The sequence below is a fragment of the Mesorhizobium sp. M0590 genome (assembly GCF_040320905.1).
In the GTDB taxonomy this organism is placed as follows: Bacteria; Pseudomonadota; Alphaproteobacteria; order Rhizobiales; family Rhizobiaceae; genus Mesorhizobium.
On the sequence record NZ_JAMYQN010000002.1, the window covers coordinates 284,424 to 340,175 of the forward strand.

Sequence of the window (55,752 nt, forward strand, 5' to 3'; positions counted from 1 at the left end):
TGAAGCAGGCGACCTGATAGACCACGTCGTTCATCCACTGCGTCCTGAAAGCGGTGCCGTGGCCGCATTCGTGCCAGCGTGAATCGGTGGAGGAACCGTAGAGGACGCCGTAGACGAAGAAGAACGGCACGCACCACCAGCTGCCCCAGAACCAGGCGGCGCCGGCGCCGCTGAGGATCATGGCGCCGAGCCAGACGATGGTATCGCGGATCGCCGGGCCGTCGGAGCGCTGCATCAGCTCCTTCATCTGCTTGCGCGGCACGTCGGTGTGATACCACTCGGCCGCCGCCAGCCCGCTCTCGACGGCAAGCTTCGCGTCGCGGCCGATCAGGCTATAGTCGCGTCGGGACGCCGCTGCGGAGCTCGTATTCCCGGTTCGGAGTCCAATATCCACCATAGCGGAGGCCTCGATCATATTCGGTCAGCGTTCAAAATAACGCCGAGCCCTGATAGGCTCAATATCACAAAGATAGTTTCTATCATTTTCCATCAGAATGGTGTAAAAGGGCCAAACAGTGGAATGAGGCAGCGATGGCGAAACGGCCGACGATCACCGACCTGGCGCGCATTTCGGGGGTCAGCGTTGCCACCGTCGACCGGGTGCTGAACAACCGCTTGCCGGTGCGCGAGGAAACCGCGCGCCGCGTCTATGAGGCCGCGACCAGCATCGGCTATCACGCAGCCGGATTGATCAAGCAGCGGATGCGCCATGAATTGCCCGAATACCGGCTCGGGTTCCTGCTGTTGAGACGGGAGGACGTCTTCTACAGTGAATTTGCCCGCGAGCTTGAACTGGCGGTATCGCAGTCGCCGCGCTTTCGCGGCGTGGCCACCATCGACTTCGCCGCTTCGCTGGCGCCGGACGAGATCGTCGAGCGGATGCGCAAGCTGGCCGCCAAATCCAGGGCCGTCGCCCTGGTCGGGCCTGATCACCCGACGCTGACGGTCGCCGTCGAGGCTCTCAAAGCCAATGGCGTACCGGTGTTCTCCCTGCTTTCCGACTTTGCGTCCGGTATTCGCGAGGGCTATGTTGGCCTGGACAATCGCAAGGTCGGCCGCACCGCTGCCTGGATGATCTCGAAGGCCGCGAAGAGACCTGGCAAGGTTGCCCTCTTCGTCGGCAGCCATCGCTTCCATGGCCATGAGCTTCGCGAGATCGGTTTTCGCTCCTTCTTTCGCGAGCAGGCGCCGGAATTCACTCTCCTCGAGACGTTGGTCAATCTGGAAGCGAACCAGATCACGCATGATGCAATGATCGAGCTTCTGGCCCGCCACCCTGATCTCGCCGGTTGCTATGTCGCCGGTGGCGGCATGGAAGGCGCGATCTCGGCGCTGAGGGAGGCAAAGCCGGCTGAGATGCCGGCGGTCGTCTGCAACGAGATCACGCCCGACTCCCGCGCGGCGCTGGCAGATAATTTCCTGACCATGGTGATCTCGACGCCACTGGCGGCGCTTTGCCGCGAGCTTGTCGGGCTGATGGCGCATGCCATCGAGACCGGCGCTGCGAATGCGCCGGGCCAGACCTTTCTGCCCTTCGACATTTATCTGCCGGAAAACATCTGACGTCGCGGTCATCGGCGGCAGACATGATGTAATCTATCAGAACGCTTTCAGGCCTGGCTTGCGTTAGCGTCCGTCTAAAAGCGCTCGAAATGCCGAAAATCCATTCCTCATGGCGAAATCTCGCTTGACGCCCAAGCGAAATGGAATAAATATTTCACCAACTGAGAATTTTGGTTCTTTCGTTCCGGAAGATCTGTTTCAGGCAAATGCCTCCGGAACTAAAAATGGCAATCGGGAGAGAATTCCCTGCGAGATCGGGGATTCCGGGTAGATCGGTGCAGCCGGACACCAATGTGGAGGAGAAATAAAATGAAAAAACTGCTTTTGGGCGTCGCGTTCGCGGCGCTGATGAGTTCGTCCGCCTTTGCTGCCAAGATCGGCGTGTCGATGGCGTTGTTCGACGACAATTTTCTCACAGTGCTGCGCAACGGCATGATTGAACAGGCCAAGGGCATGGACGGCGTCGAGCTGCAGGTGGAGGATGCGCAGAACGACGTCGCCAAGCAACTCGACCAGATCAAGAACTTCGCCGCCTCAGGCGTCGACGCCATCATCGTCAACCCGGTCGACACCTCGGCGACTCAGGCGATGTCGGACGCAGCCGCCGCTGCCAAGATTCCACTGGTCTATGTCAATCGCGAGCCGGTCAACGTCGACACGCTGCCCGAAAACCAGGCCTTCGTCGCCTCGAACGAAGCCGATTCCGGCACGCTCGAGACCAAGGAGGTCTGCCGCCTGTTCAAGGAGGCCGGCAAGACTGAAGCCAACGTCTATGTGATCATGGGCGAGCTGTCGAACCAGGCAGCGGTGCAGCGCACCAAGGACATTGACGACGTGATCGCCACGCCGGAGTGCAGCTTCATCAAGATCATCGACAAGCAGACGTCGAACTGGAAGCGCGAAGAAGCGCAGAACCTGATGACCAACTGGCTGTCGACCGGCAAGCCGTTCGACGGCGTCATCGCCAATAATGACGAAAGCGCCATCGGCGCCATCCAGGCGATGAAGGCCGCCAACATCGACATGAAGTCGGTTGTCGTCGGCGGGGTCGACGCTACCCAGGATGCGCTTGCCGCGATGCAGGCGGGCGACCTCGATGCGACGGTGTTCCAGGACGCGGCCGGCCAGGGTGCCGGCGCGCTTGACGCAGCGCTCAAGCTGGCGAAGGGCGAGAAGGTCGAGCACAAGGTCTACATCCCGTTCCAGCTGGTCACGCCGGCAAATATCGACAAGTTCCTGAAGAAGAACTGAGGCGGACCTGTCCGATACGGAGCGGCGCGCCAAGGTAAGACAGCGCCGCTCCGCTTTTTCCCTCTCGGCCTGAACAGCGCCGAGTGGAGACCGTGGCTGACGGAGGAAGCACGATTGGCACAGACATCTCACGGCGTCGGCGGGCTCAGCTATGATGCGAAGCGGCGCGCATGGCCGGCCGAATTCAACGTCTTCCTGGCGCTCGTCATCCTGGTCGGCGCTTTCGAGCTGATCGGCCGGGTTTTCCTGGGCGACAGCTTCCTGTTCAACACCCGCGACAATATCGATGCGATCTTCAACGAAGCGCGCCTGCAGATCATCATCCTGCAGGTGTCGATAGTCGGCATCATTGCCATCGGCGTGACGCAGGTGATCATTACCGGCGGCATCGACCTGTCCTCAGGTTCGATCGTCGGCGCCACGGCGATGATAGCCATGAGCTTCGCCCAGGTGGCGACCGTCAATGGCAACCCGAACCCGAAGGCGATGTTCATCGCGCAGGGCTGGACCGACCTGCCGGTGATCGTGCCCGTGCTGGTCGCGATCGGCTGCGGCCTGCTGGCCGGCCTGGTCAACGGCGCTTTGATCGCCTACACGCGCATCCCGCCGTTCATCGCCACGCTCGGCATGATGGTCACCGCGCGCGGCATCGCCAAATGGTGGTCAAAGGGGCAGCCGATCTCGTTTCCGACCGAGAGTTTCGCCGCCATTGGCAAGGGGCTGATGCCGGTCATCATTTTCATATCGCTCGCAGTGCTGTTCCAGCTGATCCTGAGTTACACCAAATATGGCAAGCACTGCTATGCAATCGGCTCCAATGAGGACGCCGCGCGCATGTCCGGCATCAACATCGCCAACCACAAGATCCTCGTCTACGTCATTGCCGGCGTCCTCGCCGCGCTCGCCGCCGTGGTGCTGAGCTCCAAGAATCTCACCGCCCAGGCCGGCATGGGTGTAATGTACGAGCTCGACGCGATCGCCATGGCGGTTATCGGCGGCGTCTCGCTGTCGGGCGGCCGCGGTTCGATTATCGGGACAGTGATCGGCTCGCTGATCTTCGGCGTCATCATCTCCGGCTTCACCTTTCTGCGCCTCGACGCCTATTATCAGGAGATGGTCAAAGGCGTGATCATCGTCGGCGCAGTCGTACTCGACCAGTGGCGCCAACGCCTGCGGGCGATGAGGGCTTAATCATGTCAGACATCGTCCTGAAGACCGAAAACCTGACCAAGTATTATGGCGGCGTCCATGCGCTGGAGGGTGCCAACTTCGAGCTGCGCAAGGGCGAGCATGTCGCCATCATGGGCGACAACGGCGCTGGCAAATCGACCTTCGTACGCCAGATCACCGGCGTCGAGCAGCGCACCAGCGGCAGGATGTGGTTCGACGGCAAGGAAGTGAATTTTGCCGGCCCCATCGAAGCCCGCGAGGCGGGCATCGAGACGGTGTTCCAGAACCTGGCGCTCGCCGACGACCTCGACGTACCGTCGAACCTGTTCCTCGGCCGCGAGCGGGTGCTTTTCAATCTCGGGCCCTTCTCGATCCTCGATCGCAAGTTCATGCGCAAGGCGACCGAGGCAGCCTTGGTCCGGACAGCGGTCAAGATCCCCAATCTTTCCAATACTATCCGCCACATGTCGGGCGGCCAGCGCCAGTGCGTAGCAATTGCCAGAACCGCGACCTTTGCTTCCAAGCTCATCATCATGGATGAGCCGACGGCGGCACTCGGCGTGCAGGAGACGATGCAGGTCGAAAACATCATCCGCACGCTGAAGGAGAATGGCGAACCGCTGATCCTGATCTCTCACAACATGCGCCAGGTGTTCGACCTGGTCGACCGCATCGTCGTTTTCCGGCGCGGCCGCATCGTCGCCAATTTGCGCAAGCAGGACACCGACGGCAACGATATCGTCTCCTACATCACCGGCGCCAAGACCGGGCAGGCGGAACTTGCGGCGTAACGGCCAACGCCGAGCACAGGCGCTGACACGCCCTCCCTTCCGAACCATCCTCAAAGGAAAACTCTTCATGCCTCTTCGCTTTGCTCTTCTCGGTGCCGGCCGTATCGGCAAGGTCCATGCTCGCGCCGTCGGTTCCAATCCTGAGGCCAGGCTGGTCGCAGTTGCCGACGCCTTCGAGAAGGCGGCGACCGATCTGGCCTCTGCCTATGGCGCCGAAGTGCGCAGCATCGATGCCATCGAGAAGGCCGGCGATATCGATGCGGTCGTCATCTGCACGCCGACCGATACCCATGCCGATCTGATCGAACGCTTCGCCAAAGCGGGTAAAGCGATTTTCTGCGAAAAGCCGATCGACCTCGACGCCGCCAGGGTGGAACGTTGCCTGGCCGTCGTCGACAAGGCCGGCGCCACCCTGATGGTCGGCTTCAACCGCCGCTTCGATCCGCATTTTGCCGCCGTGCGCAAGGCGATCGACGACGGCGCCATCGGCACTGTCGAAATGGTGACAATCACCTCGCGCGATCCCGGCCCGCCGCCGCTCGACTATATCGGCCGCTCGGGCGGCATCTTCCGCGACATGACCATTCATGATTTCGACATGGCGCGCTTCCTGCTCGGCGAGGAGCCGGTGGCGGTCAGCGCGCATGCTTCGGTGCTGGTCGACAAGAAGATCGGCGAGGCCGGCGACTTCGACAGCGTCAGCGTCATCCTCGAAACTGCCTCCGGCAAGCAATGCGTTATCTCCAACTCACGCCGCGCCACCTACGGCTACGACCAGCGCATCGAGGTGCATGGCTCGAAAGGCATGATTGCGGCCGAGAACCAGCGGCCGGTGTCGATCGAACTGGCCAATGAGAAAGGCTATACGCGGCCGCCGCTGCACGATTTCTTCATGACCCGTTATCTCGACGCCTATGCCAACGAGATCGCTGCCTTCATCGCGGCAGCGACGTCAGGCAAGAAGGCGGCGCCGAGCGGCAAGGACGGGCTGGTGGCGCTCAGGCTGGCGGATGCGGCGCTGAAATCGGCCAAGAAAGGCAAGACCGTCCGCCTCGACAAAACAATCTGACTATCAAGCACAGGAGCAAGGCGATGAACGGTTCAGCCGGTCGCAATTCCGAAACACGCGCCATCGTCACCGGCGGCGCACAAGGCATCGGCTTTGCCGTCGCCGAAGCGCTGGCCGATGAGGGCTGCCGGGCGCTGGCGCTGATCGGCCGCTCGCAGGAGAAGGGCGACAAGGCTGTCGCCATCCTCAAGGGGGCAGGCGTCGATGCCATCTTCATCAGCGCCGACGTCTCAAAAGTGGCCGACTGCAAGCGTGCGGTCGAAACGGCGATTGGCCATTTTGGTACCGTCAACGCGCTGGTCAACGCCGCTGCCACCTCGGCTCGCGGCTCGCTGGTCGAGACCTCCGAGGATCTGTTCGACCAGATATTCCAGACCAATGTGCGCGGCCCGTTTTTCCTGATGCAGGGCGTGGTGGCGCATTTGCTGGCGCGCCAGGTACCGGGCTCGATCGTCAACGTGCTGTCGATGTCGGCGCATTGCGGCCAGTCGTTCCTGGCGCCCTATTCGTCGAGCAAGGGAGCGCTGGCGACACTCACCAAGAATGTCGCCAATGCCTATCGCGGCAATCGCATCCGCTGCAATGCGGTGCTGCCCGGCTGGATGGACACCGAGGGCGAGGCGATCGTGCAGAAGAAATGGCACGACGCGCCGGAGGACTGGTTGGAGAAGGCCGAAGCCGCGCAGCCGATGGGCCAATTGGTGAAACCGGCGCAGCTTGCCCGGTTGATCAGCTATATGATCAGCCCGCAGTCCGGCGTCATGACCGGGTCGCTGGTCGACTACGATCAGAGCATCGCCGGGGCGTCACCGGAATAACGCCGGCAAGTCTAGCGGAACGCCGCCCATCACTTCGTCATCCACGGGCAGAGCAAGGAGCGCAGCGACGCGGCGCAGACCCGAGGATCCATGCCGTGACATCTAGGCGTCGCTACAATGCAGAATTTAGTTCCGCAGCACTCCTTGGCCAAGGCAACGGCATGGATCCCAGGGTCTCCGCGACGGAGCTCCGCTCCTGCTTCGCCCTGGGATGACGAAGTTCGGGGGGCTTCAGCCAATCGCGAATGGGCTGGAGTAAACCTCCTCCTCACCAGGCACGTGACAAGCGCATCCGCATCGACTATATCAGCCCTCATGATCAACCTGACCGCCACATATTGGTACTTTATGAGCTCGCTGGCGGCGGGAGGATTGCGCTCGATCTGAAGATTGCAGCAATAACATCCGAACAGCCGCCAGACCTGGCGGCTTTTTTGTTTCAGCCGGCAGGTCTCCCAATCAGGAGCAGAAGCCGTGTTGACGACCACAGACGATCTTCGGGTCAAGGAAATCAGAGAACTGAGCACACCCGACGAGGTGATGCGGGAAATACCGCGCACGCTGACGGCGACGCGCACCGTTGCCGCATCACGCAATGCCATCCACGCCGTGCTGACCGGCGCCGACGATCGGCTGGTGGTCGTCGTCGGCCCCTGTTCGATCCACGACCCGGCCGCCGCCGTAGACTATGCCAGCCGTTTGGCATCGCTGCGTGAAAGCCTGTCGGACCGGCTGGAGATCGTGATGCGGGTTTATTTCGAGAAACCGCGCACGACGGTCGGCTGGAAGGGCCTGATCAACGATCCCGACCTCGACGGCAGCTTCAACATCGACAAGGGGTTGCGGATGGCCCGCAACGTGCTCTCCGCCGTCAACAATCTCGGCCTTCCGGCGGCCACCGAATTCCTCGACATGGCCACCCCGCAATATATTGCCGACCTCGTCGCCTGGGGCGCGATCGGCGCACGCACGACAGAGAGCCAGATCCATCGCGAGCTGGCGTCAGGCCTGTCCTGCCCGGTCGGCTTCAAGAACGGCACCGACGGCAATCTGCGGATTGCCGCCGAAGCGGTGAAGTCCGCCGCCCAGCCGCATCATTTCATGGCGGTGACAAAGGGCGGGCGCAGCGCCATCGCGACGACCACCGGCAACGAGGACTGCCACGTCATCCTGCGCGGCGGTATTGTGCCGAATTATGACGCGGCAAGCATTGCTGCTGCCTGCGCTGAGCTCGGCCGGATCGGCGTGGCGCCGCGGCTGATGATCGATGTCAGCCACGCCAACAGCAGCAAGAAGCCGGAAAACCAGCCGCTGGTGGCGGCTGACATGGCGGGCCAGATCGCGGCGGGCGACGAGCGCATCGTCGGCATCATGATCGAGAGCAACCTCGTCGCCGGCCGGCAGGACGTCGTGCCCGGCAAGCCGCTCGTCTATGGCCAGAGCATCACCGACGGCTGTATCGACTGGGAAACCACCGAAACGGTGCTGCACGGCCTTGCCGACGCCGTCGAGCAGCGCCGGTCGGCGAGACGTGCCATGATCGCCGATCGCCCGGGAGCCGCGTGAGCACTTCTCCTTCTCCCCTTGTGGGAGAAGGTGGATCGGCGCGCAGCGCCGAGCCGGATGAGGGGTGCTGGAAGAAACTCGGCGCAAAAATATTGAGGGATTTTAAGCGGTTATTTCTTCGCTGTAGCGATCCGTCCAACACCCCTCATCCGACCGAGCTTCGCTCGGCCACCTTCTCCCACAAGGGGAGAAGGGGAGACCAGCGCGGGCTTACTACCGCACCGCAATCCAGCGCTGTTCCGCGAACGAGCGCGCCATCGCGTGCACCGTGCGCTCGATCTCCAGGCCTTCGTCGAAATCGATGATCCGCGCCGGCTTGCCGGCAAGTCGCGTCAACAGTTCCCGGCATTCGATAATCTTGAGGTCATTAAAGCCAAGGCCGTGGCCGGGCGCCGGCAGGAAGGCGTCATAAGGCTTATGATGCGGCGCCACCAGGATGGTGCGGTAGCCTTGCTCGGTCGGCCGGTCGGCCGTCAGATAGAGTTGGAACTCATTCATCCGCTCCTGGTCGTACAGGATCGAGCCCTTCGAGCCAAAAATCTGGATGGCGATCCGGCCTTTGCGGCCCCACGCCGAACGGTTGACCAGCAGCGTGCCGGCGATGCCGTTTTCGAGATGCATCAGGATGCTGGCGATGTCGTAGGTCTCGACCGCGCGGCGCCCGCCCGAGGCGACGTGGCGGTCGGCATAGGGCCTGGCCATGTCGCACATGACGCGGGCGACACGACCGAACAGGACCGCAATGATCGACAGCGGGTGCACGGCGAAATCGTCGAGCGCGCCGTAGCCGGACGCCGCCTCGTGCTTCCAGAAGAACAGCGCCTCCGGATCGGCCATGAAGTCCTCGTCCATCTCGATGCGCAGATGGTTGACCTCGCCGATGATCTTCTCGTCGAGCAGTGCGCCGATATGGCGGATTGCGGGGTTCTGGATGTAATTATAGCCGAGCGCGGCCACCTTGCCGGACTTTTGGGCCGCCGCAGCCATTGCTTGCGCCTCGGCGAAGCTCGGCGCCATCGGTTTTTCACACCACAGATGCTTGCCGGCTTCGAGGATGGCGATGGCCATTTCCGGGTGGAACTGGTTCGGCGTGGTCAGCGAAACGACATCGACTTCCGGGTCGTCGACGACGGCGCGCCAATCGCCGGAGGCCTTGGCGAAGCCGAATTCGCTGGCACGGCGTTTGGCAAGGTCCTCGTTGACCTCGCCGAGATGGACCAGCCTTGGCTTGTCCACATCGGGAAAGACGGTGCCGACCGCGTTCCAGGCGATGGCGTGGCACTTGCCCATGAAACCCGTGCCGATAAGACCTACCCCGACCATCTGCCTTGCCTCCGTGTGCGCAAATTGTGTGGATGAATTAGTCCATTTTGTCTGGAGATGGAACGCTTGTCTCATTTTTTATGGTGTTCTTGCACAGGCCCGCTATGATGGGGCACAGAGGGAACCAGACGATGAGCCTGGGCGGAGCGACGATGGACGAACGGGTGCCGCGCGATTTCGAGACGCTGCGGGCGACGATCCTGGAGCGGCGCCACAGCCTGCCGAAACGTATCGCCCAGATCGCCGCCTATGCGCTCGACAACCCAGACGATATCGCCTTCGGCACCGCTGCCAGCATCGCCGCTTCCGCCGGTGTCCAGCCTTCGACCCTGATCCGCTTTGCCCAGCAGCTTGGTTTTGATGGTTTCACCAGCCTGCAGTTGGTGTTTCGCGAGCGCCTGCGCGAGCGCAACTCATCCTATGATGAAAGGCTGGCGGCATTGCGCGCCAAGGCCGAGGAAGGCGCCGGCCACCGCGCGATTTTCGACGGTTTTGTTGCCGCAGCCAGTACCTCGCTCAACGACATTTCGCGCACGCTGAATGAAGACCATTTCGAAGATGCGATCACCGTGTTGGCCAAGGCCGAAACCATTTACGTGCTGGCCAAGCGGCGCTCCTACCCGGTCGCCTCCTATATCGCCTATGCATTGGGCAAGCTCAAGATCCGCAACCAGCTGATCGAATCGGCCGCCGGCCTCAATGCAGAGATGATCGGCTTTGCCTCTCCAAGGGACGCCGTGATCGCCATCAGCTTTTCGCCCTATGCCCCGGCCACCATCGAGGAGGCGCGCGTCATTTCGGAGCAAGGCGTGCCGATCGTGGCGATTACCGACAGCTCCTTTTCGCCACTCGCCCAATTCGCCAGGGTCTGGTTCGAGGTCGCCGAGGCCGATTTCGCCGGCTTCCGCTCGCTGTCGGCGACGATGGCTTTGGCTATGGCGCTGACCGTCGCGGTCGGCGAGAAGCGGCGCGATACTGGCAAGAAGCGCAAGCCTTAGATCACCTCTATTGCGGTTTCGCCTTCTGCCGAAAGCCGCGCTGCGTCGCGGGCAGGCGGCGACCCGAACTGGCGGGCATACTCCCGGCTGAACTGGGAAGCACTCTCATAGCCGACGGCGAAGGCGACACGTGCGACGTTGCCCGGCTGGGCAATCAGCAGATGGCGGGCTTCCAGCAAGCGGATTTGCTTTTGATACTGGATTGGGCTCATGGCCGTCGCCGCCTTGAAGTGACGATAAAACGCAGCACTGCTCATACGGGCAATCTCGGCCAGATCGCCGACCCGGACCGGCTGATGGGGATGCGAACGGATCCAGGCGATCGCCCGGCCAATCCGGGACAGATGGCCATCGGCGCGCGCAAGTTCACGAAGCTTTCCGCCTTGGGGGCCTTGCAGGAGCCGAAACAGCATCTCTCGCTCGATCATGGTCGCGAGCACGGAAATCTCCGCTGGCCGGTCAAGCAGCCGCATCATTCGACGCAACGCGTCGAGCAGATCGTCATCAGCGGGAGAGGTGGAGAAACTGTCGCCACTGAGGGCCGGCGCGTGCTCGACGAGGAGCGCGGCGACGGCCTGCAGGTCAAGGGTCAAGCCAATGGCCAGGTAAGGACGCGCCGCGCTCGCTTCGATTATCTGGCTGATGGTGGGCGTCTCGACAGTATAGATGAAATAGCTGGCCGGATTGTAACGAAGAGCTCGGTCGCCGATCAGAACCGTCTTCGCGCCCTGCAGTACGAATAAGATCCCCGACCCCCACACCCCTGACAATGGCGGCGTGGCGACTTCGCTGCGGCCGATCGAAACGCGGGGAACCGCCGTTCTTGTTCGTCGCCCGCGCGCATGGCGGCCGGCGATCTCGATCAACTCCTGCAGCGCCTTGCTCATTGCGCCAGCATCGCGCATTCGCACCGGCGGCGCAACAGCGTGAGAGGATTAGGCAAGAGCCGGAGAATTTCCGGCGCGCAACGCCCGCTGCCTCGCACCATTTGTGGGTCTTCCACAAGAAAAATGGAGACACCGATTATGAGAACATCGAAAAGCGCGCTGGTGACCGGCGCCAACAAGGGTATAGGCCATGAAATCGCCCGGCGACTGGCGACCATGGGCTTCAAGGTCTGGCTCGGCGCCAGGAGCGCCGAACGCGGCATGGCGGCGGCGCAGGCATTGCGCGCCGAAGGCCTCGACGTGGAGTGGCTTGAGCTGGACGTCACGCGGGATGACAGGGTGAAGGCGGCAGCCGAGGCATTCAGGCAGGCCAGCCCCTGCCTCGACGTGCTGGTGAACAACGCCGGCGTCGCCATCAATTACGACCTGCCGCCGAGCCAGCAGCGGATCGCCGACATCCAGGCCACCTACGACGTCAATGTCTTCGGCCCGATCCGCGTGACCCAGGCATTCCTGCAGCTGCTGCTAGCAGCACCTGCTGCCCGGATCGTGATGGTGAGCAGCTCCACCGGGTCCATCGGCCGGGCGCTCGATCCCGCCACTGCGAACCACGCCGTTAACATGATGGGCTACGGCAGCTCCAAGACAGCCTTGAATGCCATCACGGTGGCGTTCGCCAGGGAGCTCGCGCCCCAGGGCATCAAGGTCAACGCCGCGGCGCCCGGCTACACTGCCACCGATCTCAACGGGTATAAAGGTCACCGCACGGTGCAGCAGGCGGCCGAGATCGTCATTCACCTGGCGACCTTGGACGCCGATGGCCCGACCGCCGGGTACTTCAACGATGATGGCCCGCTTCCTTGGTAAATCAGCTGGTTTCAGTGGTAGACACTTGACGTTCGTCTGACTTCAAAGTTTCTGAACGCGCGAGCCTTGCACAGCACTTTTCAGTCTTGGGAATGCTCGTTCCATATTGACTATGGATTGGAATTATTATTTCATATTGCCGGCGCCACGCTGCCGCTCGCGCGTGTTACCCAAGACAACAAAGCCGATGGGAGGTTCGAATGGGCGAAGCCGTGGAAGCGAAATATTCGCCGCTCGACATCATCACCATCGGCCGCGCTTCCGTCGATCTCTATGGTCAGCAGATCGGCTCGCGCCTCGAGGACATTACTTCCTTTGCCAAGTCGGTCGGCGGCTGTCCGGCCAATATCGCGGTCGGTACTGCCAGGCTCGGCCTGCGCTCGGCGCTGCTCACCCGCGTCGGCAATGAGCAGATGGGCCGCTTCATCCGCGAGCAGCTGACCCGCGAGGGCGTTTCGGTCCAAGGCCTCAAGACCGATCCGGAGCGGCTGACCGCCCTGGTGCTGCTGTCGGTCGAGGATGAAGGCGTCTCGCCGATGATCTTCTATCGCAGCGATTGCGCCGACATGGCGCTTTCGAAAGACGATATCGATGAGGCGTTTATCGCTTCGGCACGCGCGGTCGTCGTCACCGGCACGCATTTTTCACGGCCCAACAGCGACGCCGCCCAGCGTAAGGCGATCCGTGTCATGAAAGCCAAGGGCGGCAAGGTGGTGTTCGACATCGACTACCGCCCCAACCTCTGGGGTCTCGCCGGCCACGCCGAAGGCTTCGAGCGCTATGTGAAATCCGACCGCGTCTCGGCGCAGTTGAAGACGGTGCTGCCCGATTGCGATCTCATCGTCGGCACCGAAGAGGAAATCATGATCGCCTCGGGTGCAGACGATTGCCTGAGCGCGCTGAAAACCATCCGCTCGCTGTCGGCGGCAACCATCGTGCTGAAACGCGGCGCCATGGGCTGCATCGTCTATGACGGGCCGATCAGCGACGACCTCGAGGACGGTATCCTCGGCAAGGGATTTCCAATCGAGGTCTACAATGTGCTCGGCGCCGGCGACGCCTTCATGTCGGGCTTCCTGCGCGGCTGGCTCGGCGAGGAAGGCCTGGCGACGGCGGCGACCTGGGCCAATGCCTGCGGCGCCTTTGCCGTGTCGCGGCTGCTCTGCGCACCGGAATACCCGACTTTCGAGGAATTGCAGTTCTTCCTGAAAAACGGCAGCAAGCATCTGGCGCTGCGCAAGGACGAGGCGATCAATCACATCCATTGGGCGACCACGCGCCGGCGCGACATCCCCTCGCTGATGGCGTTCGCCTGCGACCACCGCGTCCAGCTGGAGGATGTCGCGGCAAAAGCCGGCGCCGATCCGTCGCGAATCCCAGCTTTCAAGGTGCTGACGGTCAAGGCTGCGGCCAAGGTCGCGGCTGGCCGCGCCGGCTACGGCATGCTGCTCGACGAAAAATACGGACGCGAGGCGATGTTCGAATTCGCCCACCATTCCTTCGCCTGGCTCGGCCGGCCGGTCGAGTTGCCGGGTTCGCGGCCGCTTCGCTTCGAGTTCTCGCAAGACATAGGTTCGCAACTGACCGAATGGCCGGTCGACCACTGCATCAAGTGCCTGTGCTTCTATCATCCCGACGATCCCGCGGCGCTGAAGAGCGAACAGCAGCAGAAACTGCGCGCTTTGTTCGAGGCCGCGCGGAAAGTGGGCAGAGAACTTCTGGTCGAGATCATCGCCGGCAAGCACGGCAGGCTCGACGACATGACCATCCCGCGCGCGCTCGAGGAACTCTACGCACTCGGCATCAAGCCCGATTGGTGGAAGCTCGAACCGCAGGCATCGGCCGGCGCATGGACAAAGATCGAGGCGGTGATCCTGAAGAACGATCCGTGGTGCCGCGGGATTGTGCTGCTTGGCCTCGAAGCGCCGCAGGATGAATTGGAAGCGGCCTTTGCTGCCACCGCCAAGGCGTCTATCGTCAAGGGCTTTGCCGTCGGCCGCACCATCTTCATCAACGCGGCCGAACAATGGCTTGCCGGCAAGATGTCAGACGATGAAGCGGTTGCCGACATGGCATCTCGCTTCGAGAGACTGACCGAGGCATGGCTTGCGGCGCGCGGCCGCAAAGCAGCATAAGAAGGCGCGGCATAAGGACTGCGGAGGAACCGACATGACCAAGACAATCCGCCTGACGATGGCGCAGGCGCTGACCCGCTTTCTTGCTCGACAGATGACCGAGATGGACGGGAAGAAAGTGCCGATCTTCGGCGGCGTCTGGGCGATCTTCGGCCACGGCAATGTCGCCGGCGTCGGCGAGGCGCTCTACCAGGTTCGCGACGAACTGCCGACCTTTCGTGCCCATAACGAGCAGGCAATGGCGCATGCGGCGATCGCCTACGCCAAGGCCAATTTCCGCCGTCGCTTCATGGCCGCGACCAGTTCGATCGGCCCCGGCGCGCTCAACATGGTGACCGCTGCGGCACTTGCGCATGTAAACAGGTTGCCTGTCCTGTTTCTGCCCGGCGACGTCTTCGCCAATCGCATTCCCGATCCCGTCCTGCAGCAGGCCGAGGATTTTTCCGACGGCACGGCGACGGTCAATGACTGCCTCCGCCCGGTGTCGCGCTATTTCGACCGCATCACGCGGCCGGAGCAGATCATGCCGGCGCTCAACCGCGCCATGCAGGTGCTGACCGATCCCGCCGAATGCGGCCCGGTGACGCTGGCGCTGTGCCAGGACGTGCAGGCCGAGGCCTATGACTACCCCGAGAGTTTCTTTGCCGAGCGACTCTGGACGCCGCGACGGCAGCGCCCGGACCGCAACGAACTGGCGGCCGCAGTCGCGGTACTCAAAGCGGCGAAAAAGCCGCTGGTGATCGCGGGCGGCGGCGTACTCTATTCGCAGGCATCCGAGGAGTTGGCAAAACTGGTGCAAGGCGCCGGCGTTCCAGTTTGTGAGACGCAAGGCGGCAAATCCTCGCTCCCGGACGATCATCCGTTGAACATGGGCGCGGTCGGCGTTACCGGCACTTCGGCGGCCAACAGGCTGGCCGAAGAGGCCGACGTCGTGCTTGCCGTCGGCACCAGACTGCAGGATTTCACCACCGGCTCCTGGGCATTGTTCAAGCATGCCGGCAGGACCATCATCGGGCTCAACGTGCAGCCTTTTGACGCCGGAAAGCACCAGGCGCTGCCGCTGGTCGCCGATGCGGCGGAAGGGCTCGCCGAACTCGCTGCGGCGCTGAAAGGCTGGAAAGCCCCTTCAGGCTGGACCGACAATGCGATCACGGGCAAGAAGAACTGGCAAGCGGATGCCGACAAGGTGACGGCGTCGACCAATGCCGCCTATCCGTCCGACGCGCAAGTGATCGGCGCAGTACAGCGCGCCATGGGCTCCGGCGTGGTACTGCTTCATGCCGCCGGCGGCTTGCCCGGCGAATTGCACAAGCTATGGCAGGCGGGCGCGCCCGGCTCCTATCACGCAGAATACGGCTTCTCGACAATGGGCTACGAAATCGCCGGCGGGCTTGGCGTCAAGATGGCCAAGCCGGACGAAGAGGTCGTGGTGATGATCGGCGACGGCTCTTACCTGATGCTCAATTCCGAGATCGCGACCTCGGTGATGCTCGGCCTCAAGCTGACCATCGTGCTGCTCGACAACCGCGGCTATGGCTGCATCAACCGGTTGCAGATGGCGACCGGCGGCGCCAACTTCAACAATCTGCTGAAGGACGCCCGTCACGAAACCTTGCCCGAGATCGACTTCGCCGCGCATGCTGCGAGCATGGGTGCGATTGCCGAAAAAGTGCCATCGATCGCCGGGCTGGAAACGGCGCTGGCGCAAGCGAAGAAGAACACGCGAACGACCGTGCTGGTCATCGACACCGACCCGCTGGTTTCGACCGAGGCCGGTGGAAGCTGGTGGGATGTCGCAGTGCCGGAAGTCTCGGCACGGCCGCAAGTGAATGCGGCGCGCAAGAAATACGAGGAAGCGCTGAGCGGGCGGGTTCTTTAGCCATCCGCGAACGCGCCTCGAATGTCTGAAACTGGAGTGACGACTTGAAAGCCAAACTGGGCATGTCCCCCATTGCATGGTGGAACGACGATCTTGCCGAACTCAGCGATGATGTGTCGCTGGAGGAGTGCCTGCGCCAGTCGCGCTCGGCTGGCTTCACCGGCATGGAAATGGGCCGCCGCTTTCCCAACGATCCGGAGATCATGCTGCCGATCCTGAAAGAGGCCGACGTGACGCTTTGCGGCGGTTGGTTCTCCGGGACGCTGGTCAATGAGGATATATCGGGGAATAAGGATCGCATCCAGCCGATGATCGACCTGTTCAAGGCGGTGAATGCGCCCTGCATCGTCTATGGTGAAGTCGGCCGCTCCATCCAGGGCGACCGCTCCAAGCCGCTCGCCACCAAGCCGAGGCTTTCGGACGATGAGATGAAAGCCTACGCCCGGCGGCTCACGCAGTTCGGCGAATGGTGTGCAGAGCAAGGCATGCCGCTCTCCTACCATCATCATATGGCGGCAGTAGTTGAGACCGAGCCGGAGCTCGACGCTTTCATGCGCTATTCGGGCGAAGGCATTCCGCTGCTGCTCGACGCCGGTCACCTGGCCTTTGCCGGCGGCGATGTGCTGCGCGCGATAAACAACCACCACCGGCGCATCAACCACGTGCATGTGAAGGACGTACGCATGGAGGTGATCCAAAAGCTGGATCGCAACAAGCAATCGTTCCTCGACGCGGTGGCACTTGGCGCCTTCACCGTGCCGGGAGATGGCTCGCTGGATTTTGGCGCCATCGTCCAGAGGCTCGCCGACCATGGCTATGAAGGCTGGTTCGTGGTCGAGGCCGAGCAGGATCCGAAGAAGAACCCGCCGCTCAAGATGGCGCAGGTCGGCTACAAGGAATTGATGCGGGCTATGACGGCGGCCGGCTATACGGTGGAGACACAGGGCTTTCCCAATGCTTGAGAGTTCGCGAGGAAAGGTGTTGATCCGATGAAAGACTCCGAGCACCCGTTTTTCCGGCCGCTGTGGCGGCGCGTCGCCGTTGTCGCGGTCTGCCTGGTCTGGTCGGTGATCGAATTCGCCACCGGCACGCCGTTCTGGGGCGTGATCGCGCTCGGCTTCGCCGGCTATGCCGTCTGGCAGTTTTTCTACCTCTACAAGCCGGCTGACGAGGACGAGCCATCGGCAGACGCCAAACCGAAGGAATGACCATGTCGAAACTGCTCGTCAAAGCCAATAAGGGCCACGGCCGCATCGCCCATGTGACGCCGCAAAGCGCCGGCTGGACCTATGTCGGCTTCGATCTGCATCGGCTCAGGCCCGGCGAGAGCGCTTCCGGGCAAACCGCGGATCGTGAGGTCTGCCTGGTGTTCGTCACCGGCAAGGGCAAGGCCAAGGCCGGCGGCAAGGATCTCGGCTTGCTCGGCGAACGCATGTCGCCCTTGGACGGCAAACCTTGGTCGGTCTATGTGCCGCAGGGGTCGGAGTGGTCGGTGAGCGCCGATACCGATCTCGAACTTGCCGTCTGCTCGGCGCCAGGACTGGGCGGCGGTCTGCCGGTCCGTGTCATCGGGCCCGACGATCTCGGCCAGGAGGTTCGCGGCAAAGGCACCAACACGCGCTATGTCACCAACATCCTGCCGGAGGGCAAGCCGGCCGATTCCTTGCTGGTGGTTGAGGTCATCACACCCGGCGGCCACACATCGAGCTATCCGCCGCACAAGCACGACCAGGACAATCTGCCGGCTGAATCTTATCTCGAGGAGACCTATTACCACCGTCTCAACCCGCCACAGGGCTTTGCTTTCCAGCGCGTCTACACCGATGCCGACGAGAACGGTGCTCGTTCGCTCGACGAGGCGATGGCGATCGAGGACGGCGACGTCGTGCTGGTCCCCAAGGGTTATCACCCCTGCGCAGCCTGCCACGGCTATGATCTCTATTATCTCAACGTCATGGCCGGACCGAAGCGGACGTGGAAATTCCATAACGCGCCCGAGCACGAATGGCTGATGAAGGCCTAACCACTTCCCCTTCGCCCCAACCGCTGGTCCAAGCGAAAAATCGTCGGCTAACGACCCGGCTGTGTGGTTTTGTTACCGAAAACGCCGCAAAGCTTCGTCAATTCGTCATGGAAATCACCTATGGCAGCGGGGCTGACGAGGACTTTCGATGCGCTACGCGATCTATTTCACCCCCCGACAAGACGAACCGCTGGCACGTATCGCCGCCAACTGGCTCGGCCGCGACCCATTCGGTGCCGCCACAAAGCCGGTCGAGGCTGCGGGCGAGTTGTCGGCGGCAGAAGTTGCCTTCCATACCGCCTCGGCACGCCGCTATGGCTTTCATGCGACACTGAAGGCGCCCTTCAGACTGGCCTCCAACGAGACGGAAACGTCGCTTCGTGCAGCACTCGACGATTTTGCCGAGGCGACGCCGGTGGTTACGATCCCGCGCCTCATCGTCAGCCAGATCGACGGCTTCTTCGCGCTGTTGCCGGAAGCACCGCTGCCGGCGCTCAACCGCTTCGCCGACGACGTGGTGCGCGACTTCGACCGCTTCCGCGCGCCGTTGACGGAAGCCGAGATCGAACGGCGCAGCCCCGATTCGCTGAAGCCCGACGAGTTCCGCAATCTCTGCCAGTGGGGCTATCCCTATGTCTTCGAGACGTTTCGCTTCCATATGACGCTGTCCGGCCGGGTGTCGTCACAGGAAAGCCCTCGTCTTCGCCTAGCAATCGACAGCCTGTTTGCGGACGTGCTGCAACGGCCGGTGGCGGTGGACGCGCTGACGCTGTTTGTGGAAACTGAACCGGGCGCACCGTTCATGGTGCTGTCCCATCACGCGCTCGGGCGCCGCCCGGCCAGAAGAACTGCCTAAATGACTATTTGCTTTAACCGCATGGTGCGAAGCCAATTCATTTTCAATTGGCTGCAAAATGCTGCAAGGACTGCCTGAAATGACCGCCGAGACCGTTCTTGACAATGCCCGCATCGTGCTCGCCGACCAGATCGTCGAAGGGTCGATCGTGCTGCGCGATGGGGTGATCGCCGCCATCGATCCCGGCGCTGGCCGCAGCGGCGAGGACATGGGCGGCGACTTCATCATCCCTGGCCTGGTCGAGCTCCACACCGATCATCTCGAAGGCCATTACGCGCCACGGCCGAAAGTGCGCTGGAACCCGATCGCCGCGGTGCTCGCCCATGACGCGCAGGTGGCGACCGCCGGCATCACCACCGTGCTCGACGCCTTGCGTGTCGGCATGGACGAGGATGCCGACCTGACGGCCGCCGACATACGCAAGCTGGCCGACGCGATCGAGGACAGCGTGCAGCAGGACCGGCTCAGGGCCGACCATTTCCTCCATCTGCGTTGCGAGGTTTCGGCGCCGGACTGCCTCACGGCCTTCGCCAATTTCGACGGCGACGAGCGGGTCAGGCTGGCGTCGCTGATGGACCATGCGCCCGGACAGCGCCAGTTCGTCAATTTGGAAACCTACGCCTATTACTACCAGCGCAAGCTGAAGCTGACCGATCGCGATTTCCAGAAATTCTGCGAAAAGCGGATGGCGGAATCGGCGAGGAATTCGAGCCCGAACCGCAGCTTCATCGCCGCTGCCTGCCAAGAGCGCGGCATCGTGCTCGCCAGCCATGACGACGCAACCGTCGGCCATGTCGACGAAGCGATCGAGCAAGGTGTGCGCGTCGCCGAGTTCCCGACCACTGAGGAGGCGGCGCGGGCTTCAAAAGAGGCAGGGCTCGGCGTATTGATGGGCGCGCCGAACGTCATGCGCGGCGCGTCGCATTCGGGCAATGTCTCGGCCCGCACGCTGGCCGGCGATGGCCTGCTCGATATCCTGTCGTCGGACTACATTCCGTTCAGTCTGATCCAGTCAGCCTTCTTCCTCGGCGACGTGGTCGAGGGCATTTCCTTGCCACAGGCGGTGGCGATGGTCTCGAAGAATCCGGCCGAGGCGGTCGGCCTCACCGATCGCGGTGTCATCGAGCCCGGCCGGCGCGCCGATCTGGTTCGCGTGCGCGTCGACGACCATGTCCCGGTCGTCCGCACGGTCTGGCGGCAGGGACGCCGAGTCGCATGATGGTGTCGGCATCGGTCGAGCGTGAATTGTCCGCTACGGGATTTCCGATCCGGGACGGTGTCTTCGTCGCCGTCGTCGGGCCGAGCGGTGCCGGCAAGGACACGGTGATCGGCTATGCGCGCGCCGTGTTTGCCGACGAGAGCCGGCTGGAGTTCGTGCGCCGGGTGATCACCCGGCCGAGCGATGCGGCCACCGAGGATCACGATACGCTAGCCGATGCTGCCTTCGTCGAGGCCGAAGCGGATGGCGCCTTCGCCATTTCCTGGGAGGCGCATGGCCTGCGCTACGGCATCCCGGCCGAAGTCGACTGGTCAGTCTCCAACGGCCGTGTCGCGATCGCCAACGTCTCGCGCGCGATCATCCCGGCGCTGCGGGAGCGCTACGCCAATCTGGCTATCGTCGAGATCACGGCTACACCGGAGATCCTGGCCGAGCGGCTGGCATTGCGCGGTCGCGAGTCGCGCGGCGAAGTGCTGGCACGGCTGGCGCGCAGTGCCAATGTGGCGCTGTCCGGACCGGGTGTCACCTCGATCGACAATAGCGGCCCTCGTGAAGCCGCCGGCGAGCGCTTCGCCGAGGTGCTGCGCAAGGCCATGGCCTTCTCCGACATGTCGGGCCTTATCTAAAGTAGCGCCCATCCGATGCATTCGGTATGGGCGCTACTTGTCTAACCGATATCTTTTTGGAAACCGGTATCCACTTTTCGGGATTATGGCCTCATGCGGCGTGCCGGTCCCGACCAGCGTGACGAGTATCCGTGGCAGTGGTTGTCGAAGGCTTCGCTGGCGCATCCGCTGGTGTATCCAGAACTGCAACGTGGTGCCGATACACCATCTCCCAGCCCTTCCAGCCGGTGAACAGCAGTATGCAGACCACTATGAACGACAAGAGCGCACCCCATGGGCGGACCGCGGCTTCGGCGCCTTGCGCATAGCGAAGGTAGAAATTGATCAGTGCCACAATGACCGCGGTCAAGTTGCCCAGCATGTGGTACCAGGCGTCGGACAAGGCGCGAATGCGCGGCTCGTTGAGGAAGTCGATAAAACCGGCTGTCGCAGCGAGAAGGGCCATTACTATGGCTGCCCCGATCAGCCACATCGATGCTCGTGCCCAGAAGGCATCGGCAGTCCCCCAGAAAACCAGGTCGGTGACAAACGCACCGACAAGAAACGCGACAGGAAAAGGTATCAGCATCGGGTGGAGGGGGTGAGTTCCTACTTTGGCGGTACTAACTGGATTCGTGGGCATGGAACGCCTCCGCGCAGCAAAGCTTAAATAAACGCTCAGATACGGGTTTCGTTCCAAATAGAGACCGACCTGAACTGCTGTCGCGAAGCTCCGGCTGACTCTTTCACGCCACCTGCCATGGCAGTCGGCGTATTTCATCCAGCTATTTTTGCGTCACTCAGCGGCAGCACCCGCCACGCCCTTGCGTGTGGCTTCCAGCATCCGCCGCCGCGCCCTGAACACGCCCCATTGCTGGTCGACCAGCACGCCGATGAGGATCACCCCGCCCATGACGGCGAAGTTGAGCGAGGACGGGATGCCGAGCAGGTTGACGAGGTTCTGCAGCTCCTGCAGCAGCACGGTGCCGAGCAGGACGCCGATCAGCGAGCCTTCGCCGCCACGCAGCGAGAAGCCGCCGAGCACCGCGGCCGCGATGGCATAGAGCTCGTAGAACTGGCCGTGGCTCGCCGGCGAGATCGAGCGTGTGTACATGGCGAAATAGATAGCTGACAGCGCCGTCAGCACGCCGCAGATGACATAGGCGGCCATGACGATGCGGCCGGTGCGGATGCCGGAATATTTTGCCGCTTCCTCGTTCTTGCCGATGGCATAGAGATAGCGCCCGAACACCGACCGGTGCAGCACCACCCACATGACGACGGCGATGACGATCAGTGCGATGAAGCTGTTCGGCACGCCCCAGGACCGCCCCGCCGTCAGGAACTCGAGTTCCGGGAAGTTCTGTCCGAAGGCAAAGCCGGCGGTGCCGTCGGCGGTGTAGAAGCGCGCCACGCCGCGATAGATCAACAGGCCGCACAAAGTCACCACGAAAGGCTGCAATTTGAGCCGGGTGATCAGCCAGCCATGCGCCAGCCCGATGATGCCGCCGAGCACCAGGATCAGCGGCAGGGCGACCGGCCAGGCCATGCCGCGCGTGGCGATGAAGTCGATGAACAGCACGCCGAGCAGCGCAACCACCGAGCCGACCGACAATTCGATGCCACCGGTGATGATGACGAAGGCTTGGCCAATCGACAGGATGCCGAACAACCCGATCAGGTTCGAGGTGTTGGCGAGATTGATCGGCAGCAGGAAGCGTGGGTTGATGATCGCCACCACCGCGCCGACCACCAGGATCAGGATCAGCAGGCCGAGATCTTTCTTGCTCATCGTCTTCTCCCAATGCCTGCGAACTACTTCGGCTGCTTGCCGACCGCCAGCAGCAGCACGTTTTCCTGGCTGAACCGGTCCTTGTCGAGAATGCCGGAGATCTGGCCTTCATGCATGACGGCGATACGGTCGGAAACGCCGATCACCTCCTCCATGTCGCTGGAGATCATCAGCACGGCGACGCCGGCATCGGCCAACGCCCGCATCAGCCCGTAGATCTCGGCCTTGGCGCCGATGTCGATGCCGCGGGTCGGCTCGTCGAGGATCATCACCTTCGGCTTCATCGCCAGCCATTTGGCCAGCACGACCTTTTGCTGGTTGCCGCCCGACAGCGTGCCGGTGCGCGTCTGGACGGAGGGCGCCCTGATGCCGAGATTGGTCTTCTGCTTCTCGGCGGTGGCGGATTCCGCGCCGGCCGAGACCAGCGAGCGCCGCGAATGCGCCGGCAGATTGGGCAGCGAGATGTTCTGGGCAATCGACAGGTCGAGCAGGATGCCGGTCAGCTTGCGATCCTCGGGGACGAGGAAAATACCGTTGGCCACTGCGTCCGCAGCCGAACCTAGAACCAGATCTTTTCCGTCAAGCTGGAACGAGCCGCCAAAGCTCTTGTCGATGCCGAACAGGACGCGCGCCAGCTCCGTCCGGCCGGAGCCGACGAGACCGGCGAGGCCGAGGATCTCGCCATGCCTGACATCGAGGTCGACGGGCCGGTCGGGATAGGCAGCGGTGCGAATGGCCTTGACCGACAGCGCGACAGAGCCCGGCGGGCGCGCCGATTCCGCGGCCTTCTCGCGCTCCTTCAGCATGCGGCCGATCATCAGCTTGACCATCTGGTCGTGATTGATGGCGCTCTTCGGCAAGGTTCCCGCGAGCATGCCGTCCCTGAGCACGACGACGCGGTCGGCGACGCGCTCGACCTCGTGCAGGCGGTGCGAGATGAAAATGACGCTGATGCCGTCTGCCTTCAGCGCCTTGATGACACCGAGCAGCTTGTCGGTTTCGGCGATCGGCAGGCTCGATGTCGGTTCGTCGAGGATGACCAGCCGCGCCTTGATCGACAGCGCCTTGGCGATCTCGACCATTTGCTGCTGGGCCAGCGACAGCGCCGACACCGGAGTATCGGCCGAGAAATTGGCGCCCACGCGTTTGAGCAGCGGCGCCGCCAGCGCTCGCAGCCTGGCGCGGTCGACCAGCCTGAACGGGCCGGCGCGCAGCGGTTCGCGGCCGAAGAAGATATTGGCGGCGACGTCGAGGTTCTCGAACAGGTTGAGTTCCTGGTGGACGAAGGCGATGCCCGAACCGATGCTGGCCTCGACGGTCAGACTGTCATGGGCGACCCCATCGACGGTGATGGTGCCGGTGTCCGGCCGGGTCACGCCGCCGAGGATCTTCATCAGCGTCGATTTGCCGGCGCCGTTTTCGCCGACCAGGCCGATGACCTCGCCGGGCCTGACCTCGATCGAGAACCCGTCCAGCGCGACAACGCCGGGATAGGTCTTGCGCACGCCGTCGAGGCTCAGGAACGGAGCGGCCGTGGATGCAACGATGGATGGATCGGAATAATTCATCACGCCTGACAGCAGCCGGTGAGCCGTTTTGGCCTCAGACTGACGGGCCTTGCGAGGCGCGTCAATAGAATCGCCGGCTCAGGGCGAACCCTTGAGCCGGCGCAACTTATTCGCTCAGTTTCCCGACATCGCCTTGAGGTTGGCGGCGTAGGCGTCGACATCGTCCTTGCCGATGATCTTGGTCGGCACGATGATCAGGCCATCGGCGGGAACGCCCGACTTGTCGCCCTCGAGATAGGCGGCCATCAGCTTCATGCCCTGATAGGCCCATTCGAAAGGCTGCTGTACGACGGTGGCGGCGACGGTGCCTTCCTTGACGCCGCCCAGCGTGATCGGATCGTCGTCGAAGCCGACGACGGTGATCTGGCCGAGCTTGCCGGCATCGCGCAGCGCTTCATAGATGCGCGGCGTGTTGTAGGAGTAGAAGCCGACCATGCAGGTGACGTCGGGGCTGGCGACCAGCGCGTCCTCGACGTTCTTCTTGGCGCGGGCCTGGTCGATGTCGTCGCCACGCACGTCGACCAATTCGATCTTGGTGCCGGCGAGGCCGTCCTTCATGCCCTGGATGCGTTCCTTGGCATTGTCGGCGCCGAGCAGGCCAACGAAGCCGAGGCACTTGCCGCCGTCGGGCATTGCCTTCTTGGCGATCTCTGCCGCCTGCTTGCCGGCATCGACATTGGAAGAGCCGATATAGGCGACACGCTTGGTCTGCGGTGCGTCGCTGTCAGTGGTGAACAACGCCGTTTCCGAGGCGATCTTGTTCAGCCCGTCGGTCGACGTCTTGGGATCGACGGCCGAGACCATGATCGCCTTAACACCGGCCGTCACCAGATCGTCCATAAGGCGCTGCTGGATGGCGACCGAGGACTGCTCCGGATATTTGAGTTCGAGATTGTAATTGGGCAGTTCGCCTTGAGCCTTCTTGACGCCGGCTTCGGCAGCCTTCCAGAAATCGGAAGCGCCGTTGACGACGAAGGCCAGTGTCGGCTTGTCGTCGGCCCGCGCAATTGCGCTGACGGACAGGCCGAGCAGCAGGGCCGCAGCGGCGACGGACGCATTTCGTATCGCAGATTTCATATTCAACCTCCCATTTGACTCAGTAATTTCGCTGATGATGAACGTGCCGGCGCGGCTTGGACGCCCTCCTCCTCAGGCTTTCGGCAGCGAAGAACGACGCCATTCCAGCCGCGATCGTCGACTTTAGAGACTCATTCGTCGTTCGTAAATAGTCCGATTTGTCTGACATTTCCTCGAAACGGCAGGCGAGCTCCGGCTGACGGGAACCGTCCGACACCAGGCTGGCTCGCGTTCCGAACACGCGCGGTCCGATGTCGTCCGGGCATGATGGATTGACGTTATAGGGATGCCAGATATTAGTAAAGAGTATTAGTTGATCGGGATACTCGCCACAAACGAGAGAGGCCTCCCCAGTCACAACCGTTTTGGATTGGCGACTAAATCGTCTAAGAGGGTCGATTATATCTATTAGTGGCGCTTTGCCTTATAAATGCGAAAATTCGAGGGACTAACGCCATGAACGAACCACTTCGGGATGCGGTCCTTCAGGGTACCAGACGGCGCAAGCCGTCCGGGAAAAACCCCAAGGGCCGCGTCACCATGACCGACATCGCCAGGGCCGCAGGCTGTTCGCAGGCGACGGTCTCGTTCGTCCTCAACAACACGCCAGGCATCAGGCTGTCGCAGCAAACCCGAGAGCGAGTGATTGAGACCGCACGAACGCTGGGCTATTCGCCGCCCGTGTTTTCTGCCTTGCGAGCCCCTGTTGCCGCATTCGGCGGGCTGGATGGCGTGATCGGCTTCGCAGTCGACCAACTTGCGACCAGCCCGGAGGCGGTCGTCGCCATTGAAGGGGCGCGGCAAGCCTCATGGAACGCCGGCAATGTGCTTTTGGTGGCGCAGACCATGGGCGACGAGGTGATGGAGCCTCGCGCCATCGCGGCGCTGACCAAGCGGGGCATTTCGGCGCTGATCTACATGACCATCTTCACCCGCGAGATCGTCGCGCCGGACCATCTCTACGGCCTCGACATTCCGGTCATCCTGCTCAACTGCTACACTGCCGACTATGCCTTCCCCGCCGTGGTGCCGAGCGAGATCGCCGGCGGCCAGAGCTCCACCCGGCACCTGATCAGCCATGGCCACCGGCGTATCGCCACCATTACCGGCGAGCCCTGGATGCAGGCGGCGCAGGACCGGCTGAAGGGCTACCGCCGGGCGCTGGCGACGGCCGACATCCCGTTCGACCCGGCGCTGGTCGTCGAAGGCGATTGGTCGGCGAGCGCCGGCTATGCCGCGACCGTCAAGCTGTTGGCGTTGAAGGACCGGCCGACCGCCATCTTCTGCCAGAACGACCGCACCGCGATCGGCTGCTACGAGGCGCTGAAGGAGGCCGGCCTGCACATCCCCCGGGATATTTCGGTGATCGGTTATGACGACGAGGAGATCGCGCGGCATCTGTTCCCGCCGCTGACGACGTCGATCCTGCCGCATATGGCGATGGGACAATGGGCGATCGAGCAGCTCGAAGTCCCCGCTGCTCCCGGTCGTGGCCGCTATCCCATCACCAAGCTCGAATGCCCGCTGGTGGAGCGGGAGTCGGTTGGCGCTCTGGCGGGCTGAGGCGAGAGCGCCGGCGATCGACAATGGCACAGGCTTGACATCGGGCCCGGCATATACCCGATTGATTTCATGAGATTGCAAAGCTGCTACAATTTTCAGGACTTCCGCCGGCTGGCAAAACAGCGCCTGCCAGGTCCGATCTTCAATTATATCGATGGCGGCGCGGACGACGAGACGACGCTGCGGCGCAACACGGCGGCGTTTGAGGACTGCGATCTCGTCCCCAACGTCCTTGCCGGCGTCGGACAGGTCGACATGTCGGTCACCGTCATGGGCCAGAAGCTGGCGATGCCGGTCTATTGCTCGCCGACGGCTCTCCAGCGACTGTTTCACCATAGCGGCGAGCGCGCCGTCGCCGCGGCGGCGGAGAAGTTCGGCACGATGTTCGGCGTCTCTTCGCTCGGCACGGTCAGCCTGGAGGAAGTCCGCAAGCACAGGACGCCGCAGGTCTATCAGTTCTATTTCCACAGGGATCGCGGCCTGAACCGCGCCATGATGGAGCGCGCCAAGATGTCCGGCGTCGAGGTGATGATGCTGACGGTCGACAGCGTCACCGGCGGAAACCGCGAGCGTGACCTGCGGACCGGCTTTTCCATCCCCTTTCGGCTTACGCCCGGCGGCATGATGCAGTTCGCGATCAAGCCGAGATGGGCTATCGACTATTTGACGCACGAAAAGTTCAGCCTGCCCCAGTTGGACGGCCATATCGATCTCGGTGGCGGAGCGCTTTCCATCAGCCGCTATTTCACCGAGATCCTCGATCCATCGCTGGATTGGAAGGACGTCGAAGACATGGTCCGCTTCTGGAACGGCCAGTTTTGCCTGAAGGGGATCATGAGCGTCGCCGATGCCAGAAAGGCGGTCGACATCGGCTGCACCGGTATCGTTCTGTCAAATCATGGCGGCAGACAGCTGGACGGCTCGCGCAGCCCCTTCGACCAACTGTCGGAGATTGCCGACGCGGTGGGCGACAAGATAGACGTGATCATCGACAGCGGCGTCCAGCGCGGCACGCATGTGCTGAAGGCCCTGTCACTGGGCGCCAAGGCCGTCGGCGTCGGGCGCTACTATCTCTTCCCGCTGGCAGCCGCCGGACAGGCCGGCGTCGAACGGGCGCTCGGCCTGATGCGAACCGAGATCGAACGCGACATGCGGCTGATGGGATGCAGGTCGGTGGCAGAGCTTTCCAGGGGGAATGTGCGGTTTAGGTGATAGAGCCGGGAAGTGGCGCACGGCATAAGCTTTTCGAAGTGCGAAACTATACCGACCTGCCGCTGCTCCTGCCGTCCGTTTCGAAGACAGCCTCGCCGGAAACAGCATCCGTATATCCGCCCTCAAGCTGCTGCAACGTATGGCGGAACCGATCAAGATTGCCCAGCATTTTGTGCCTGGCATCGACCATGTGCTGAAAAGTGTCCCACTCTCCAATCGAGAAGAAGGCGCCATCTCCCGATTTGATGAGAGCCATTTTTCGCAATCCCTCGAAATTGCGCGGAGCGCTGCTGAACAGTTCGACGAATTCGTCTTCACTACCCGGCTTGACCCAGAAGCGGACGCTGTTGAATGCCGTCATGTACGTTCCCCCGTGAAAGAACTGAAAACCTCGAATATGCGAGGCCCTAACGCACCTCGAACCCTTCGAACAGGTGTACAGGAAAATCGGAAGGTTGGCTTCAGTCACCTCTGGCCGAAAGCCCCGTTTCTGGCGCTATTTTGCCAGGAAGAGGACGACGCTCGATCTCAATCGGTACGCCCTTCCGACCGGCAATGAAACGCGCTGTTAACGCCGTTCGCGGGTGACAGGATGTTGGCCGCAGTTCGAAGGTATAATCTGCGTCTCGCTGTCAGTTGCGGAGGCGAAAATGAATTTGCTTCGGATTGCGCTCTTGTGCACGGCCATGATCGACGTTGGAATGCCGGCCGTTCGCGCTGAGGATCGGCCTGTGCCGCAGAACAATAAAGCCGCAACAACGCAGCCGCCCGTTCATTGTGAAGGCCAAAATTGTCTCCCGCCGGCGAAAGATCCCGTGCAGGAATGCACTGGCCAGGATTGCACGCCAGGCCCGCCGACTGAACCGGGCCCGGAGATTAAGCAGGCCGACTGAGCAGCATTAGCTGACGATCCCCTTTTTGGCATGGATGGCGCTCAGCCCTCGCGACTTTCCGGCCACCGGTGGTAGATTCTGTTACTTATGTTCCCGGGGGTAGGCATGAGTTTATTGGCGCGCCCGAAGAGATTCGAACTCCTGACCCCCAGATTCGTAGTCTGGTGCTCTATCCAGCTGAGCTACGGGCGCGCAACAGGCCATGCTTTGCATAGCCCCGCGATCCGATCCTGGCGACCGGCCGCGAATGTGAGCTGTTCCCTAGCGACTGAATTTGCGAAAAGCAAGCCGATCCTGGCCAAAAGTTTTGCCGTCATGTTTTGCCGTCATGCGCCGGCCGACGAAGGCAAGATCGCGTCACGCGGCGGCCGAGCCGATAGGTCGTCGTCTTGGATCAGTCATTTGCCAATCGGAACGGCCCGTAACGAAAGACGCCGTTGCACGGCGGCCGAGCCGATGGCTCGTAGCCTCGGACCAACCATTTGCGAATTGAAACGGTCCGTAACGAAACGGTTCGTTACGCCGGGCGGCGCAGTCCGTTGCGGGCCTGGTCGAGCCGGACCGGCTGGTCGGGAATGGTGACCGCGAATGTGGTGCGGCCGCCGATGCTTTCGACCAGCTCCACCGTGCCGCCATGGGCGCGGATCAATTCATGGGCGATCGCCAGGCCAAGGCCGGTGCCGCCGCTGCGGGCCGAGCCGCGGAATGCCGCGAACAGGTTTTCTCGCGCCTTTGGCGGCAGGCCGGGGCCGGTGTCGGTGACGACGATGCGGCTGACGCTGCCGATGCGCTCGGCCGATATGGTCAGGCGGCGCACCACGGCGCTCTCGGTGTCGGCCGCCATCGCCTGCACGGCGTTGCGGCTAAGATTGGTGAGCACGCGGAACAGCTGGTCGGAATCGGCGTCGACCTCGAGCACCGGATCGACGGCGTTGACGAATTCGATGCCGCATTCGATGTCGAGCAGGCCCTGGACGTCCTCGACCAGCTGGCGCAGCCGCAGCCTGCGGCGCGACGGCGGCGGCTCCTGGGTGCGGCCATAGGCCAGCACGCCCTCCGAGTAGGACACCGCACGGTCGAGCGCGCGCAGCAGTTTTGGTGCGAAGGCCTGCACGGTCGGGTCCTTGACCTGGCGCAGGCGGTCCGACATCAGTTGCGCCGAGGCGAGGATGTTGCGCATGTCGTGGTTGATCTTCGACACGGCCAGGCCGAGATCGGCCAGGTGCTTCTGCTCGGTCAGCATCTTCTGCAGCCGCTCCTGCATCTGCGACAGCTCGCGTTCGGCGACGCCGATCTCGTCGGCCCGGGCGGCGGGGTGAATGATGCGACCGGGATCGTCGGGCGCCTCGGAAAAGGACAGCATCGAGCGTGTCATCGTCCTGATCGGGCCGATCATGATCAGGTCTATCGCGGCGTAGACCAGCATGGCGGTGAACAGCGAGATCAGCAGCGAGACGAAGGCGACGTTGCGCGAATAGATCAGCATGGCATTGCGCAGGCGGTGGTCGGGCATGATCAGCTCGAATTCTTTGTCGCTGTCGCCGACCGGCCCGAAAACGCGCAGCATCCGCTTGCCGCCGAAAAACAGCGTGTCCAGCGCGCCGGTCATACCCTTGATCATGCCGACATTGGCGATATCGATATGCTCGTCGACCTGCGGCGGCATTTCGGCCACGACCAGAAGCCGCGAGACGCCGCCGTCGCGCACGGCGATCGCCTTGGCGCCGATCGCCATCAGTACGTCGTTCTGGGCGGCACGCGACAGCGAGGCAGGTTCGCCCTGCACCAGGACGATGGAAACCGCGGCGGCGGTGCTCAGCCTCTCCTTCAGCCAACTCAGCCTGTAGCTGGCGATCCAGGGCACGAAGATGAGGATTTCGGCCAAGAGCACGAAGACGATGGTGAGCAGCAGCAACTTGGTCGACAGGCCGCGCGCCAGCGGCACCCTGCGGGTGGCCGCCTTCGCCTGGGCGATGCGTTCGTCGGTTGCTGGGACTTCACTCATGCTCGTCGTCACGGCTGCCTGTCATCACGGCTGCTTGTCTTAGGGACTGCTCGTCTTCACGATCGCTTGATCGGGTGAGATTAGGCGATTGCGGCTTTTTTGCCAAATTCATCCTTGGCCGAAGCCGGACAAAGGGCCGCAAGACTTCGATGCCGGTCCGACAATGCCGGCCCGACACGCTGGATTGACTTCCAAAACCCTTCTTTCTATAAGCCCGCTCACGCTCGGGCCATTCGTCCCGGCGCGGTTTCGATCGCGCCAAAACCGGCCCGGCAAAGCTCCTGTTACAAAGTGACAGAATCAAGAAGGGCCGCACCCCGCGGTATTTAAACAAATGAAGCGTACTTACCAGCCGTCCAAACTCGTCCGCAAACGCAGGCACGGTTTCCGTGCCCGCATGGCCACCAAGGGTGGCCGCGGCGTCGTCGCAGCCCGCCGCAACCGCGGCCGCAAGCGTCTCAGCGCCTGAGCACCAAGCGAGAGACAAGATCGTTGCCCGCAACCGGCAAGCCAACGGGTGCCCATCCCAAGCGGCTTCTGAAGCGCGCGGAATTCCTGGCTGTCCGCCGCGGCGAAAAGCGCCGCGGGCGGCTTTTCCTCGTCGAGGTCCTGGGCCGCGGCGACAGCGAGGCGCCGCGCGTCGGCTACACCGTCACCAGGAAGGTCGGCAACGCCGTCGTTCGCAACCGCATCCGGCGGCGGCTGAGAGAGGCCGTGCGCACGCATGCCGCGGATGACATGGCGCCCGGCAATGATTATGTCATCGTCGGGCGCGAAGACGTGCTTACCACTCCGTTCGGCCAGTTGAAGGCCGAACTCTCCCGCAGATTGCGTGGAACACGATAGGCCAAGGGCTTCGATGGAAAACAACCGCAACTTCTTCATCACCATCGCACTGTCGGTGCTGATCCTGGCGCTTTGGCAATATTTCTATGTGATGCCGCGCAGCGAGATGCAGCGCGAAGCCGCCCGCATCGAAGAGCAGCGCGTGGCGGAGCAGAAGAAGGCTGCCCAAGGCACCAGCCCGGGCGCCAGCGAAACACCGGTGCAGCCGGGCGCCATTCCGAGCGCGCCTGGCGGCGACGCCGTGACGCCGGCCAGCCGCGACCAGGCGATTGCCTCGACCAGCCGCGTCAAGATCGACACGCCGAGCCTCGAAGGCTCGATCAACCTCACCGGCGCGCGTCTCGATGATCTCAAGCTCAAGCACTACACGGAGACGGTCGACAAAAACTCACCCAAGATCGCGCTGCTCAATCCTGAGTCGCTGCCGAACGGATATTTCGCCGAGATCGGCTTTGTTGGCGAAGACAAGGTGGGAACGCTGCCGGGACCGAAGACCGTTTGGAACGTCGACGGCAATCCGACGCTAACGCCGGCTACACCAGTGACGCTCACCTTCACCAACGACAAGGGCCTGACTTTCAAACGCTCATTCTCGGTCGACAACGACTACATGTTCACCGTTTCCGACACCGTGCAGAATTCCGGTAGCAGCCCTGTCTCGCTGTTCAATTACGGCCGCATCACCCGCTTCGACAAGCCGGCGGTCGCCAGCATCTATGTGTTGCACGAAGGCCTGATCGGCGTCACCGGCAGCGAAGGCCTGCAGGAACACAAATACGCCGATCTCGAGAAAAACAAGCAGTACACACCGAGCAAGTCCAAGGACGGTTGGCTGGGCATCACCGACAAATACTGGGCGGCGACGCTGGTGCCGACAGAGGCGCAGGAGTTTCAGCCAAACTTCGCTTATTACGAGGACGGCCGTCATCGCTATCAAGCCGACTTCCGCACGGACGCGATTGCGCTGCAGCCCGGCGAATCCAAGACCATTGAATCGGAGATCTTTGCCGGCGCAAAGGAAGTCAACAAGATCAATGCTTACGAGAAAGATCGCAAGATAAGGCTTTTCGAAAAGCTGATCGATTGGGGCTGGTTCTGGTTCATAACTCAGCCGATGTTCTCGCTGATCGACACGCTTTACAAATTCTTCGGCAATTTCGGTCTGGCGATCCTCGCCACCACCGTCATTGTCAAGGCGCTGTTCTTCCCGCTCGCCAACAAGTCCTATGCGTCGATGGCGAACATGAAGAAGGTGCAGCCCAAGATGCTCGAGATCCGCGAGAAATACGCGGACGACAAGATGAAGCAGCAGCAGGCGATGATGGAGCTGTACAAGACCGAAAAGATCAATCCGCTCGCCGGCTGCTGGCCGGTGGCATTGCAGATCCCGGTGTTCTTCTCGCTCTACAAGGTGCTCTACATCACCATCGAGATGCGGCACGCGCCGTTCTTCGGCTGGATCCAGGATCTGGCGGCGCCGGACCCGACGTCGATCTTCAACCTGTTCGGACTGATCCCCGTTACCTTGCCGCACATGCTGATGATCGGCGTCTGGCCGCTGATCATGGGTGTGACGATGTTCCTGCAGATGCGCATGAACCCGACGCCGCCGGACCCGACGCAGGCTGCGATCTTCACCTGGATGCCCGTGATCTTCACCTTCATGATGGCGGGTTTTCCGGCCGGCCTGGTCATCTACTGGGCCTGGAACAACACACTGTCGATCCTGCAGCAGGGTGTGATCATGAAGCGGCAAGGCGCCAAGATCGAATTGTGGGACAATCTGGTCGCGCTGTTCCGCAAGAAACCGTCGCCGGCGGAATAGCCGGCACTCCGACTATGCGAGACCAAAAAGCCCCGGTTCGTCCGGGGCTTTTTGCACAAGCTGCCCGCCTGGATTAAGCGATTGGTACTGCCGGACGGATCGCGCTATTTTGACCTGGCTGGCAGTTGCTCGACGGAGCTCGATATGACCGGACCCAATCCATCGATCAAGCATCCGATCCCGTTGCACACGCGCGTCGGCTTTCTGAAACCGCTGGTGACGGCGCCGAATATCGAGATTGGCGACTTTACCTATTATGACGACCCTGACGGACCCGACAAATTCGCCGAAAAATGCGTGCTGCATCATTATCCGTTCATCGGCGACAGGCTGATCATCGGCAAGTTCTGCGCCATTGCCGAGGGTGCGCGCTTCATCATGAACGGCGCCAATCACGCCATGTCCGGCTTTTCGACCTATCCGTTCAACATCTTCGGCCATGGCTGGGAAGAAGGTTTCGACCCGGCGACATGGTCGAAGGAGGTGCGCGGCGATACAATCGTCGGCAACGACGTCTGGATCGGCATGGAAGCGGTTATGCTGCCCGGCGTGAAGATCGGCGACGGCGCCATCGTCGCGGCAAAGTCGGTGGTGACGCACGATGTGCCGGCCTATGCGATCGTCGCTGGTAATCCGGCCAAGGTGGTGAAGATGCGCTTCGACGACAGGACCATCCGGCGGCTGCTGGCGCTGGCGTGGTGGCACTGGCCGGTGGAAAAGATCAGCCGCAATCTCGATGCCATTCGTGGCAGCAACATTTTTCTTCTGGAGGCAGCGGTTTGAACGCGTTGAACAAGACCACGATCGGCATCGAATTGTTCACGCGAGCCTGGATCTTCATCCGCGGCGTGCCGGCGATGAAATTCCTGCCGCCGGAGGGTCCACCCGAGATCGCCTTTGCCGGCCGCTCCAATGTCGGCAAATCGTCGCTGATCAACGCGCTGGTCAACCAAAAGGGGCTGGCGCGCACCTCCAACACGCCGGGCCGCACGCAAGAGCTCAACTATTTCGTGCCTGGCGGATTTTCGGGAGAAGGCGCCGATCTGCCGCCGATGGCGCTGGTCGACATGCCAGGCTATGGCTACGCCACGGCACCGAAGGAAAAGGTCGACGAGTGGACGAAGCTCGTGTTCGACTATCTCAAGGGCCGGGTGACGCTGAAGCGCGTCTACGTGCTGATCGATGCCCGCCATGGCATCAAGGCCAAGGACGACGAGGTGCTGTCGCTGCTCGACAAGGCGGCGGTGTCGTATCAGATCGTGCTGACCAAGACCGACAAGATCAAGGCGGCGGGGGTACCGCGGCTGATCGAGGAAACGCTCCAGAAGATCAAGAAACGCCCGGCGGCATTTCCCTTCGTGCTCGCCACGTCGTCGGAAAAGAGCGAGGGCCTCGAGGGATTGCGTGCGGCGATCGTGCTCGCCGCCAATGGCGGATAGGCCACCGACCCTGGCAGCCTGTCAGGCGGGGCTGGAGACCCGTTCCTGCTCTGCAAGCTGTTCGGTGCCGTAGGCCTTCAGGAACACATCGACGCCCGACCTGACGATGTGTTCGATCTCGGCCGCACTTGGCGCCTTGGTGCGATAGGCGAAAATGCACTGGCGGAAAAGACCGGCCAGGCACAGCTCGGTGAACTGATAGGCGGCAAGCTCGACGTCGTCGATCTTCAGCAGGCCGCGTTCGATAGCCATGTTGAGGAAAACGACGACCCTGTCATGGCCACGCTTCGGGCCGCGTTCGTAGAACCGGGCACCAAGCTCCGGGATGCGTTCCGACGCGCCGATCACCGTCCGCTGCGCTAGGATGACCCTCGCCGAAGTGATCTTCATGGACAGCACGATGCCGAACTTCACCAGCGTCTGGCGAAGGTCGCCAATCTGGTCGAGCACTTCGTACATGTTCTTGAAAATCGTGCCGCGCTCTTCCTCGATCAGCGCTTCGAACAGCTCTTCCTTGTTGGCGAAGTAGACATAGATGGTGCCCTTGGACACGCCGGCCTCGCGCGTAATGTCGTTCATCGACGCGGCTTCGAAGCCCTTGTCGATGAAGACACGGCGCGCACCGTCGATGATCTGGCTGCGCTTAACCGGGTCTTGCCCCGCGGCCGGGCGGCCGCGCGGCAGACTGTCCAGCAGATCGCACTGCTCCTTGCCGGCGCTGGACAATGGGCCTGAATCAGGCAAAGGAGCGGCCTTGGGGGCTTCGGCCATAATGTCACACCTCGTAAAATAATTCGAACCATCCGGTTCGATTGCTCTTGATATGGTCCTCTTTAAGCGCTAAGTCAACGTCGAGATCGAACCGAACGGTTCAGTCTGACAAAATTCAGCGCCAGTTAATTTTAGAGAGATATCATGTCCTCGAACGCGCCCACCAGTGCCGAAGTCCGCCCCTTCCCCAGTGCCAAGGTCCAGCCTGCGATCGAAGCGCCGGAAACCCCTCTCAAGCCCGCCGACGTCACCCCGCTGGCTCCCGCCAAGAAGAAGCGCTCGATGCGCTCGATGTTGCTGCCCATCATCGGCCTGGCCCTGCTGGGCGCCGGCGCCTGGTATGGCTATGATTACTGGACCGACGGGCGCTTCATGATCACGACCGACGACGCCTATGTCCAGGCCGACACGGCGTTCATCTCGCCAAAAATCTCGGGTTATGTCGATCAGGTCAAAGTGACCGAGGACCAGCAGGTGAAGGCCGGCGACCCGCTGCTGATCGTCGATGACGGCGACTACAAGATAGCCGTTGCCCAGGCCGAGGCGCAGATCGCCACGTTGAGCAAGACGCTCGACCGCATCGATGCCCAGACCGAGGCGGCGCGCGCCTCGCTCAAGCAGGCGCAGGCGCAGAAGACCGCCGACCAGGCCGCGGCCGATAATGCGAAGCGAGCTCAGGTTCGTGCCGCCCAGTTGCTCAAGACCCGCGTCGCTACCCAGGCCCAGTTGGACGATGCCCAGACGGCGGTCGAGCAAGCCAATGCCGCACTAGCCGGCGCCGACGCGCAGATCGCGGCGGCTCAGGCCAATATCGGCGTGCTTCAGGCGCAGCGGGCGGAATCGGCAAGCACGCTGGCCTCGCTGCAGCTTGCCCACGACAAGGCGGTGCGGGATCTGTCCTTCACCGTGCTGCGCGCACCCTATGACGGCGTGGTCGGCAACCGCTCGGTCGAGCAGGGCGACCTGATCAGCCCCGGACAGAAGCTCGCCGTCATCGTGCCAATGGACAAGCTCTACATCGTCGCCAACTTCAAGGAGACCCAGCTTGCCCGGCTGGTGCCTGGTGAAAAGGTCAGAGTGTCGGTCGACGCGATCGACGGTCAGGACATCGAGGGTACCGTGTCGTCGCTGGCCCCGGCTTCGGGAGCAGTGTTCTCGCTGCTGCCGCCGGAGAACGCCACAGGCAATTTCACCAAGGTGGTGCAGCGCGTTCCGGTTCGCATCGACGTGCCCGCGGATGTGCTGAAGACGGGCAAGCTGCGCGCCGGCCTGAGCGTCGTCGTCGCCGTCGACAGCCGCACGGCGCCTTCGGCATCGAAGTAAAGCGGAACCGGGAGCAAAGGTCATGGCGACCGCAACCCTAACTGCAGGATCGGCGCCGACGCCAGCCATGCCGGTGCCGGTTGACCACATCTCGACACGCCGCGTCATCGCCTTCCTGGCAATGGTGTTCGGCATGTTCATGGCCATCCTGGACATCCAGATCGTCTCGGCCTCGCTGGCCGAGATCCAGGCGGGCCTGAGCGCCAGTTCGGACGAGATTCCTTGGGTGCAGACGGCGTATCTGATTGCCGAGGTGGTGATGATCCCGCTGTCGGGCTTCCTCAGCCGGATGCTGTCGACGCGGGTGCTGTTCACAATCTCGGCGGCAGGTTTCACCGCGGCCAGCGCGCTGGCGGCGACCGCAACCAATATCGACCAGATGATCGTCTACCGCGCCGTGCAGGGCTTCATCGGCGGCGGCATGATCCCGAGCGTCTTTGCAGCCGCCTTCACCATCTTCCCGCCGTCGCGTCGCGCCATCGTCTCGCCGATGATCGGCCTGGTAGCGACGCTGGCGCCAACCATCGGCCCGACCGTCGGCGGCTATATCAGCCATGCCATGTCCTGGCACTGGCTGTTCCTGGTCAACGTCGTGCCCGGCATTCTGGTGACGACGGCCGCCTGGTCGCTGATCGACTTCGACAAACCCAATCTCAAGCTGTTCAGCAAGTTCGACTGGTGGGGGCTTGCCGGCATGGCCGCCTTCCTCGGCTGCATGGAATATGTGCTGGAGGAAGGTCCCAACAACGACTGGCTGCAGGATCAGGCGGTGTTCATCTGCGCCGTCATCATGACCTTCGGCGCGGTGCTGTTCTTCTGGCGCGTGTTCACCGCCGAGGAGCCGATTGTCGATCTGAGGGCTTTCAGCAATATCAATTTTGCCTTCGGCTCGCTGTTCTCCTTCGTCGTCGGCATCGGCCTCTACGGTCTGACCTATCTTTATCCGGTGTTCCTGGGGCGGATCCGCGGCTACGATTCGATGATGATCGGCGAGGCGCTGTTCGTCAGCGGCCTAGCCATGTTCTTCACTGCGCCGATCTCCGGCATCCTGTCGAACAAGATGGACCCGCGCATCATGATGATGATCGGCTTCTTCGGCTTCGCCACGGGGACCTGGTGGATGACGCATCTAACCGCCGACTGGGATTTCTATGAACTGCTGATCCCGCAGATCCTGCGCGGCTGCTCGATGATGCTTTGCATGGTGCCGATCAACAACATTGCGCTCGGAACCTTGCCGCCGGAGCGGCTGAAGAATGCGTCTGGCCTGTTCAACCTGACCCGCAATCTCGGCGGCGCCGTCGGCCTGGCAGTCATCAACACCGTGCTGATCGACCGCAATGCCTTCCACTACGCCAGGCTCTCCGAGCACGTGCAATGGGGAAGTGCCGCTGCGCAGCAGAAGCTGCAGAACATGACGCTCAACTTCGAGCAGACCGCCGGGCTCGACGCCTCCAAGGCGGCCATCTCCAAACTGTCAGGCATGGTCCAGCAGCAGGCGTCGCTGCTGTCGTTCATGGACGTATTCTTCATGCTGACGGTTTTGTTCGCGACGCTTGGGCTCTTCACCCTGGTGATCCGCAAGCCAGCCGCTCAGGGCGGCGGTGGCGGAGGCCATTGAGGCGCGCTGGATCCCCCGCCTGGCGCCCTCGCGCATGACCCCGAAATGCGATTTTCGGGGTCATGCGCAAAATCAACCATTACGAAGTCCTCTCGCGCTCCGACAAAGTCAGGGTCGCAGCCGTCCTCACGCCGTCGCCGGCTTGAAGGTCAAGGCAACGCCATTGATGCAGTGTCGCAACCCGGTCGGCGGCGGACCGTCGTCGAATACGTGGCCGAGATGGCCGCCGCAGCGGCGACAATGGACCTCCGTGCGGGTCATGCCCAAAGACCTGTCCACGGTCTTGCCGACGGAATTCGGGATTTCCTGCCAGAAGCTCGGCCAGCCTGTGCCGGAATCGAACTTGGTCTCTGACGAATAGACCGGCAGGCCGCAGCCGGCGCAAGCGAAGATGCCTTTGCGGTGCTCGTTGAGCAGCGGACTGGTGCCCGGGTATTCCGTGCCCTCCTTGCGCAGCACATTGAAGGCCGCGTCGGACAGGATGGCGCGCCACTCGGCTTCGGTCTTGGTAACCTCGAAAGTCTCAGCCGCGCCTGCATCCTGGGCTCCGCCCATGCGCAGCGCGGTGGCGCCTGCGACAACGCCAATGGCTGCCGCACCACTCAAAAGAAGCTCGCGACGGTTCATGGCCATTCCTCCTGTCATTGCTTGTGCCAAATTCGACCGCCACACGGAAATCAAAAGCCGGTGACGATCGCTGTCCTCAAAGCGGGACTCCGCGCCTATCCACATCTTGCGTGAACGGCGCGGAGTGTGCGCAGGGAGGCCCTTAGCGATATCTTCGCCGGCAGCGTGCGTTTGTTACATCTTCGGCAGGAGAACCTTGTCGACGACGTGGATGACGCCGTTGGACTGCTCGACATCGGCGATCGTCACATTGGCGACGTTGCCGTTCTCGTCGGTCACGGTGACCTTGCCGCCGTCGGCCTTGAGCGACAGTTCGCAACCACCGACCGTCTTGACCTTGTGGGTGCCGCCGTCGTTCTTCACCATCTTGGCCACGTCGGCGGCCATCGCTTTGGCGCCGATGACATGGCAAGTCAGGATCTTGACGAGCTTGTCCTTGTTTTCAGGCCTGAGCAGCGTCTCCACCGTGCCGGCTGGAAGTGCCGCAAAGGCCTCGTTGGTCGGCGCGAACACAGTGAAGGGGCCAGCGCTTTGCAGCGTATCGACCAGGCCGCCTGCCTTGACGGCAGCGACCAGCGTCGTGTGGTCCTTCGAGTTGACAGCATTTTCGACGATGTTTTTCTGGGCATACATGGCGGCGCCGCCGACCATCGGATTTTGAGCATAGGCAATGGTGGCGAGCGCGGAAATGGCGACCGTGCCGGCAAGCAAAATGGTGGCGAATTTACGCATGATTTCAATCTCCTCGGGTTATCGTTCCCCTCATTTGGGAACGCAAGGAGATACGCGATAGAAATGCTGGAGTTTCGCCCTCTCCGCAAAAAATATTTGTCGCTGCAATTTGCCCGGCGCGGATCGACAGCCGCCAACAAGCTTTGCATGCGTTTAAATCGCGGGAGATAGATTTCAGGTCTGCTTCCGGAGATGAGAAGCGGTCAGATGCTCTTCAGATCGCCCGCTGCGACCACCGGTCCAGTCGGCTGGCCGGTCGGTGAACCGCCGGCAGGCTCAACGCTGACCGCAAGCACGGCGCCTTGCGCCAATTTCTCCTGGACGGCGGGCGGGATGGCCAAATGCGCGGTCGCACCGGCCGGGATGACGCCCATCGACACCGGCGCCTTCTTGCCTTCGATCATCCACAGCTCGAAGTCCTTGCCGGCGGCCCGCTCGCCGGAAACGTGGGAAAGACCGACCTCGTGACGGGCGGCATCGTAGACGACGAGATATTTGACGTCGCTGCCTTCGGCCGCCAGCGAGGCGACAAGCCGCGCCTGCGGCGGTTCGGTGGACGGGCGGAAGTAAGGCACGGCGATGTAGATCGCCAGCGCCGCAATGGCGGCGGCGGCAAGACCGCGCCAGAAGCCAAGGCTCGACCACAGGCCGGCGCGCGGCTCTGCAGCGAACAGCCGGCGGTCCAATGCTTCCTTGACCCTGATCGGAGGCTCTGTCTCCGGATAGGCGGCGGCCATCGGCGAAAGATGCGCCTCCCAGGCATCGACAAGGCGCGCGAAGGCGGCGTCCGCATCGATGCGGCGCGACGCGATCTCGCGTTCATCGGCGGCCAGAACGCCAAGAACGTATTCGGCGGCGAACAGGTCGTCGCCCCCACGTTCCGGTCCATTGTCGTCAGCCAGCGTCATCTTTCCAGGCATTCTCTCAGTTTCAACAGGCTGCGCCGCAGCCAGGTCCGCATCGTGTTCAGCGGTACGCCATAGCGCTCCGCCAGTTCGGCATAGCTTTTGCCATCCAGATAGGCGCCCCGGACGGCCGCCGCCCGGTCCTTCTCCAATTCCTTGAGACAATGGTAAATGCGTTCGGACTCACCGCCCGCCACGGCCATGGCCTCCGGCCCCGGCGCCGGATCGGCCACGTCGAGCGCGGCATCGATATAGGCGGCAGGCTCTCGCCGCGCCCTGATCCGATCGATCGCATGATTGCGCGCAATGGCCACCAGCCAGGAGATCGGGCTCAGATCCGAAACGGCGAAACGGTCCGCCTTCGTCCATATCTTGACGAAGACCTCTTGAAGCGCCTCTTCTGCATCTCCCCGATCCTTCAATACACGAAGGCAGACGCCGAAAAGTTTCGCGCTGGTCTGCCGGTAGAGCAGATCGAACGCAGCCCGGTCCTTCATCGAAGTCCGGACAATCAGGTTGCTGATGTCCTGCGGCGTCATCCGCCGCCAAATTAGGCGATTGCAATGTATTTGCAACGACTGAAATGGTCTTGCGCACCGGCAGCGCCAGCGTCGATTGCCAATGAAATCGCCGCCCGCTAGCTTGCAATGAGCGGGAGGGCGACCATGTCGATCGAGCGGGTTCTGTGGGAGCATGACGCAACCGGCCAGGTCGCACTCGTGCACAAGGGAGAGATTACACCGCAAGATCTCGTCGATGCGGCGATCGCCCGGGCCGAGGCCACCCACCCGGAGATCAACGCCATCGCCGAACCGCTCTATGAGGCGGCGCGGGCGCGGGCGAAAACCGTCGACCGCAAGCTGCCGTTTGCCGGAGTGCCCTTTGCGCTGAAGGATCTTGGCATCGCTATGAAGGGCGTGCCGACGCATGGCGGCAGCCGCATCCCGGCCTTCACCCCCGATTTCAGCTCGGTGATGACGGAGCGCTATCTGGCCGCCGGCCTGATTCCGATCGCCACCAGCACCGCACCCGAACACGGGCTGAGGCTGGTGACCGAGTCGGTGGCTTACGGCGTCACCCGCAATCCATGGAACACCGCGCACACGACCGGCGGTTCCTCGGGCGGTGCGGCTGCGCTGGTCGCGGCCGGCGTCGTGCCGGTGGCACATGCCTCGGATGGCGGCGGCTCGATCAGGGTGCCTGCGGCTTGTACCGGGCTGATCGGGCTGAAAACCTCGCGAGGCCGCGTACCCTTGACGCCGCTCGTCACCGAAAGCTGGTACGGCTTCGTCGTCGACCATGCGTTGGCCCGCTCGGTGCGCGATACGGCCCTGCTGCTCGACCTGACCCACGGGCCTGACCCGCTGTCGCCCTACGCGGCACCCTCGCCGAACGGCAGTTTCACTGCGGCGGCTGGGCGCGATCCGGGCAAGCTCAAGCTCGCCTTCTATCGAAAATCGCCGCTCGGTCTGCCGATATCGGAAGAGACGTTGAAAGCTCTGGATGCGGCGATCGGGCTGGCGCGCGAAGGCGGACACAGCGTCGAGGAGATCGACCTGCCCTATATCGATCGCGATTTCATCGCCGATTTCGCCAGAACCGTCGCTGCGGCGGTGGCCGGCACGATGCGTGGCGAGGCCTTGCGCGTCGGCCGCTCCATCTCAGGCGACATCGAACGCGCCACGCGCGTGATGAGCCGGTTCGGTGAAATTCTCTCGGCCGGCGAAATCTATGCCGGCCTGCAGCGGCTGCACGCCACTTCGCGCCGGCTTATCGCCGAAACCGCGCACTATGATGCTGTGCTGATGCCAGTTATCGCGCACCCGCCGGTCGCCTGCGGCACCATGGACCCGAAAGGCGCCGACGAATTCATCGAGAATGTCCTGGACAGACTGCGCCTCGCCGGCCTGCTGAAGTTCAAGCCGCTATTCGGCCAGCTGATGGACAAGAGCCTGTGGTTCACCCACTGGCCGGCGATCCAGAACGTCAGCGGGCAACCGTCGATCACGCTTCCGGTTTACGTCACCGATGCCGGCCTGCCGCTCGGCGTCCAGGCCGCCGGCCGCCCCGGCGACGAGGAAACGCTTTTGTCGTTCGCTGCGCAGATGGAAAGGATCTCGGGCTGGCTGGGCCGACGGGCGCCGCTCCAGCGGCCGGCATAGGCGGTGATTTGATCGATCGTGACAGCAAAGCCGTTTGCCCCCTCGTCCAATTCCCGCTAAGACGCCGCCGTTCATGCCAAGCTGGGAACCACGCCGATGACGGATGTCGCCGCCACCGCCGAAATGCAGGCCGCGCTGCTTTCAAGGGCGCTGCCCTATATGCAGCGCTACGAGAACAAGACGGTCGTGGTGAAATATGGCGGCCACGCGATGGGCGACATCGCGCTCGGCAAGGCTTTCGCCCGCGACATCGCACTTTTGAAACAATCCGGCGTCAACCCGATCGTCGTGCATGGCGGCGGGCCGCAGATCGGCGCCATGCTCAGCAAGATGGGCATCGAATCCAAATTCGAGGGCGGCTTGCGCGTCACCGACCAGAAGACCGTCGAGATTGTCGAGATGGTGCTGGCCGGGTCGATCAACAAGGAGATCGTCGCGCTGATCAATGCCGAGGGCGAGTGGGCGATCGGCCTGTGCGGCAAGGACGGCAACATGGTGTTTGCCGAAAAGGCGCGCAAGACCATGATCGATCCGGATTCCAACATCGAGCGGGTGCTCGACCTGGGCTTCGTTGGTGAGCCTGTCGAGGTCGACCGCACATTGCTCGACCTCCTGGCGCGGTCCGAAATGATCCCGGTGCTGGCGCCGGTGGCGCCCGGCCGCGACGGCCATACCTACAACATCAACGCCGACACTTTTGCCGGCGCCATCGCCGGCGCCTGCCAGGCGACGCGCCTGCTGTTCCTTACCGACGTGCCCGGCGTGCTCGACAAGGACAAGAAGCTGATCGACGAGTTGACCGTGGCCGAGGCCAAGGCCCTGATCAAGGACGGCACTGTCTCGGGCGGCATGATCCCCAAAGTCGAGACCTGCATCGAGGCAATCGAGCGCGGCGTCGCAGGCGTCGTCATCCTCAACGGCAAGACGCCGCATGCGGTGCTGCTCGAGCTGTTCACCGAACACGGCGCCGGCACGCTGATCGTGCCGTGAGGCCGGGTGTCTGAGGGGCTCAAGCGTTTGGCGAAATAGCGGTCACGGACTGACGCGACAGGCGTTCGACAACCATCGATTCCTCTTCCTCGTCTTGCGGCGCGCCCCAGAATTCGGCGAGCGTCGGGCCATTTTTCAGGCGGCGGTCGCGGACCAGAAAGCCCCAGACTTCGCGGAACCAGACGCGGCGGCCCATTTTGGTGTACCAGCGCATCGAATGCCGTTGCTCCGGATCCTTGTGGAACAGGATGCGCGCCAGCGCCTTGGGCCGCGACTGCACGGCCAGTTCGATCAGCTTGACGGCGAAGAACAACATCCACGGCTTGAGGCGCGTCATCCGCAGCACCTGGTGCTTGTAGTCCCACAGGCGGGCGTCCAGCTGGATCACCTTGCGGTCCCTGGCAATCCTGAAGAACGGCGTCCAGCGGTGCGGCGTTACATAGAGCGCCTGGATCTGGTCGGGGTCATAAGCGATCAGCTGGCGGAAGCCGCGCCAGAGGTCGCGCAAACTTTCGTCCTCGAAACCGGCCACCCAGGTCGCCATCGACAAGATGCCATTGAGGCGCAGCAGCCGTATCGCCTCGCGGTCGGACGAGGTGCTGCCGCCCTTGCGGATCAATGCAAGCGTCTGCTCGTCGGTATTTTCCATGCCAAGCAGCCAGCGGATGACGCCGGCCTGGCGATAGAGATGCAGGCTGTCGGCGTCGCGGACGATGTCGTCGGCGCGGGTGGAGCCGACGATCAGCACCGGCACATTCTCGGCGATCATCGCATCGAGAAAGGCGCGCCAGGCTTTTTTGGACGACGTCGGGTTCTCGTCGGCAAGGTTGATCAGCTCGACGCCTTGCTCGCGGTATAGCCAGGCAATCTCCCGCGCGAACTTCCCGGGGTCGCGGTGCCGCCAGCGCGTCCAGAAGCCGCGCTGGCCGCAATAGTTGCACAGATGCGGACAGCCTCGCGAGAACTGCATGACTACTGCGCGCTTGCCGCCCCAATAGCTGTAGCGACTGAAGTCGATCAGTTCCCAGCCGATGCGGTAATCGTCGAAATTGGCGATCGTCCTTGCCGGCCGGGTGGCAAAAGGACGGCGCAAATCGTCAGGAAAAGCGATCCCCGCCACGTCCGACAGCGGCTTGCGTTTCTCAAGCGCTTCGACCAGCGCGACGATGGTCGCCTCGCCCTCGCCGCGCACGATGAAGTCGAAGACCTTCGTTTCGGCCAGTATGTCGCGCCAGTGATAGGTCGGAAACACGCCGCCATAAATCAGGATTGTCGCTGGCTCGATGTCCTTGACCATGCCGGCGATCAGCAGGGCTGTCGGATGTGCAGAGGTCGAGCCGGAATGGCCGATCAGAATGCAGTCGGGATGGTCGCTCAAGGCGTCCCAGACCAGCGTGGCAAGCGGCATCGGCCCGAATTCGGCATCGACGAGCCGCACCTCGTGTCCCGCGTCGATCAGCGGACCGCCCAGTGCCAGCAAACCGAGCGGCGGCAGATGGTCGTCCGGCACACGGCTGCCGATGGCGGTATGCGGCGGGTTGATCAGGACGATTTTCATGGCGGGCCTTATGCAATGGCGGTCCGCATGTCGTAGTCGGCGATCTAGCTCTGGAGATTGGCCAGCTTCAGCAGTTTGTGTGCAGCTTTTCCGCAGAAATGCCTATCGTCTGAGATGTGCCAGCGGCACATGGCCGGGCCCCTTGATGTTCTGCAGCACAAGCTGCGTGTGTACGTCGCGCACGCCTTCGAGCCGCATCAGCCGGTGCATGACGAAGGCATTGAGCTCGTCGACCGACGGCACCATGACATGCAGCAGGAAATCGTAGTCTCCAGTCATCGTCCAGCACGACGACACCTCGTCCATGCGCTGCACGGCGGCGATAAAGGTTTCTGGCGAGCCGTCGCTGTGGGTTACGAGGCGCACCTGGATGAACACTTCGACCATCAGCCCGACGGCGCGGCGGCTGAGCACCGCAGCAAAGCCCTTTATGATGCCCGCCTGCTGAAGGGCCTCGAAGCGCCGCGCGCAAGGTGTCGTCGACAGCCCAATCTCCTGCGCCAATTCGGAGACCGGCTTGCGCCCGTCGCGCTGCAGGATGTCGAGCATCTTGATCTCGAATTCATCAAACTGAGGCATTTTCACTCTCCCAAAGCTCGATCGTGGAGTCTTTTACCTCCAACCCCGCATTTGAGCCACCATCAAAGCTGATTTGCCTCGCGCCATCCCGCTAGAATTTCCGGCAATCCGTTGATCATGATTTCCAGGGAGAGCAAGCCATGACAATGAACGTTGCCGACTATGCCCGCGAATGCGCGGCGCGAGGCCTTCGCGGCGATTATTCGGTCTGCCGTGCCGATTTCACCGTGGCGCAGGGCTACAATTACAGCGACGAAGAACAGGCGGTGTGGCGCACGCTGTGCGACCGCCAGACGAAGCTGACCAGGAAGCTCGCCCACCACTCCTACCTCGACGGCGTCGCGGCGCTCGGTCTTCTCGACAAGATCCCGGATTTCGGTGCGGTCAGCGAGAAGCTGCGCAAGTTCACCGGCTGGGAGATCGTCGCCGTGCCGGGGCTCATTCCCGCCGCGCCGTTCTTCGACCACCTCGCCAACCGCCGGTTCCCGGTCACCAACTGGCTGCGAACCCAAAAGGAGCTCGACTACATCGTCGAGCCCGACATGTTCCACGATTTCTTCGGTCACGTGCCGATCCTGACGCAGCCGGTCTTTGCCGACTTCATGCAGATGTATGGCAAAAAGGCCGACAGCGTGATTGCGCTCGGCGGCGACGAGATGATCACCAGGCTTTACTGGTACACCGTCGAATACGGGCTGATACGCGAGCCGGGGCAGCCGCTGAAGGCTTTCGGTGCCGGGCTAATGTCATCCTTCACCGAGCTTCAGTTCGCGGTCGAAGGCGGCGAGGCGCACCATGTCCCCTTCGACCTGGAAACCGTAATGCGCACCGGCTACGAGATCGACAAGTTCCAGCGTGCCTATTTCGTGCTGCCGTCGTTCGACGCCCTGCGTGATGCTTTCGAGACCGCCGATCTTGCGGCGATCGTGGCGCGCCGCAAAGGCGAGCCAGCGCTCGACCCGGCGAGCCTATAGGCTGTCGGCTGTTTCCAACGCCTCGGCCTTCAGCCGGGCCAGTTGGTCGCGCTGAAGGTCGAGGGACGCCGTGACGAAGCGCAGGATCGTGGCGAGCTCAGTGTCGCTGAATGTGGCGATCACCTTTTCCCCCTCCTGCGCGATCGCGCCATAATAGCGCGTCGATAGTTCTCGCGTGAGTTCCGTCGCCTCTATGACCACCTTGCGCCTGTCCTCAAGGCTGCGCGTTCGTGTCAGCAGGCCGCGCGCCTCCAGCCGGTCGATCAGCGCGGTGACCGCGGCCGGCGTCAATCCTGTTGCGGCCGCGACCTCGCCAGCCGATCGCGGGCCGCCATAGAGCAGCGCCAGGCAATGGCGTTCCGCCATACTCAGCCCAAGCCTATCGCCCACTGCCTCGTCATAAGCCTGCGTCGCGTCCTGCCAGCCCATAATGGCAAGGCTGATGGCGGTCTTCATGTCGGCCCGATTCATGCTTGACGAATTTATTTCGACCATCTAACTATCAATCTGCCTAACATTACGTCCATTATAGTAATATGCTGCATCAGGCGCAAGGCAAGGCCTGTCGCAGCCTGCAAGGAGTGAAACATGAATCAGACCCCGACGCGCGGCCCACTCACACCGGCCGAGGAGTTCAAATATGCCAAGCTGGCGATGGAGTGGTATGGCTGGGGCTCTCCCATTGGCCTTGGCATCGCTCTGGTGGCGGTGGCGGCGGCCGCCCTGCTGTTCCGCATCGCCATCTTCGGATTTTGACAGTCTGGCAGCGGCGCGGTTGAATGCAGCAGAAGGCTTAGGGCCGAGCTCAGGCGGCTTCGGAAATATCGCGGTCGATGATCGACAGATTGCGGCCGCGATGCTTGGCCTCGTAGAGCCGCTGGTCGGCGGCGCGCATTAGCTCCGACACTGCGGCGTCTCTGCCGCAGGTGATGCCGCCAATACTGACTGTCAGCGGAACCGTTCGTTCGTCGACGGGCCGGAAACGGATACGCTCGACTTCACGCCGGATGCGCTCGGCGACGCGCCTGGCCTCGTGTTCGGTGGCACCAATCAGAAGGGCGCAGAATTCCTCGCCGCCGATGCGGCCAAGCACGTCGCCGCTGCGCACGCCACGCTCTATCGCGTTTGCGATCAGGAGCAGCGCATCGTCGCCGATCAGATGGCCGTAGCTGTCGTTGATGGTCTTGAAATGGTCGGCATCGACGATCAGCAATGCCCCGCGATCGGATTTGCGCCGGGAGCCGTCGAGAGCGGCAAAGAAACTTTCGCGGTTGAGCATGCCGGTCATGTCGTCGCGGCTCGCCTTTTCCGCCAAACGCCTGTGCGCGGCGGCGAGTTGGGCATGGGCGCGGGCGAGCTCGCGATGCGCGGTCTGCAACCTTTCGCCCTGCCAGAACGTATAGGCGCCGACGCTCCAGGCAAGCGCGAGCGGGCACACGGTGGATGTCAGCCAGATGGTGCGATTGATCGGAAACCCCATTGCCGGCACGACGATCAGCGTCAGCAAAAGCGAGACCGCGACGGAGGCGAAAGCGATGGCGGCAGACTTTAGAAATATGCGATTCATCGCTTGCTCCCACTGGTCCGTCTTGGTTCCAACAAAGCGCTGAATGTCACCTTTCGGCGATGCTTAAGATTTTAATCATGGCACCATTTTTACCACCCAGGGCGCGCATAGGTTGTGGATAAACCTCCTGTTAGAAAGATCGTTTCGTGCCATAAGGACGTATGACCACACTTCCCGACCCCGCCCGCTTTGCCCATGTCACCGACTGGGTGTTCGATCTCGACAACACGCTTTATCCGCATCATTCGAATCTGTTCTCGCAGATCGATGTGAAGATGACCGCCTACGTCGGAGAATTGCTGACGCTGCCGCGCGAGGAAGCACGCAAGCTGCAAAAGGAGCTCTACCGCGAATATGGCACGACGCTGAACGGATTGATGACGCGCCACGGCATCGACCCCGACGATTTTCTCGAGAAGGTCCACGACATCGATTATTCCTGGCTGGTTCCAGATCCCGTCCTAGGCACCGCCATTCGCCAGCTTCCCGGCCGTAAATTCATCTTCACCAATGGCGATCGCCGGCATGCCGAACGCACCGCGCGGCAGTTGGGCATTCTCGAGCATTTCGATGATATTTTCGATATCGTCGCAGCCGGACTGAACCCCAAGCCGGCGCGGCAATCCTATGAGAAATTTGCCGAACTCCACGCCGTTACCGGGCAAAATGCGGTGATGTTCGAAGATCTTGCCCGCAACCTGTCGGTGCCGAAATCGCTGGGCATGACCACAGTGTTGGTGGTGCCGCGCAATTTCGAGCCGACCTTCTCGGAAATCTGGGAACGCGACCCGGCCAACGAGGACGATGTGGACTTCGTCACCGACGACCTCGCCGGCTTTCTCACGGCGATCGTGGAAGTCCCTGCTTGAGGCAGCCGGCGCGCTTCAAGTCCTTGCTTGCATGTCAAAGTTTATAGAAGCGGCTGACGATCCCCCAGGCCTCGTCGGCAGTGTCGACGAAATCGATGATATCCTGGTCGCCGGGCGTGATCGTGCCTTGCTCGGCGAGGAAATCGAGGTCGATCGCCCTTGCCCAGAAAGCCTTGCCGAACAGGATGACCGGCACGCGTTCCATGCGGCCGGTCTGGATCAGGGTCAGCGTTTCGAAGAACTCGTCCATCGTGCCGAAGCCGCCTGGAAATACCGCAACGGCCTTGGCACGCATGACGAAATGCATCTTGCGGACCGCGAAATAGTGGAAGTTGAAGCAGAGTTCCGGCGTCACGTAGGCGTTTGGCGCCTGCTCGTGCGGCAGCACGATGTTGAGACCGATCGACGGCGCGCCAACATCGTCGGCGCCACGATTGCCGGCCTCCATGACGCCCGGCCCGCCGCCGGTCACCACGACGAATTCGCGAAAGTACGAGGTGGCCGATTGCTGCGAGCAGAGGCGGGCGAATTTGCGCGCCTCCTCGTAATATTTGCTGTTTTGCTCGAGGTTCTTCTTCTGCGTCTCGTTCTTGGCCGCCCAGGCTTCGCCGCCGGGCTCGGGAATGCGGGCGCCGCCGAACAGGATGACGGTCGATTGGATGCCGCGCTCGGCCAGGATCATCTCCGGTTTCAGCAGTTCGAGCTGCAGCCTGACCGCGCGCAACTCGCGCCGCGTCATGAAATCGGGATCGTTCCAGGCCAGCCGGTATGTCTCCGCGCGCGTTTGCGGCGTGTCCGGCACGCTTCTCGACCGCTCCAGATCCTCGTCCGAATGCGGCAGCGGCGTCCATCCCGTCTTTTCCATGGGAGTCATATTTGCTTTACCCGTCCAATCATTCACCTGCGCCGTCCCGTGACGCTGCCGCGATTGACCCTCCCCAAGCCTTCACATAGGGTCCGCGCGACTTTCAAACAGGTTAAGGCGCCGGCCCTTAACAGCTTGGTAATGGAGCGAATTCATGTCGAAGCCCGATCTCGCGAGCCTCGAGGAGATTATCGAGAACGCCTTCGAGGAACGCGACACGATTTCGACCGCAACCCGCGGCGAGACGCGCGAGGCCATCCAATCGGCGCTCGACCTGCTCGACCGGGGCGTCGCCCGCGTCGCCGAGCGGCAGGCCGACGGCAAATGGCACGTCAACCAGTGGCTGAAGAAAGCGGTGCTGCTGTCGTTCCGGCTCACCCCGATGGAGATCATAAAGGGCGGTCCCGGTCAGGCGGTATGGTGGGACAAGGTGCCTTCGAAGTTCGACGGCTGGAGCGCCGTCGATTTTGAGAAGGCGGGCTTCCGCGCCGTGCCGTCGTCGATCGTGCGCCGCTCCGCCTATGTCGCGCCCGGCGCCGTGCTGATGCCGTCCTTCGTCAATATCGGCGCCTATGTCGACAGCGGCACCATGGTCGACACCTGGGCTTCGGTCGGCTCCTGTGCCCAGATCGGCAAGAATGTGCATCTGTCGGGCGGCGTCGGCATCGGCGGTGTGCTGGAGCCGATGCAGGCCGGCCCAACCATCATCGAGGACAATTGCTTCATCGGCGCCCGTTCCGAAGTGGTCGAAGGCTGCATCGTGCGCGAAGGCTCGGTGCTCGGCATGGGCGTCTTCATCGGCCAGTCGACCAAGATCGTCGACCGCGCCACCGGCGAGATCTTCTACGGCGAGGTGCCGCCTAATTCCGTCGTCGTCGCCGGCTCGCTGCCGGGCAAGCCTTTTCCAAACAACGAGCCCGGCCCCAGCCTCTACTGCGCCGTCATCGTCAAGCGGGTCGACGCCAGAACCCGTTCCAAGACATCGATCAACGAATTGCTGCGCGATTGATCTTTCTCAACGAATACGGACGGAATTCGCTTGCCTGACAGATCAGACCTCATCTGGCTTTTCTTCAGAACTTCGGGCCGCGTCAGCCGCGCGGCCTATTTTCTGGGAGGACTGCTGGTGGCCATCATACAGGCCCTCCCACTCTACCGTTTCACGCTGGTTCCGGAAGGCACTACCGAGAGCAACATGTGGTCGTTCATTTTCTTCATCGCCTTCATTGCCTCGCTTTGGTCGAACGTGGTGCTGGCGGTGAAGCGGTTGCACGACCTCGACAAGCCGGGCGTTGCGGCGCTGGTGCTGTTCGTGCCGGTTGTCTCGATTATCGCTTTCCTCGTGCTTTGCCTATTTCCCGGGCAGCCGGGACCCAACCGCTACGGCAAGCGCACCAACGCACCGGCCGAACCCTGAGCGCCGATCGGATATTTCGTCATGCGCTACCGCTCGCTTGATTCGAAACTGATCCTCGAAACCGCCGAACGGCTGGAAGAGCGCGTCGCCGAGCGTTTTCCCGATGCCGGCTTGCGCGGCGTCGCCGCCGAGCTCGTGTCGCTGTCGCGCGATCTGGCAAAGGCAGCCAAGGCGCTGGAGGCGCCGATCTGGTGGCTGCGCGGCCTCATCATCGCCGCCTTCGTCGTCGGAGCGCTGATGTTCCTGTTCGTCGGCACAATCCTGCCGCTCGGCCGCATCTCGGGAAACCACGATGCCTTCCAGTCGATGCAAGGCATCGAAGCCTCCCTCAACATGATCATCCTCGCGGTGCTGGGCTTTCTGGCCCTGATTCGCTCCGAGGAGCGGATCAAGCGCAAGCGGGTGTTTCGCCAGCTCCACGGGCTGCGTTCGCTGATCCACGTCATCGACATGCACCAGCTGACCAAGGATCCGGCAACGCTTTCAGCCAGTTTCAAGCCGACTGCGCATTCGCCAGCCCGCATCACCAACGCCGCCGACCTTGCCCGCTATCTCGACTACTGCTCCGAGATGCTGTCGATCACCGGCAAGATCGCCGCGCTGTTTGCGCAGTCGGTCAATGACGCCGTGGTCATCGACGGCGTCAACGACATCGAGAACCTGGCTTCGAGCCTCTCGCGAAAGATCTGGCAGAAGATCACGCTGATCGAAACCCCTCATGGGCAGCCGGCACGTGCGGCGAAGACCTATCCCGAGCCGGGTCCGCCGCGTCGGCCTGCAGTCCGCAGACAACCGGGGCCGGCAAGCTAAAACCGGCCATCCGGCGGCAGATCCGCTAGAACGGTTCATCGTTTCGCAGAAACGCCGAACCGCTCTATCTTTTTGTTTTGACGCAATTCCGGACGGAAAACCGCTTCACACTTTTCCTGGAATTGCTCCAGAGCGGCGGAACGGGGAGTTCCGAAAGCCCGGTTTTGCGCCGGATGCTCTAAGCGAATGTTAATCACCCTGGCCCAGCATGCCGGCGAAGACTGTGTCGACCGGCACGGAGCGCTCGACTGGCAAGCGACCTATCCCTGACCACCAACGAGCCGCGCAAAACGTGGAGCGCCGCCGCTCGCCTGTTTGCCTGGTTCTCTTCGCCGATGAAATTGGAACCGGAAGCTGTCCGCGCCCGGCTTCTCGACACCACCTTCGAGCGCAAATTCGCGGTCCTGTTCGGCACCATCAGCGTTCTGTTGGTTGCGGTCAGCGCCGCTCTTGCCACCGGGGATTGGTGGCCCTACGCCTGGATTGCCGCCGACCTGATGCTTTTCACCGTCCGCGTTCTGCTGATGCGGGAATGCGAGCAGGCCCGCAGGCGCGGCTCGAAAGGGCCGCTGGCGGGCCTGATGGCAGCCAGCGGCGTCTGGTCGGTCGTTTTCGGCCTCGGCTGCTATGGCTGTGTTGCCAGCGGGAATATGGCGCTTTCCGTACTTGCCGCCTTGAATGTCGCAGGCGTCGTCGGCGTGGTGTCGTCACGCAATGCGGCGACCCCGCGCTTCGCCATATTCGTCATGTTGGCCGTAAGCCTGCCTTACGTGGTCGGTGCATTGTTTTCTGCGGCGCCCGGAATGCCGATCGTCGGAATTCAAACGCCGTTCTATGTGGCCGGCGTCATCATCGTGCTGCTTCAGAACCACGCAATCAATGCCCGCATGATCCGCGCCGAACTGGACAATCGCGACCTGGCCATCAAGGACGCGCTGACCGGCCTGCCAAACCGCATCTTCCTGCAGGAGAAATTGCGCGACATGTGCCGCGACCTTGCGGCGCCGGCCGCCAATGGCGGCAAGCCGTTTGCAGTGCTCAGCATGGATCTCGACGGTTTCAAACAGGTCAACGACCGTTTTGGCCACGCCGTCGGCGACGTGCTGCTGCGCAAGGTGGCCGAACGATTGAAGCGCGGCTTCCGTCCGGGGGACGTGGTCTTCCGTATCGGCGGAGACGAATTCGTCATTCTTTTGCCCGCAACCTCGGAGATCGAGGCCACCTACCTGGCAAAGCGGGCCATCGAAAAGGTCTCGGTCCCCTTCGACCTCGGGGTCGGCTCCGCCATCCATGTCGGCTTGAGCGTCGGCAGCGCATGCGCACCCGCCGACGGAGGCGATCCGGAAATCCTGCTCACCTGTTCCGACCATGCGCTCTACGAGGCCAAGCGCACCGGCAAGGGCCGTTACTGGGCGCCTGTGCGGGCTACGATCTGACGGTCGCGACAACGGCTTCCGGCGTCTGGCAGGGCGATCCGCGCCTCTTCTGCTCGGCCGCGCGCACCAGTGCCGTAACATGCTTCAGCAACGGCGCCGGCGTGCCGGCCTTTTCGGCCAAACGCAGGACCGCGCCTTGCAGTTCGCCGATCTCCGTCGGCCGGCGGCGCTGAAGGTCATCCCACATCGACGAACGCGCGGCAGGATCGATGGCAAGCATCCGCCGCGCCAAGAACTTGAACAGCCAGTCGGGCAGGCGAAGCACTTTCGGCAGCAGCGCGGGACGCAGGCCGGCGATGCGAGCGGGTTCGATGCCCGTCGCCATCATTGCCGCCAATGCTTCGTCGATCTGGCCGGCCAGGATCAGCCGCCAGCGGCGATCGGCAAGCTCTGCCGCCAGCGGCAGGCCGGAAAGCGCCACCAGCGCGTTGTTGAGGTTGAGCAGCAGCTTGCCCCATAGCACCGCTTCGATGTCACCATGCGTGGCAACGGCAAAGCCCTCAACGTCAAGCAGTTCGTCAAGGCCTGTCGGACCCTGTTCGATCATCACCTTGCCGCCGCTGGCGCGGTGCAGACGAAGCGGCAATTCGCCCTCCGCCGATTGGACCACGTTGAACGGCACCATGCCCGCGAGCACCCGCCGGGCGGCGAGATGGGCTCGCAACTTATCGGCATTGTCGACGCCGTTCTGCAGACTGAGTACCACCGCATCCGGTCGGGCATGGGCCGCAATAAGCCCGGCCATGTCCTGCGTCGCGCCGCTCTTGACCGTTAGCAGGATGACATCGGCACCGGGGAATGCCGCGGCCGGATCGGCGGTGACCGACAATGCCTCCGGCTTGACGGATCGGTCGCGGCCATCACGGTCGGTGATGCGCAATCCACCTTTTTGCAGCGCCTTCTCGATGCGAGGCCGCGCCAGCAGAACCACCTTTCGTCCGGCAAGTATCAGGCAGCCGCCGGCGTAGCATCCGATACTGCCGGCACCGGCGATTACGATCGTCCTGCCATGCGTGATCATGCGATGGCCCTGTCCTGGTCGAGAGGCCTGGCCGCAACTATACGGCATGAAAACCATAATGTCGGCGGCATGGCTGGCCCTTATGTCTGGCCGTGACAGGCCTTGCGCTTTCGACTATCGCTTTTGCCCATGACGCTGCCTACCGATCCGACCAGAAATCTGGCTGCTCTCATCCGCTGCGCTTCCGTGACGCCCGCCGAAGGCGGTGCGCTGAGCGCGCTGGAAGAAATGTTGAAGCCGCTCGGCTTTGCCGTCGAGCGCCCGGTGTTTTCCGAATCCGGCACA

56 protein-coding genes and 1 tRNA gene (2 of these 57 running past the window's edge) are annotated in these 55,752 nt (G+C 62.6%); 36 read left to right on the forward strand and 21 right to left on the reverse strand.

The genetic code is table 11. The annotated features are described in order from the left end of the window. Positions 1-394: the 5' end (the start) of a fatty acid desaturase family protein gene (locus NKI52_RS05080; RefSeq protein WP_352620624.1), read on the reverse strand. Its footprint begins 734 nt before the window's first position; the window shows 394 of its 1,128 coding nt (coding positions 1-394); the start codon lies at positions 392-394; its stop codon lies beyond the left edge, outside the window. 137 nt (positions 395-531) lie between these two features. Here NKI52_RS05080 and NKI52_RS05085 point away from each other — a divergent pair, with 137 nt between their 5' ends. From NKI52_RS05085 to NKI52_RS05115, 7 genes are all read left to right on the forward strand, one after another. Continuing rightward, a complete protein-coding gene (locus NKI52_RS05085; protein ID WP_023677522.1) occupies positions 532-1,563 on the forward strand; it encodes a LacI family DNA-binding transcriptional regulator in 1,032 nt (343 codons plus the stop codon). Between the two features lie 309 nt (positions 1,564-1,872). Continuing rightward, positions 1,873-2,814 (forward strand): sugar ABC transporter substrate-binding protein, encoded by a 942-nt coding sequence (locus NKI52_RS05090; protein WP_352451673.1) that lies wholly within the window; start codon positions 1,873-1,875, stop codon positions 2,812-2,814. Positions 2,815-2,928: 114 nt separating this feature from the next. After that, on the forward strand, positions 2,929-4,005 hold the full coding sequence (locus tag NKI52_RS05095) for an ABC transporter permease (RefSeq protein ID WP_292655972.1): 1,077 nt from the start codon (positions 2,929-2,931) through the stop codon (positions 4,003-4,005). Positions 4,006-4,007: 2 nt separating this feature from the next. After that, positions 4,008-4,775: an ATP-binding cassette domain-containing protein gene (locus NKI52_RS05100; RefSeq protein WP_254815918.1), complete on the forward strand. Its 768-nt coding sequence runs from the start codon at positions 4,008-4,010 to the stop codon at positions 4,773-4,775. 67 nt (positions 4,776-4,842) lie between these two features. Further along, positions 4,843-5,844: an inositol 2-dehydrogenase gene (gene iolG, locus NKI52_RS05105; protein ID WP_352568500.1), complete on the forward strand. Its 1,002-nt coding sequence runs from the start codon at positions 4,843-4,845 to the stop codon at positions 5,842-5,844. 23 nt (positions 5,845-5,867) lie between these two features. Continuing rightward, on the forward strand, positions 5,868-6,662 hold the full coding sequence (locus tag NKI52_RS05110) for an SDR family oxidoreductase (protein WP_023677517.1): 795 nt from the start codon (positions 5,868-5,870) through the stop codon (positions 6,660-6,662). Between the two features lie 474 nt (positions 6,663-7,136). Beyond that, complete coding sequence (locus tag NKI52_RS05115) at positions 7,137-8,228, forward strand: 3-deoxy-7-phosphoheptulonate synthase (protein WP_023677516.1); 1,092 nt, start codon at positions 7,137-7,139, stop codon at positions 8,226-8,228. A gap of 213 nt (positions 8,229-8,441) precedes the next feature. Here the strand turns inward: NKI52_RS05115 and NKI52_RS05120 are convergent, their stop codons facing one another. Beyond that, entirely contained in the window at positions 8,442-9,551 is a 1,110-nt protein-coding gene (locus NKI52_RS05120) for a Gfo/Idh/MocA family protein (protein WP_352568502.1), read from the reverse strand. A gap of 152 nt (positions 9,552-9,703) precedes the next feature. On the opposite strand from NKI52_RS05120, the gene NKI52_RS05125 reads away from it, so the two are divergent. After that, positions 9,704-10,549: a MurR/RpiR family transcriptional regulator gene (locus NKI52_RS05125; protein WP_023677514.1), complete on the forward strand. Its 846-nt coding sequence runs from the start codon at positions 9,704-9,706 to the stop codon at positions 10,547-10,549. Here the strand turns inward: NKI52_RS05125 and NKI52_RS05130 are convergent. Continuing rightward, on the reverse strand, positions 10,546-11,436 hold the full coding sequence (locus NKI52_RS05130; protein ID WP_023677513.1) for an AraC family transcriptional regulator: 891 nt from the start codon (positions 11,434-11,436) through the stop codon (positions 10,546-10,548). The two genes, NKI52_RS05125 and NKI52_RS05130, sit on opposite strands and share 4 nt — an antisense overlap. Before the next feature lie 138 nt (positions 11,437-11,574). On the opposite strand from NKI52_RS05130, the gene NKI52_RS05135 reads away from it, so the two are divergent. The 9 genes from NKI52_RS05135 (at position 11,575) to phnN (ending at position 21,041) form a co-directional block, all read left to right on the forward strand. Beyond that, positions 11,575-12,303, forward strand: coding sequence for an SDR family NAD(P)-dependent oxidoreductase (locus NKI52_RS05135; protein ID WP_352620620.1), 729 nt, complete (start codon positions 11,575-11,577; stop codon positions 12,301-12,303). Positions 12,304-12,503: 200 nt separating this feature from the next. Then, positions 12,504-14,438, forward strand: coding sequence for a bifunctional 5-dehydro-2-deoxygluconokinase/5-dehydro-2-deoxyphosphogluconate aldolase (locus NKI52_RS05140; RefSeq protein WP_352697235.1), 1,935 nt, complete (start codon positions 12,504-12,506; stop codon positions 14,436-14,438). A 34-nt stretch (positions 14,439-14,472) separates the two neighbouring features. Beyond that, positions 14,473-16,317, forward strand: coding sequence for a 3D-(3,5/4)-trihydroxycyclohexane-1,2-dione acylhydrolase (decyclizing) (iolD, locus tag NKI52_RS05145; protein WP_352697237.1), 1,845 nt, complete (start codon positions 14,473-14,475; stop codon positions 16,315-16,317). Between the two features lie 44 nt (positions 16,318-16,361). Next, positions 16,362-17,279 (forward strand): myo-inosose-2 dehydratase, encoded by a 918-nt coding sequence (gene iolE / locus NKI52_RS05150; protein ID WP_352697239.1) that lies wholly within the window; start codon positions 16,362-16,364, stop codon positions 17,277-17,279. Positions 17,280-17,306: 27 nt separating this feature from the next. Then, the gene (locus NKI52_RS05155; protein ID WP_023677508.1) at positions 17,307-17,525 is read left to right on the forward strand and encodes a hypothetical protein; all 219 of its coding nucleotides are present in this window, start codon (positions 17,307-17,309) and stop codon (positions 17,523-17,525) included. Between the two features lie 2 nt (positions 17,526-17,527). Further along, positions 17,528-18,340: a 5-deoxy-glucuronate isomerase gene (gene iolB / locus NKI52_RS05160; protein WP_352568506.1), complete on the forward strand. Its 813-nt coding sequence runs from the start codon at positions 17,528-17,530 to the stop codon at positions 18,338-18,340. Positions 18,341-18,488: 148 nt separating this feature from the next. Continuing rightward, entirely contained in the window at positions 18,489-19,196 is a 708-nt protein-coding gene (locus NKI52_RS05165; RefSeq protein ID WP_352619339.1) for a DUF1045 domain-containing protein, read from the forward strand. 79 nt (positions 19,197-19,275) lie between these two features. Then, positions 19,276-20,415, forward strand: coding sequence for an alpha-D-ribose 1-methylphosphonate 5-triphosphate diphosphatase (locus NKI52_RS05170; protein ID WP_352576376.1), 1,140 nt, complete (start codon positions 19,276-19,278; stop codon positions 20,413-20,415). Then, on the forward strand, positions 20,412-21,041 hold the full coding sequence (gene phnN, locus NKI52_RS05175) for a phosphonate metabolism protein/1,5-bisphosphokinase (PRPP-forming) PhnN (protein ID WP_352455997.1): 630 nt from the start codon (positions 20,412-20,414) through the stop codon (positions 21,039-21,041). Before NKI52_RS05170 ends, phnN begins: the two co-directional genes overlap by 4 nt. Positions 21,042-21,132: 91 nt before the next feature. Here phnN and NKI52_RS05180 read toward each other — a convergent pair whose 3' ends face one another. From NKI52_RS05180 to NKI52_RS05195, 4 genes are all read right to left on the reverse strand, one after another. Continuing rightward, entirely contained in the window at positions 21,133-21,663 is a 531-nt protein-coding gene (locus tag NKI52_RS05180; RefSeq protein WP_352620738.1) for a DUF2231 domain-containing protein, read from the reverse strand. A gap of 153 nt (positions 21,664-21,816) precedes the next feature. Further along, on the reverse strand, positions 21,817-22,812 hold the full coding sequence (locus NKI52_RS05185; RefSeq protein WP_023677502.1) for an ABC transporter permease: 996 nt from the start codon (positions 22,810-22,812) through the stop codon (positions 21,817-21,819). Positions 22,813-22,835: 23 nt separating this feature from the next. Next, entirely contained in the window at positions 22,836-24,380 is a 1,545-nt protein-coding gene (locus tag NKI52_RS05190) for a sugar ABC transporter ATP-binding protein (protein ID WP_352568572.1), read from the reverse strand. 114 nt (positions 24,381-24,494) lie between these two features. Further along, positions 24,495-25,457: a sugar-binding protein gene (locus NKI52_RS05195; protein ID WP_023677500.1), complete on the reverse strand. Its 963-nt coding sequence runs from the start codon at positions 25,455-25,457 to the stop codon at positions 24,495-24,497. Between the two features lie 456 nt (positions 25,458-25,913). Between NKI52_RS05195 and NKI52_RS05200 the strand changes: the two genes are divergently transcribed. Beyond that, positions 25,914-27,020 (forward strand): LacI family DNA-binding transcriptional regulator, encoded by a 1,107-nt coding sequence (locus NKI52_RS05200; RefSeq protein WP_352568509.1) that lies wholly within the window; start codon positions 25,914-25,916, stop codon positions 27,018-27,020. Positions 27,021-27,089: 69 nt separating this feature from the next. Continuing rightward, positions 27,090-28,232, forward strand: a complete 1,143-nt coding sequence (locus tag NKI52_RS05205; RefSeq protein ID WP_352620611.1) for an alpha-hydroxy acid oxidase — start codon at positions 27,090-27,092, stop codon at positions 28,230-28,232. A 46-nt stretch (positions 28,233-28,278) separates the two neighbouring features. Here the strand turns inward: NKI52_RS05205 and NKI52_RS05210 are convergent, their stop codons facing one another. The 3 genes from NKI52_RS05210 to NKI52_RS05220 all read right to left on the reverse strand — a co-directional run bounded on the left by NKI52_RS05210 (position 28,279) and on the right by NKI52_RS05220 (position 31,130). Beyond that, entirely contained in the window at positions 28,279-28,593 is a 315-nt protein-coding gene (locus tag NKI52_RS05210; protein ID WP_352697242.1) for an antibiotic biosynthesis monooxygenase family protein, read from the reverse strand. Positions 28,594-29,240: 647 nt separating this feature from the next. Further along, a tRNA-Arg gene (locus NKI52_RS05215) sits at positions 29,241-29,317 on the reverse strand. 325 nt (positions 29,318-29,642) lie between these two features. Continuing rightward, entirely contained in the window at positions 29,643-31,130 is a 1,488-nt protein-coding gene (locus NKI52_RS05220; protein ID WP_352568512.1) for an ATP-binding protein, read from the reverse strand. A 334-nt stretch (positions 31,131-31,464) separates the two neighbouring features. Here NKI52_RS05220 and rpmH point away from each other — a divergent pair, with 334 nt between their 5' ends. The 5 genes from rpmH to yihA all read left to right on the forward strand — a co-directional run bounded on the left by rpmH (position 31,465) and on the right by yihA (position 35,240). Continuing rightward, positions 31,465-31,599 (forward strand): 50S ribosomal protein L34, encoded by a 135-nt coding sequence (gene rpmH, locus NKI52_RS05225; protein ID WP_008833937.1) that lies wholly within the window; start codon positions 31,465-31,467, stop codon positions 31,597-31,599. 23 nt (positions 31,600-31,622) lie between these two features. After that, complete coding sequence (rnpA, locus tag NKI52_RS05230; RefSeq protein ID WP_352539960.1) at positions 31,623-31,976, forward strand: ribonuclease P protein component; 354 nt, start codon at positions 31,623-31,625, stop codon at positions 31,974-31,976. 13 nt (positions 31,977-31,989) lie between these two features. Continuing rightward, positions 31,990-33,801, forward strand: a complete 1,812-nt coding sequence (gene yidC / locus NKI52_RS05235; RefSeq protein ID WP_352568513.1) for a membrane protein insertase YidC — start codon at positions 31,990-31,992, stop codon at positions 33,799-33,801. A gap of 144 nt (positions 33,802-33,945) precedes the next feature. Continuing rightward, the gene (locus NKI52_RS05240; RefSeq protein ID WP_023677492.1) at positions 33,946-34,584 is read left to right on the forward strand and encodes a CatB-related O-acetyltransferase; all 639 of its coding nucleotides are present in this window, start codon (positions 33,946-33,948) and stop codon (positions 34,582-34,584) included. Further along, on the forward strand, positions 34,581-35,240 hold the full coding sequence (yihA, locus tag NKI52_RS05245) for a ribosome biogenesis GTP-binding protein YihA/YsxC (RefSeq protein ID WP_031211985.1): 660 nt from the start codon (positions 34,581-34,583) through the stop codon (positions 35,238-35,240). Before NKI52_RS05240 ends, yihA begins: the two co-directional genes overlap by 4 nt. Positions 35,241-35,261: 21 nt before the next feature. On the opposite strand, the gene NKI52_RS05250 is transcribed toward yihA, so the two are convergent. Beyond that, positions 35,262-36,011 carry a TetR/AcrR family transcriptional regulator gene (locus tag NKI52_RS05250; RefSeq protein ID WP_352620607.1) on the reverse strand — a complete coding sequence of 250 codons (750 nt, stop codon included), beginning with the start codon at positions 36,009-36,011 and terminating at the stop codon, positions 35,262-35,264. A gap of 144 nt (positions 36,012-36,155) precedes the next feature. Between NKI52_RS05250 and NKI52_RS05255 the strand changes: the two genes are divergently transcribed. Next, entirely contained in the window at positions 36,156-37,334 is a 1,179-nt protein-coding gene (locus NKI52_RS05255) for an HlyD family secretion protein (RefSeq protein ID WP_352697244.1), read from the forward strand. 67 nt (positions 37,335-37,401) lie between these two features. Beyond that, positions 37,402-38,955 carry a DHA2 family efflux MFS transporter permease subunit gene (locus tag NKI52_RS05260; protein ID WP_245274730.1) on the forward strand — a complete coding sequence of 518 codons (1,554 nt, stop codon included), beginning with the start codon at positions 37,402-37,404 and terminating at the stop codon, positions 38,953-38,955. A 126-nt stretch (positions 38,956-39,081) separates the two neighbouring features. On the opposite strand, the gene msrB is transcribed toward NKI52_RS05260, so the two are convergent. The 4 genes from msrB to NKI52_RS05280 form a co-directional block, all read right to left on the reverse strand. Beyond that, positions 39,082-39,582: a peptide-methionine (R)-S-oxide reductase MsrB gene (gene msrB, locus NKI52_RS05265; protein WP_352588543.1), complete on the reverse strand. Its 501-nt coding sequence runs from the start codon at positions 39,580-39,582 to the stop codon at positions 39,082-39,084. A gap of 174 nt (positions 39,583-39,756) precedes the next feature. Then, complete coding sequence (locus NKI52_RS05270; protein WP_352588546.1) at positions 39,757-40,314, reverse strand: fasciclin domain-containing protein; 558 nt, start codon at positions 40,312-40,314, stop codon at positions 39,757-39,759. Between the two features lie 203 nt (positions 40,315-40,517). Further along, on the reverse strand, positions 40,518-41,222 hold the full coding sequence (locus NKI52_RS05275) for an anti-sigma factor (RefSeq protein WP_352472348.1): 705 nt from the start codon (positions 41,220-41,222) through the stop codon (positions 40,518-40,520). Further along, entirely contained in the window at positions 41,219-41,758 is a 540-nt protein-coding gene (locus NKI52_RS05280) for a sigma-70 family RNA polymerase sigma factor (protein WP_023677484.1), read from the reverse strand. Before NKI52_RS05280 ends, NKI52_RS05275 begins: the two co-directional genes overlap by 4 nt. 126 nt (positions 41,759-41,884) lie before the next feature. On the opposite strand from NKI52_RS05280, the gene NKI52_RS05285 reads away from it, so the two are divergent. Then, the gene (locus NKI52_RS05285; RefSeq protein WP_352588549.1) at positions 41,885-43,381 is read left to right on the forward strand and encodes an amidase; all 1,497 of its coding nucleotides are present in this window, start codon (positions 41,885-41,887) and stop codon (positions 43,379-43,381) included. Positions 43,382-43,477: 96 nt separating this feature from the next. Then, positions 43,478-44,371, forward strand: a complete 894-nt coding sequence (gene argB, locus NKI52_RS05290) for an acetylglutamate kinase (protein ID WP_023677482.1) — start codon at positions 43,478-43,480, stop codon at positions 44,369-44,371. A 19-nt stretch (positions 44,372-44,390) separates the two neighbouring features. Here argB and bchE read toward each other — a convergent pair whose 3' ends face one another. Continuing rightward, a complete protein-coding gene (gene bchE, locus NKI52_RS05295; RefSeq protein ID WP_352697246.1) occupies positions 44,391-45,929 on the reverse strand; it encodes a magnesium-protoporphyrin IX monomethyl ester anaerobic oxidative cyclase in 1,539 nt (512 codons plus the stop codon). A gap of 102 nt (positions 45,930-46,031) precedes the next feature. Further along, the gene (locus NKI52_RS05300; protein WP_023677481.1) at positions 46,032-46,508 is read right to left on the reverse strand and encodes an Lrp/AsnC family transcriptional regulator; all 477 of its coding nucleotides are present in this window, start codon (positions 46,506-46,508) and stop codon (positions 46,032-46,034) included. A 140-nt stretch (positions 46,509-46,648) separates the two neighbouring features. Between NKI52_RS05300 and phhA the strand changes: the two genes are divergently transcribed. After that, the gene (gene phhA / locus NKI52_RS05305) at positions 46,649-47,482 is read left to right on the forward strand and encodes a phenylalanine 4-monooxygenase (protein ID WP_352697248.1); all 834 of its coding nucleotides are present in this window, start codon (positions 46,649-46,651) and stop codon (positions 47,480-47,482) included. On the opposite strand, the gene NKI52_RS05310 is transcribed toward phhA, so the two are convergent. Further along, entirely contained in the window at positions 47,477-47,977 is a 501-nt protein-coding gene (locus NKI52_RS05310) for a MarR family winged helix-turn-helix transcriptional regulator (RefSeq protein WP_023677479.1), read from the reverse strand. The genes phhA and NKI52_RS05310 overlap by 6 nt on opposite strands. Before the next feature lie 93 nt (positions 47,978-48,070). On the opposite strand from NKI52_RS05310, the gene NKI52_RS05315 reads away from it, so the two are divergent. Continuing rightward, positions 48,071-48,238, forward strand: a complete 168-nt coding sequence (locus tag NKI52_RS05315) for a hypothetical protein (protein ID WP_352455979.1) — start codon at positions 48,071-48,073, stop codon at positions 48,236-48,238. A gap of 49 nt (positions 48,239-48,287) precedes the next feature. Here NKI52_RS05315 and NKI52_RS05320 read toward each other — a convergent pair whose 3' ends face one another. Then, positions 48,288-49,049 carry a GGDEF domain-containing protein gene (locus NKI52_RS05320; protein ID WP_352568520.1) on the reverse strand — a complete coding sequence of 254 codons (762 nt, stop codon included), beginning with the start codon at positions 49,047-49,049 and terminating at the stop codon, positions 48,288-48,290. Between the two features lie 161 nt (positions 49,050-49,210). On the opposite strand from NKI52_RS05320, the gene NKI52_RS05325 reads away from it, so the two are divergent. Next, on the forward strand, positions 49,211-49,918 hold the full coding sequence (locus NKI52_RS05325) for a pyrimidine 5'-nucleotidase (protein WP_023677476.1): 708 nt from the start codon (positions 49,211-49,213) through the stop codon (positions 49,916-49,918). 34 nt (positions 49,919-49,952) lie between these two features. Here the strand turns inward: NKI52_RS05325 and NKI52_RS05330 are convergent, their stop codons facing one another. Then, positions 49,953-50,792 carry an LOG family protein gene (locus NKI52_RS05330; protein ID WP_352568521.1) on the reverse strand — a complete coding sequence of 280 codons (840 nt, stop codon included), beginning with the start codon at positions 50,790-50,792 and terminating at the stop codon, positions 49,953-49,955. Between the two features lie 145 nt (positions 50,793-50,937). Between NKI52_RS05330 and dapD the strand changes: the two genes are divergently transcribed. The 4 genes from dapD to NKI52_RS05350 all read left to right on the forward strand — a co-directional run bounded on the left by dapD (position 50,938) and on the right by NKI52_RS05350 (position 54,446). Next, positions 50,938-51,792, forward strand: coding sequence for a 2,3,4,5-tetrahydropyridine-2,6-dicarboxylate N-succinyltransferase (gene dapD, locus NKI52_RS05335; protein WP_352620596.1), 855 nt, complete (start codon positions 50,938-50,940; stop codon positions 51,790-51,792). Positions 51,793-51,822: 30 nt separating this feature from the next. Continuing rightward, entirely contained in the window at positions 51,823-52,200 is a 378-nt protein-coding gene (locus NKI52_RS05340) for a DUF805 domain-containing protein (protein ID WP_023677473.1), read from the forward strand. Between the two features lie 21 nt (positions 52,201-52,221). After that, the gene (locus NKI52_RS05345; protein ID WP_352568523.1) at positions 52,222-53,010 is read left to right on the forward strand and encodes a hypothetical protein; all 789 of its coding nucleotides are present in this window, start codon (positions 52,222-52,224) and stop codon (positions 53,008-53,010) included. Positions 53,011-53,345: 335 nt separating this feature from the next. After that, a complete protein-coding gene (locus NKI52_RS05350) occupies positions 53,346-54,446 on the forward strand; it encodes a GGDEF domain-containing protein (RefSeq protein ID WP_023677471.1) in 1,101 nt (366 codons plus the stop codon). Here the strand turns inward: NKI52_RS05350 and NKI52_RS05355 are convergent. Then, entirely contained in the window at positions 54,436-55,467 is a 1,032-nt protein-coding gene (locus NKI52_RS05355; protein ID WP_352568524.1) for a 2-dehydropantoate 2-reductase, read from the reverse strand. The genes NKI52_RS05350 and NKI52_RS05355 overlap by 11 nt on opposite strands. A gap of 129 nt (positions 55,468-55,596) precedes the next feature. On the opposite strand from NKI52_RS05355, the gene dapE reads away from it, so the two are divergent. Then, positions 55,597-55,752, forward strand: the 5' end (the start) of a protein-coding gene (dapE, locus tag NKI52_RS05360) for a succinyl-diaminopimelate desuccinylase (RefSeq protein WP_352568525.1). The gene runs 1,044 nt beyond the window's last position; 156 of the gene's 1,200 nt are visible here — the first part of the coding sequence; it begins with the start codon at positions 55,597-55,599; its stop codon lies off the right edge, out of view.

Bases quoted from the DNA above. Each gene is read 5' to 3' on its own strand.
- NKI52_RS05135 (WP_352620620.1), top strand. From the start codon at position 11,575: ATGAGAACATCGAAAAGCGCGCTGGTGACCGGCGCCAACAAGGGTATA.
- NKI52_RS05330 (WP_352568521.1), bottom strand. From the start codon at position 50,792: ATGACTCCCATGGAAAAGACGGGATGGACGCCGCTGCCGCATTCGGAC.
- NKI52_RS05310 (WP_023677479.1), bottom strand. From the start codon at position 47,977: ATGGTCGAAATAAATTCGTCAAGCATGAATCGGGCCGACATGAAGACC.
- iolG (WP_352568500.1), top strand. From the start codon at position 4,843: ATGCCTCTTCGCTTTGCTCTTCTCGGTGCCGGCCGTATCGGCAAGGTC.
- NKI52_RS05185 (WP_023677502.1), bottom strand. From the start codon at position 22,812: ATGAGCAAGAAAGATCTCGGCCTGCTGATCCTGATCCTGGTGGTCGGC.
- iolB (WP_352568506.1), top strand. From the start codon at position 17,528: ATGTCGAAACTGCTCGTCAAAGCCAATAAGGGCCACGGCCGCATCGCC.
- rpmH (WP_008833937.1), top strand. From the start codon at position 31,465: ATGAAGCGTACTTACCAGCCGTCCAAACTCGTCCGCAAACGCAGGCAC.
- bchE (WP_352697246.1), bottom strand. From the start codon at position 45,929: ATGAAAATCGTCCTGATCAACCCGCCGCATACCGCCATCGGCAGCCGT.
- NKI52_RS05300 (WP_023677481.1), bottom strand. From the start codon at position 46,508: ATGCCTCAGTTTGATGAATTCGAGATCAAGATGCTCGACATCCTGCAG.
- NKI52_RS05270 (WP_352588546.1), bottom strand. From the start codon at position 40,314: ATGCGTAAATTCGCCACCATTTTGCTTGCCGGCACGGTCGCCATTTCC.
- yidC (WP_352568513.1), top strand. From the start codon at position 31,990: ATGGAAAACAACCGCAACTTCTTCATCACCATCGCACTGTCGGTGCTG.
- NKI52_RS05255 (WP_352697244.1), top strand. From the start codon at position 36,156: ATGTCCTCGAACGCGCCCACCAGTGCCGAAGTCCGCCCCTTCCCCAGT.
- NKI52_RS05155 (WP_023677508.1), top strand. From the start codon at position 17,307: ATGAAAGACTCCGAGCACCCGTTTTTCCGGCCGCTGTGGCGGCGCGTC.
- NKI52_RS05355 (WP_352568524.1), bottom strand. From the start codon at position 55,467: ATGATCACGCATGGCAGGACGATCGTAATCGCCGGTGCCGGCAGTATC.
- NKI52_RS05280 (WP_023677484.1), bottom strand. From the start codon at position 41,758: ATGACGCCGCAGGACATCAGCAACCTGATTGTCCGGACTTCGATGAAG.
- NKI52_RS05120 (WP_352568502.1), bottom strand. From the start codon at position 9,551: ATGGTCGGGGTAGGTCTTATCGGCACGGGTTTCATGGGCAAGTGCCAC.
- NKI52_RS05210 (WP_352697242.1), bottom strand. From the start codon at position 28,593: ATGACGGCATTCAACAGCGTCCGCTTCTGGGTCAAGCCGGGTAGTGAA.
- NKI52_RS05125 (WP_023677514.1), top strand. From the start codon at position 9,704: ATGGACGAACGGGTGCCGCGCGATTTCGAGACGCTGCGGGCGACGATC.
- NKI52_RS05320 (WP_352568520.1), bottom strand. From the start codon at position 49,049: ATGAATCGCATATTTCTAAAGTCTGCCGCCATCGCTTTCGCCTCCGTC.
- NKI52_RS05250 (WP_352620607.1), bottom strand. From the start codon at position 36,011: ATGGCCGAAGCCCCCAAGGCCGCTCCTTTGCCTGATTCAGGCCCATTG.
- NKI52_RS05220 (WP_352568512.1), bottom strand. From the start codon at position 31,130: ATGAGTGAAGTCCCAGCAACCGACGAACGCATCGCCCAGGCGAAGGCG.
- phhA (WP_352697248.1), top strand. From the start codon at position 46,649: ATGACAATGAACGTTGCCGACTATGCCCGCGAATGCGCGGCGCGAGGC.
- iolD (WP_352697237.1), top strand. From the start codon at position 14,473: ATGACCAAGACAATCCGCCTGACGATGGCGCAGGCGCTGACCCGCTTT.
- NKI52_RS05090 (WP_352451673.1), top strand. From the start codon at position 1,873: ATGAAAAAACTGCTTTTGGGCGTCGCGTTCGCGGCGCTGATGAGTTCG.
- NKI52_RS05275 (WP_352472348.1), bottom strand. From the start codon at position 41,222: ATGACGCTGGCTGACGACAATGGACCGGAACGTGGGGGCGACGACCTG.
- NKI52_RS05240 (WP_023677492.1), top strand. From the start codon at position 33,946: ATGACCGGACCCAATCCATCGATCAAGCATCCGATCCCGTTGCACACG.
- NKI52_RS05195 (WP_023677500.1), bottom strand. From the start codon at position 25,457: ATGAAATCTGCGATACGAAATGCGTCCGTCGCCGCTGCGGCCCTGCTG.
- argB (WP_023677482.1), top strand. From the start codon at position 43,478: ATGACGGATGTCGCCGCCACCGCCGAAATGCAGGCCGCGCTGCTTTCA.
- NKI52_RS05315 (WP_352455979.1), top strand. From the start codon at position 48,071: ATGAATCAGACCCCGACGCGCGGCCCACTCACACCGGCCGAGGAGTTC.
- NKI52_RS05200 (WP_352568509.1), top strand. From the start codon at position 25,914: ATGAACGAACCACTTCGGGATGCGGTCCTTCAGGGTACCAGACGGCGC.
- NKI52_RS05190 (WP_352568572.1), bottom strand. From the start codon at position 24,380: ATGAATTATTCCGATCCATCCATCGTTGCATCCACGGCCGCTCCGTTC.
- NKI52_RS05130 (WP_023677513.1), bottom strand. From the start codon at position 11,436: ATGAGCAAGGCGCTGCAGGAGTTGATCGAGATCGCCGGCCGCCATGCG.
- NKI52_RS05170 (WP_352576376.1), top strand. From the start codon at position 19,276: ATGACCGCCGAGACCGTTCTTGACAATGCCCGCATCGTGCTCGCCGAC.
- phnN (WP_352455997.1), top strand. From the start codon at position 20,412: ATGATGGTGTCGGCATCGGTCGAGCGTGAATTGTCCGCTACGGGATTT.
- NKI52_RS05205 (WP_352620611.1), top strand. From the start codon at position 27,090: ATGAGATTGCAAAGCTGCTACAATTTTCAGGACTTCCGCCGGCTGGCA.
- NKI52_RS05285 (WP_352588549.1), top strand. From the start codon at position 41,885: ATGTCGATCGAGCGGGTTCTGTGGGAGCATGACGCAACCGGCCAGGTC.
- NKI52_RS05350 (WP_023677471.1), top strand. From the start codon at position 53,346: ATGAAATTGGAACCGGAAGCTGTCCGCGCCCGGCTTCTCGACACCACC.
- NKI52_RS05165 (WP_352619339.1), top strand. From the start codon at position 18,489: ATGCGCTACGCGATCTATTTCACCCCCCGACAAGACGAACCGCTGGCA.
- NKI52_RS05100 (WP_254815918.1), top strand. From the start codon at position 4,008: ATGTCAGACATCGTCCTGAAGACCGAAAACCTGACCAAGTATTATGGC.
- NKI52_RS05110 (WP_023677517.1), top strand. From the start codon at position 5,868: ATGAACGGTTCAGCCGGTCGCAATTCCGAAACACGCGCCATCGTCACC.
- dapD (WP_352620596.1), top strand. From the start codon at position 50,938: ATGTCGAAGCCCGATCTCGCGAGCCTCGAGGAGATTATCGAGAACGCC.
- NKI52_RS05140 (WP_352697235.1), top strand. From the start codon at position 12,504: ATGGGCGAAGCCGTGGAAGCGAAATATTCGCCGCTCGACATCATCACC.
- NKI52_RS05180 (WP_352620738.1), bottom strand. From the start codon at position 21,663: ATGCCCACGAATCCAGTTAGTACCGCCAAAGTAGGAACTCACCCCCTC.
- msrB (WP_352588543.1), bottom strand. From the start codon at position 39,582: ATGAACCGTCGCGAGCTTCTTTTGAGTGGTGCGGCAGCCATTGGCGTT.
- NKI52_RS05345 (WP_352568523.1), top strand. From the start codon at position 52,222: ATGCGCTACCGCTCGCTTGATTCGAAACTGATCCTCGAAACCGCCGAA.
- NKI52_RS05260 (WP_245274730.1), top strand. From the start codon at position 37,402: ATGCCGGTGCCGGTTGACCACATCTCGACACGCCGCGTCATCGCCTTC.
- NKI52_RS05085 (WP_023677522.1), top strand. From the start codon at position 532: ATGGCGAAACGGCCGACGATCACCGACCTGGCGCGCATTTCGGGGGTC.
- NKI52_RS05325 (WP_023677476.1), top strand. From the start codon at position 49,211: ATGACCACACTTCCCGACCCCGCCCGCTTTGCCCATGTCACCGACTGG.